Annotated in this window: 34 protein-coding genes, 1 tRNA gene and 1 riboswitch; of the genes, 2 read left to right on the forward strand and 33 right to left on the reverse strand. The window is 35.0% G+C overall.

The window, feature by feature from the left end; genetic code table 11:
- Positions 1 to 80: 80 nt before the first annotated feature.
- From RT261_RS14660 to RT261_RS14725, 14 genes are all read right to left on the reverse strand, one after another.
- A complete protein-coding gene (locus RT261_RS14660; RefSeq protein WP_313133567.1) occupies positions 81 to 2054 on the reverse strand; it encodes an alginate lyase family protein in 1974 nt (657 codons plus the stop codon).
- 59 nt (positions 2055 to 2113) lie between these two features.
- Positions 2114 to 3424, reverse strand: coding sequence for an alpha-L-fucosidase (locus RT261_RS14665; RefSeq protein WP_313133675.1), 1311 nt, complete (start codon positions 3422 to 3424; stop codon positions 2114 to 2116).
- A 65-nt stretch (positions 3425 to 3489) separates the two neighbouring features.
- The gene (locus RT261_RS14670; RefSeq protein ID WP_313133568.1) at positions 3490 to 4482 is read right to left on the reverse strand and encodes a PHP domain-containing protein; all 993 of its coding nucleotides are present in this window, start codon (positions 4480 to 4482) and stop codon (positions 3490 to 3492) included.
- Positions 4483 to 4513: 31 nt separating this feature from the next.
- Positions 4514 to 5776, reverse strand: a complete 1263-nt coding sequence (locus RT261_RS14675) for an MFS transporter (RefSeq protein WP_313133570.1) — start codon at positions 5774 to 5776, stop codon at positions 4514 to 4516.
- An 11-nt stretch (positions 5777 to 5787) separates the two neighbouring features.
- Complete coding sequence (locus RT261_RS14680) at positions 5788 to 6777, reverse strand: PHP domain-containing protein (protein WP_313133572.1); 990 nt, start codon at positions 6775 to 6777, stop codon at positions 5788 to 5790.
- Between the two features lie 132 nt (positions 6778 to 6909).
- Positions 6910 to 8310, reverse strand: coding sequence for an ABC transporter substrate-binding protein (locus tag RT261_RS14685; protein WP_313133574.1), 1401 nt, complete (start codon positions 8308 to 8310; stop codon positions 6910 to 6912).
- A gap of 129 nt (positions 8311 to 8439) precedes the next feature.
- Positions 8440 to 9849, reverse strand: coding sequence for an alpha-L-fucosidase (locus RT261_RS14690; RefSeq protein ID WP_313133575.1), 1410 nt, complete (start codon positions 9847 to 9849; stop codon positions 8440 to 8442).
- A gap of 16 nt (positions 9850 to 9865) precedes the next feature.
- On the reverse strand, positions 9866 to 11041 hold the full coding sequence (locus RT261_RS14695) for a glycoside hydrolase family 88 protein (protein WP_313133577.1): 1176 nt from the start codon (positions 11039 to 11041) through the stop codon (positions 9866 to 9868).
- A gap of 163 nt (positions 11042 to 11204) precedes the next feature.
- Positions 11205 to 13373, reverse strand: coding sequence for a 1,3-beta-galactosyl-N-acetylhexosamine phosphorylase (gene gnpA, locus RT261_RS14700; RefSeq protein ID WP_313133578.1), 2169 nt, complete (start codon positions 13371 to 13373; stop codon positions 11205 to 11207).
- Between the two features lie 215 nt (positions 13374 to 13588).
- A complete protein-coding gene (locus RT261_RS14705; RefSeq protein ID WP_313133579.1) occupies positions 13589 to 14422 on the reverse strand; it encodes a carbohydrate ABC transporter permease in 834 nt (277 codons plus the stop codon).
- Between the two features lie 13 nt (positions 14423 to 14435).
- Complete coding sequence (locus tag RT261_RS14710; RefSeq protein WP_313133580.1) at positions 14436 to 15359, reverse strand: carbohydrate ABC transporter permease; 924 nt, start codon at positions 15357 to 15359, stop codon at positions 14436 to 14438.
- A 189-nt stretch (positions 15360 to 15548) separates the two neighbouring features.
- Positions 15549 to 17423, reverse strand: coding sequence for a sensor histidine kinase (locus tag RT261_RS14715; RefSeq protein WP_313133581.1), 1875 nt, complete (start codon positions 17421 to 17423; stop codon positions 15549 to 15551).
- Between the two features lies 1 nt (position 17424).
- Positions 17425 to 19062 carry a response regulator transcription factor gene (locus tag RT261_RS14720; RefSeq protein WP_313133582.1) on the reverse strand — a complete coding sequence of 546 codons (1638 nt, stop codon included), beginning with the start codon at positions 19060 to 19062 and terminating at the stop codon, positions 17425 to 17427.
- A 125-nt stretch (positions 19063 to 19187) separates the two neighbouring features.
- Complete coding sequence (locus tag RT261_RS14725) at positions 19188 to 20627, reverse strand: aspartate ammonia-lyase (RefSeq protein ID WP_313133584.1); 1440 nt, start codon at positions 20625 to 20627, stop codon at positions 19188 to 19190.
- Between the two features lie 157 nt (positions 20628 to 20784).
- On the opposite strand from RT261_RS14725, the gene RT261_RS14730 reads away from it, so the two are divergent.
- Complete coding sequence (locus tag RT261_RS14730) at positions 20785 to 21717, forward strand: LysR family transcriptional regulator (RefSeq protein WP_313133585.1); 933 nt, start codon at positions 20785 to 20787, stop codon at positions 21715 to 21717.
- 47 nt (positions 21718 to 21764) lie between these two features.
- Here the strand turns inward: RT261_RS14730 and cobT are convergent, their stop codons facing one another.
- The 13 genes from cobT to RT261_RS14795 all read right to left on the reverse strand — a co-directional run bounded on the left by cobT (position 21765) and on the right by RT261_RS14795 (position 39338).
- Positions 21765 to 22814 carry a nicotinate-nucleotide--dimethylbenzimidazole phosphoribosyltransferase gene (gene cobT, locus RT261_RS14735; RefSeq protein ID WP_313133587.1) on the reverse strand — a complete coding sequence of 350 codons (1050 nt, stop codon included), beginning with the start codon at positions 22812 to 22814 and terminating at the stop codon, positions 21765 to 21767.
- Between the two features lie 117 nt (positions 22815 to 22931).
- Entirely contained in the window at positions 22932 to 23750 is an 819-nt protein-coding gene (locus RT261_RS14740) for an ABC transporter ATP-binding protein (protein ID WP_313133590.1), read from the reverse strand.
- Positions 23747 to 24835, reverse strand: a complete 1089-nt coding sequence (locus RT261_RS14745; RefSeq protein WP_313133592.1) for a FecCD family ABC transporter permease — start codon at positions 24833 to 24835, stop codon at positions 23747 to 23749. The genes RT261_RS14740 and RT261_RS14745 overlap by 4 nt, the downstream gene beginning before the upstream one ends.
- A 98-nt stretch (positions 24836 to 24933) precedes the next feature.
- Positions 24934 to 25941 (reverse strand): ABC transporter substrate-binding protein, encoded by a 1008-nt coding sequence (locus RT261_RS14750; RefSeq protein WP_313133594.1) that lies wholly within the window; start codon positions 25939 to 25941, stop codon positions 24934 to 24936.
- Between the two features lie 36 nt (positions 25942 to 25977).
- Positions 25978 to 26218, reverse strand: a riboswitch (cobalamin riboswitch).
- Between the two features lie 420 nt (positions 26219 to 26638).
- Positions 26639 to 27922, reverse strand: a complete 1284-nt coding sequence (locus RT261_RS14755; RefSeq protein ID WP_313133596.1) for a hypothetical protein — start codon at positions 27920 to 27922, stop codon at positions 26639 to 26641.
- Positions 27923 to 28139: 217 nt separating this feature from the next.
- The gene (locus tag RT261_RS14760; protein WP_313133597.1) at positions 28140 to 29309 is read right to left on the reverse strand and encodes an alpha/beta hydrolase; all 1170 of its coding nucleotides are present in this window, start codon (positions 29307 to 29309) and stop codon (positions 28140 to 28142) included.
- A gap of 99 nt (positions 29310 to 29408) precedes the next feature.
- On the reverse strand, positions 29409 to 30137 hold the full coding sequence (locus RT261_RS14765) for a helix-turn-helix domain-containing protein (protein WP_313133599.1): 729 nt from the start codon (positions 30135 to 30137) through the stop codon (positions 29409 to 29411).
- A gap of 35 nt (positions 30138 to 30172) precedes the next feature.
- Positions 30173 to 31411 carry a DUF5050 domain-containing protein gene (locus RT261_RS14770; RefSeq protein WP_313133601.1) on the reverse strand — a complete coding sequence of 413 codons (1239 nt, stop codon included), beginning with the start codon at positions 31409 to 31411 and terminating at the stop codon, positions 30173 to 30175.
- Between the two features lie 142 nt (positions 31412 to 31553).
- Entirely contained in the window at positions 31554 to 32459 is a 906-nt protein-coding gene (gene metA, locus RT261_RS14775) for a homoserine O-acetyltransferase MetA (RefSeq protein ID WP_313133604.1), read from the reverse strand.
- A gap of 339 nt (positions 32460 to 32798) precedes the next feature.
- Positions 32799 to 34277, reverse strand: coding sequence for a L,D-transpeptidase family protein (locus RT261_RS14780; RefSeq protein ID WP_313133606.1), 1479 nt, complete (start codon positions 34275 to 34277; stop codon positions 32799 to 32801).
- A 430-nt stretch (positions 34278 to 34707) separates the two neighbouring features.
- On the reverse strand, positions 34708 to 36666 hold the full coding sequence (gene ligA / locus RT261_RS14785; RefSeq protein ID WP_313133607.1) for an NAD-dependent DNA ligase LigA: 1959 nt from the start codon (positions 36664 to 36666) through the stop codon (positions 34708 to 34710).
- 86 nt (positions 36667 to 36752) lie between these two features.
- Positions 36753 to 38393 carry a 23S rRNA pseudouridine(2604) synthase RluF gene (rluF, locus tag RT261_RS14790; protein ID WP_313133609.1) on the reverse strand — a complete coding sequence of 547 codons (1641 nt, stop codon included), beginning with the start codon at positions 38391 to 38393 and terminating at the stop codon, positions 36753 to 36755.
- 174 nt (positions 38394 to 38567) lie between these two features.
- Positions 38568 to 39338, reverse strand: a complete 771-nt coding sequence (locus RT261_RS14795; protein ID WP_313133611.1) for a hypothetical protein — start codon at positions 39336 to 39338, stop codon at positions 38568 to 38570.
- Positions 39339 to 39668: 330 nt separating this feature from the next.
- On the opposite strand from RT261_RS14795, the gene RT261_RS14800 reads away from it, so the two are divergent.
- Positions 39669 to 39741 (forward strand) — tRNA-Arg (locus RT261_RS14800).
- 6 nt (positions 39742 to 39747) lie between these two features.
- Here RT261_RS14800 and RT261_RS14805 read toward each other — a convergent pair.
- The 6 genes from RT261_RS14805 to RT261_RS14830 form a co-directional block, all read right to left on the reverse strand.
- Positions 39748 to 40455 (reverse strand): DUF421 domain-containing protein, encoded by a 708-nt coding sequence (locus RT261_RS14805; RefSeq protein ID WP_313133612.1) that lies wholly within the window; start codon positions 40453 to 40455, stop codon positions 39748 to 39750.
- A gap of 96 nt (positions 40456 to 40551) precedes the next feature.
- Positions 40552 to 41529, reverse strand: coding sequence for a DUF5688 family protein (locus tag RT261_RS14810; RefSeq protein WP_313133614.1), 978 nt, complete (start codon positions 41527 to 41529; stop codon positions 40552 to 40554).
- 822 nt (positions 41530 to 42351) lie between these two features.
- Positions 42352 to 43119, reverse strand: coding sequence for a lysoplasmalogenase family protein (locus RT261_RS14815; protein WP_313133616.1), 768 nt, complete (start codon positions 43117 to 43119; stop codon positions 42352 to 42354).
- 86 nt (positions 43120 to 43205) lie between these two features.
- A complete protein-coding gene (locus RT261_RS14820) occupies positions 43206 to 44843 on the reverse strand; it encodes a putative bifunctional diguanylate cyclase/phosphodiesterase (protein WP_313133618.1) in 1638 nt (545 codons plus the stop codon).
- A 124-nt stretch (positions 44844 to 44967) separates the two neighbouring features.
- Positions 44968 to 46356: an NADPH-dependent glutamate synthase gene (gltA, locus tag RT261_RS14825; protein WP_313133676.1), complete on the reverse strand. Its 1389-nt coding sequence runs from the start codon at positions 46354 to 46356 to the stop codon at positions 44968 to 44970.
- Between the two features lie 143 nt (positions 46357 to 46499).
- Positions 46500 to 47387 (reverse strand): sulfide/dihydroorotate dehydrogenase-like FAD/NAD-binding protein, encoded by an 888-nt coding sequence (locus RT261_RS14830; RefSeq protein ID WP_313133619.1) that lies wholly within the window; start codon positions 47385 to 47387, stop codon positions 46500 to 46502.
- Positions 47388 to 47722: the final 335 nt, after the last annotated feature.

A 47722-nucleotide genomic window follows, 5' to 3' on the forward strand; every position in this document is an offset into this window, starting at 1 on the left:
GCAATATACAATATCCCCCACTCTCTATGGTCTGAATACCCCATATTGGGCAAAGTGTACTATAGTTAGTAGTCTAAATTTTAATATTGCAGACAAATGCCGTTAGAATTTTTATCAGAAAATAACAGCACCTTTCCATAAGAACTGTAACCACCTGCGGAAAGAAGATCCACTTCGCTGATAATTTCCTCATGACAGAATACAACAACATATTCTTCTTCATTTATTTTAATTCTAACCGCTTCCGCCATCTCATTAGTTAAGATTCTTCCGCTCTTTTCCAGGGAAACAGGAATTTGCTCTACTATAATATCATGTTTTTTACCTTTCTCTTTAATAGAAATCACTGTAATCATAGAAGTACTTCCTGTTTCCTCCATGGAAACTGAAACACAATTGCAAGGTTTCAAACTATTATATTCCGTTGAGCATTCTTTTTTAGATAGTGCAGTTTTTCCATGAAGGAAAAAGCATTTTGCATTGACCCTATTTCCTTCGAAGGTTACTTTCTTGTCTTCAGAAATAATCTTTCCGTCCCCAGAGAAATGCCAATTCTGCGTATATTTATGTGTACCAGTACCATAACATTCATCAACTATTACATATATACCTGGCTTAACATAAACTATCTTTCTGGATATAAAGATTCCTTTCTCTATATAACCTAAATGAGCACCGGATACAAAATCTGCTGTTTCAGTAAAACGGTATTCTCCCTTTACTGGTTGAGCCATTTTTTCATATCCCCAGCTATTTGCACATTTGCAAAACTCTTCTTCATCCACGCATATGGTATTATGAGCAGAAGGACTTTTTAAATCCCTTCTGATTTTTGAATCTACATAAGTATAACGGCCTGAATCAATTAAAATGTCTTCGCCATGGGAATATAAATCAATATGCAACAAGTCTCCATGTCCATGTCCACTTCCCATACATCCACAATGAAATCTCAGATAATCTGCATTCTTATCGAATCCGCTTCTTAACATATAATTTCCACTATCTGTTAGTGCATAGGAAATTTCTTTTGGTATCAAGGTCTCAATATTCTCATATAACATATGTGCCTCTATCCCAAGATTCCATATATTTTCTTCCCTAAATCTAGAGTGTGATAAGAATTTTAATATACCGTCATTAAAAAAACATGCTCCATGTACCAGTAAATCCCCTGCATCAATATCATCGCTGTCAGACTGGCAAGGAATGTGTCCGTTTGGCTTACAACACATGCCAAGTGCATACAACATTTTCTGTACTTTTTTGCTTACCTGCTCCGGTATTTGGATGCCAAAGCGTTTCATATGTTCTATGCTATCCAAACTGCAATGCAGCACTTCTCCATGATACATGGGGCTTTGTTCCCACTGTATACCATCTTCAAAGACCTGCAAATTCAGCTCATCTTCCAGTCTTTGGATCGCTTCTTTAATCCAATCAGTCTTTTCAAAATAGATACCTGCAAGTAAAAGTCCATGGTTTTGAAGAATTCCCCAATTACTTAACCTGTGAAATACTCCATTTACAGACATAAGATATTCTCCATGTAAGAATAATACTTTTTCAAATTCATCCCAGAAGTTTTCTGGTATCTTGCTGCAATCTGCAAAAAGCATCATACTCTTTAGCCAATTCTCGCACCGTATTCCTGCTTCAATACTTCTCCAGGTATTTTGCTTACTTTTCTCATTAAGGGGAACCCGTTCCATCCAGTCCTTTGACAGTTCCATGAATTTCTCAGCATACTTCTCATTTTTAGTACAGTTCCATGCTTTTGCCAGATTTACAAAACAGGTATGACGATTTAAAGCAAAAGTCCATTCCGGATCACCAAAAGGAATGCAGTCCCATTCCACATTACCCTTAAATGTAACTGGCTTATTTGTTCTTTCCATTTCCCAGTGATCCTGAAATAGAAATGTATTTTCGCATAGGAGATCAGCATGCCCTATTAATTCTTTTTCATTTAAAGTGTAATTCAATTTAAAAAATTCTACGGTTCTTTTAACATTATCACCGCACCAGAATTGTTGTAATTTTTCTCTCTTCATACTAGCTCCCATTGCATACCGCATCTGCTTACAGATGTGGCACTGCCTTATCTTTATTACTACTGCAAATCGGCTTCTAATTCAATCTTTAATACAGTATCTGCTTCATCTGGAAGTTGATACGTGAAATTTCCATTATCACCAAAAGTAATAAATTTTATTTCTGGATGTTTTCGCGGTCCAAGTGCTTTAGAAGCGTCTCTTGCTTCACTGCCGTCCCATAACATCCTTATGTTCTTAATCTGTTCTTTTGTAACTCCTGTAATTGGAATTGGCCCAATAGGTGCCTCCATAATATGCGCGTATAGAATATTTCCTTTTTTAGTATAGCGTCCCCATTCTGGTCTTGGTAACTGAGCGCCTTCACAGCCATAGATGCTATCGCCATTGTTTCTCAGCCAATCTCCAACCTGTTTTAATACCTTTTCCTGTTCTTTTGGAATTCTTCCCTGTGAATCTGGTCCCACATTTAGAATCATATTTCCGCTTTTCGATACACACTCAACCAATTTACGAATTAGAAATTCTGCTGATTTATAGTTCTTGTCGCTTGGTGTATAGCCCCATGTGTCATTGATGGTCGTACATAATTCCCATACAACACGCTCACCATTTTTATTGCGAAGTTCTTCTGTTGGCATGCATTGTTCCGGACTAGTAAAATCTCCGGAGATAGTACTTGGTTTTCCTTCCATAATGGAACTATTGCTGCTACCGCCGCCTTCAAAACGGTCATTAATCAAAACCTCAGGTTGTAATTTTCTTACCATCTTCAAAAGTTCGGTTGCTTTCCACTTTTCTCCTTTGATTTCTCCATAAGAGAAGTCAAACCATAGCAAATCCAGCTTTCCGTAATTACTACACAGCTCTTCTACCTGTCCATGCATATATTTTAAATAATTATCCCAGTCATATTTATCTTCTTTATAGGCTTCATTCTCACGCATCGGATGGAACATATCATTATATTTTGGATAATCCGGGTGATGCCAGTCTAATAAAGAATAATAAATTCCTACTTTTAATCCGGCTTCGCGAACTGCTTCTACATATTCTTTAATAAAGTCTTTTCCCGCTTTTGTATTGGTAGATTTATAGTCTGTGTACTGACTGTCGAACAAGCAAAAACCATCATGATGTTTTGCTGTGAGCACCATATATTTCATACCTGCTTCTTTCGCAAGCTGCGCCCATTGTCTTGGATTAAAATCCTTAGGATTAAATTCCCTAAAATATTTTTCATAATCTTTAACGCTTACCCGGTCAAAGCTCATATACCATTCTCCCAGGCCAGGGATTGCATAAATCCCCCAATGAATAAACATTCCAAATCGTGCATCACTAAACCAGTCTGTTTTATTTCTTTTCATCACTCATAGTCTCCATTAATCTATTATTTTCTATATTCTATTTGCTTTAATTGCATTAAATCAGTTTAGTATCTTGAAATTTCTTCAAATCCAATATCAAAAAGGAAGTAGGCGTTGCTATTAGCAAAGAGTCCATTCTCATCTTTACACTCTACACGTATATAATTTTCATTTCCATCAAGAGTAAATCTCGCCTCGGTAAGAACTTCTCCTGGCATAGCCACTTTACGGTAACATCTGGTGGCATCCATCATCACATAGATTTTTTGTACTGGCCCGGTTTTTACTACCAGTTCATTACCTTCAATATAAAGTTCCTTTATCTCCGGTCCCATGGAACTATAAAAATGACCTTTTATCAAGGAATCCATAATGGCGGAATAGGTTAGTTCTTCCGCTTTTATCATAGTGAATCCTCCAAAGGAATCACATAGAGGATGATCAATAGGATAGCTGTTATGATTATCATCTGTTGCTAAGCACCATAACCGGTTGCCTAAGCGAAGCATCTCATCATAAGATTGTGGATTGTAGCCGTATAATCCATCATGCTCACAGCCATAATTGTAAATTTCCATGGCAAAGAGTCCTTTCAATCCTTTATAATCATCATAATTTTGCAACGACCAATAAGGGTGGTTGTAACATGCCAGAAAGCCTAATTCATTCATTTCTTCAAGATACTGATTGATATAATCAAAATCCCCATATCGCCGTTGGGGACATATTCCCTTTTCTTTTCTTTCTCTTTCAAATTCAGGCTTTGTATCATATAAATTAATATGATAGGTTTTATCTTTTGGGTTCAATCTTTCTGAACTTACTTCGTTAATGTCTACTTCTACCGCTGCAAGAGCCAGAAAATCTTTATCATTTAATTCTTCATGGTTTTTATATATTCTGTGATCGGTAAATGCCAGAACCTGATATCCCTGTTGCTTATAAATCTCCTTAGACTCTTCCGGTTTTAGTCTGCCATCTGATACAATGGTATGGCTGTGAAGGTTAGCCCTATAAAAATTTCCTGTCTCAGGCAATAAATAAATTCTATTCTTCATACTATCCTCGATTCCAGCGCTTTTGCGCCTCTTAATTTTGTGTGAATTTTCTCCAATAGGTTTTTCCTATCAGGCATACTGTCATACCTGCCATGGCTATTATAGTCCAAACCAAAATCGTTGTATCCCAACCAACTATTTCAGACAGCACTCCAATTCCATATGTAGATACTGCTCCTCCTACATAAGCCGAGGAGTTTAGAATTCCGGAGGCAGTTGAAGATTTACCATAAGGTGCGAAATATATAGGTACCATGCTAACTAACATAGTATTTACTGCCATCATTGCCGTTGTTGCCACACCAAATAATATCAATACGATTACAACCGACCCACCGGAATAAAGTCTAAGTAATAGCAGCATTACTGTACATATAGCGAAAAATGAAGCGGAAGTAGTAATTTCATTTCTAAAAATCTTCTTATTTACTATGGAGGCCAGATACACACCACTTAAATTAAAAATAGGTATAATGGTTGTACTTATAATGGATACTACAGATTCCATATTGAACTCTTCACGAATATACGTAGGAATCCAAGTAGTTACTCCGTCCTTTAAGATTCCTTGAAACATCAGTCCAAAGCACAGAAATACCATACCAGAAGCTAAAATCAATTTTCCCATAGAATAATTTTGTTGTTTTAAATTCTGTGAAGCAGATATAACCTCCTCTAATACTCCATTCTTTTCTACTTCTTTTTCTATTTTGTGGCTTCCAATAAACCAAATTACTCCAATGACAGCCAGACACACAGAGGAAAAGAAAAATACTGTTCTCCAATGGAATTTCCACACTATGAATGCAGTAATCCCATAAGCAGCAAAAGTACCTATGGGCACACTGCTGTTGATGTTGATACAGAATGTTTTCTGACGGCTTTGGGGAATCCAGTTAGAAAATAATTTAATGATTGGTGACCAGATTAAGGACTGAAGTAGACCATTCATGCACCATACCGCTACCATCTGCCAAATGTTTGTAGAAAGCCCCATTGCTACATTACATATTCCGGATCCTAAAATTCCTGCTAAAATCATCTTATGTGGTTTTAGCTTATCCCCTAAGATTCCACTGATAAGCTGCCCAAATCCATAGGAAAAAAAGAATGCCGTTCCTATTAATCCCGCTGCTCCTTTATCAAATCCTTCTGCCCTTATGATTTCTGTTAAACTAGCTGAATAGTTAAGTCTTCCTAGATAGGTTGAAAAATAAGCGATCCAGCATAACCAAAATAGCATGGATTGCATTTTTTCTGATTGAATCTTTTTTTGCTGTATAATTTTATCCAAGTTACAATCTCCTACTCTGTTGTAAATTCTATGGGCATATTTTCAAGAAAGTATGCATTAGAATTAGCAAATAATCCTTTCTCACTACGGCATGCCACACGTATATAGCCTTCTTTTCCGGTCAGGGTAAATCTTGCCTCTGTTAAAGTTTCTCCAGAAGGAGCTACCTTCTTATAGCAGTTCTTTCCTTCCATCTTTACATAAATCTTCTGAACCGGACTAGTCTCTACTACCAAGTCTTTGCCTTCTATATACAATGAATGTATTTCCGGACCCATGGAACTGTAGAAATCTCCTTGTTCCAGTGCTTTCATTACTGCCGGATAAGTAAGTTCCCTGGACTTAATCATAGTAAAACCTCCAAAGGAATCACACAATGGATGTCCGAAAGGGTATTCATTGTGATTGTCATCAGAAGCCAGACAAAAGATATTCTTCTGGCATCGTAACATTTCATCATAGGCTTGAGGATTGTAGCCATACAGTCCTTCAAGTTCACAGCCATGATTATAAATCTCCATAGCAAAAAGCCCGTCTAGCTGTGTATATTCATCATAATTTTGCATGGACCAATAAGGATGATTATAGCTTGCCAAGAATCCTAGTTTTTTCATCTTCCTTATATATGCATTTACATAGGAAAGATCATAATTCCAATAATCTGCTGCACAATATCTTGCTTTCTCCTCCGGCATCTCCTCCGGATTGGTATCATAGAAATTAATATGAAACATTCTGGTCCTAATTCGTTCCTTTCCCGGACGTATTTCATTAATATCTACCTCTACACCTGCCAGTGGCAGAAAATCTTCTGAAGTTAATTCCTGATGAGGAATATATTTCTTGTGGTCCGTATAGGCCACTATCTGGTATCCTTTTTTCCTATATTCTTCTTTTATCTGTTCCGGTGATAACTTTCCATCTGAAATCGTTGTATGACAATGCATATTCCCTTTATAAAAATTTCCTTCTTCAGGAAGTAAATAAATTCGCTCCTTCATTTCTCTTTACCTGCTTTTCTTATAGTCATATATTTTGAACCTATTTTGAAAAAAGCGCTGCCATGCTCTGGCAGCGCTTTCTTATCTCAGTCTAGATAACATTTCCACTCTTAATAGTATGAGGAGTACCTTTTATTGCTCATTTGCCTCTTTAATCGCTTCGTTTGCTCTGTCCTGAATAGATTTCATGGTATCTTCCAGTGATTTTTGTCCCTGACCATATAATTGGCCTTCTTCTGTGTAGATTTGGCCGATTGTAGTATCAGCAGTACCCATAATCTTTTCACTTAAATATAGTCTGCTGTTATCAAACCATCCTGTCATAAAATCTTCTACTGTTAAATTATCATCTTTAAATTTTGGAAGTAAGCTATTTTCAATATAAGTTCTTGCTTCACTTTCTGTTAGAATCTTTGCTGGAACACGTCCATAACCTAAAGTATATTTATTTTCACAAATGGTTTTGATTGCTTCAAATGCTGCATCTTTATTTCCAGATGTCTTAGGTATAGCATAGCAGCTTGTAATTGTTAAAGAAGATGGTTCTGATCCTTCTGGATATGGCATTGGAAGAATTCCTAATTCCCAATCTCTTGGATATTTTGTTTTATCTGATAATGCACTTGCAACCCATCCGCCATATACATACATACCGATATTTCCATTTACCATGAAAGAGTTATATGGATATGTTCCGGAAGCTAAATCTATACAGCTTGGTTGAATCTTAAGATCATTTCCTAAACCAAAGAACCATTTTGTAGAATCAGCGAATGCAGGATCATCAAAATTAGCTGTACCGTCTGCTTTGTATGCAGAAACACCCTTTTGTGTAGCTTGCATATAATTAGTTGCAACGTCATCACTCATGAAAGAACCCCAGATATCTTTTTCAGGATTGTTCAGTTTCTGAGCTGTCTCAACATATTTTTCCCAAGTCCATCCTTCTGCAGTTGGATAAGGAACATTAGCATCATCAAAGATTTTCTTGTTATAATAAGTTAACCAGATATCTTTTTCTGCTGGCATTGCATATGTCTGATCTTCAAATTTTACAGTTTGATTACCATATAAAGCTGTCATATCGTAATTGTCTGTTTTGGCAAGTTCATCAAGTGGCTCTAAAACAGCAGCTTTATAGAATTCTTCTAACTGAAGTGGAGTTCTACCTATGATATCAATTTCTTCTCCTGCCATTAAGCTTACAAGTACCTTGTCCATTTCTCCTGCTTTTGCTGTAGGAGTGATGAAAAATTCTACATTTATACCAGTTTTTTCTTTGATTAATTCCACCATTTCTTTTGTTTCAGAACCGGTTGCAGCGTTATCTGTCAACGCCCATTTTACTGTAACACCATCAAATGGTTTATCACTGTCTGGCTTCTGAGCAGATTCGTTACCTTTAGACTCAGTTGTTTTACCATCCGGAGTCTCCTTAGTGTTATTAGCTTTTCCACATCCTGCAGTACTTAATACCATCATTGCAGCTAAGCTGAAAGCAACACCTCGTTTTAATGCTTTTCTTAATTTCATGTATTTTTCCCTCCTTTTGTTTATAATCTTATTATAACTAACTTTTTATCTAGTTTATATAGGTTGTATTTTGAATTTATGTGCTTTTTTTATCATTCTATCATTATTTAAAAGAAATGCCTATTTTTTTTATTCATAAATACCAATAAAGGAAAGAGTGGGTGCCATTCTTGAATCCAGAATTCGTATAATCAGTATATCCGATTCTATCTGTGAAAAGCGGGCGATTTTCTTATAACCCACAGTAGTTCCCGTATATATATTAATAAGATTCCCATTTTTCATGGATAAAATTTCAAAAGCTTCAATTCGCTGACTCTTTTGTATATTTTCCTTTAAAATAACTGCTGAAATCTTTTGTGGTATATTCCAAGCAATCTTAAACTCTGCCTTGGGGTTATTTCCCTGATAGTAGGTTTTATAATCATCCGTCTGCAAACTATCTGCTGCAATCCACTCATTTTCTTCTACCAGTATTGTGCCTTCCTCAGCCAGATTTTTACCGTATCTTTTTTGTATCTCCTTACCCAATTCCTGCAGCCTTTTTACATCGTATTCATGGAGCAGTCCATTAGGCATAGGGGGAATATTTAAAAGTAGTGTTGCATTTCCACCTACGGATTTTTCATAGATATCCAGCAGATTCTCCAGAGAACGAACCTTATTATCCTCCTCAGGATGATAGAACCAGCCCGGTCTTATGGATACATCCACTTCTGCCGGATACCAAATCAAGTTCTGTTCCTCTGCCAAACGTTCCCTGCTTCCTAAATCCTGTTCCATACTACTTATTACCCTCTGACTAAAAGAAGGATCATCTGCATGCTGGCTTAAAGCAGCCACTCGCTCTGCAACAGATAAGTCTGCCGGTACAACACTCCATTCACTGGTGCGGGTATCACCAGCTTCATTACCACACCAGCGGACATCAGGGCCGCTTATGGCAATGCATGCCTCCGGCATATACTTTCTTATAGTATCATAATAACGCTGCCAGTCATAGACCTGTTTTTTCCCATTGGGGCCTTCTCCGCAGGCACCGTCAAACCATACATTAAAAATATCTCCATATCCGGTAAGCAGCTCAGTAAGTTGCGCCACAAAATAATCATCATATGCTTTTCCTTGTCCGTAGGTTTCCTGATTACGGTCCCAGGGTGAGAGATAAATACCAAACTTCAGGCCGGCTTTTCTACAAGCATCTGCTACTTCTTTTACAATATCTCCTTTTCCATTCCGGTAGGGGCTGTACTTCACAGAATGCTTTGTAAATTTACTAGGCCATAGGCAAAATCCATCATGATGCTTGCAGGTAAGGATTGCTCCTTTCATTCCTGCCGCTTTTATAGCTTCTATCCATTGATTTGCATCCATTTCAGCCGGATTAAATATTTCCGTCGATTCCGTCCCGTATCCCCATTCTTTTCCCGTAAAGGTATTTACCGTAAAGTGAAAGAATGCATAAAATTCTGTTTGTTGAAGCATAAGCTGTCTGGCGGAGGGAATCACTTTTATAAGTCTTTCATCTGATTTTTTCATTTTCTTAGTTCCTTTTCTACCAATAGACTTCCCACTGTGTTGTTAACCGCACAAGTGCTTCCATATAAAAATAATCCCCCCATAAAGTACATTCATCTACACCGCTATCCTTTACCGTATTAAATGGAGAGCTTTTTGCATAAGTAGAATGAAGTAATATTCCGTTGGTATCTAAACTGGAATTGTATAAGCAGTGTTTTGTCAATGCCTTTAATAAACGCTTTGCTGTTTGGGTATAATAGTTTGCTTCCTCAGGTTCTAAATATTTTGCCATTTCAAGCATACCACAGGCTGCTATAGCCCCGGATGAAGAATCTCTTGGTTCGGTACTGCCATCTGTAAAATCAAAATCCCAGAAAGGTACCAGATCCTCAGGTAAATGCTCCAGAAAACATGCAGTGATCTTTCTAAAACTTTCAATATACACCGGATCCGGACAATATTTATAAGCAATTGCCGAACCATATATTCCCCACGCCTGGCCTCTAGCCCAAATGGAACCATCTCTATATCCCTGGGCAGTTACTCCGCGAACCGGAGCCCCTGTCTCAGTATCAAAATAATAGGTATGATATGTAGAGGAATCTTCACGAACTACATATTTCATGCTGGTACGAATATGACGAAGTGCTGTTTCACGGTATTTTGAATCCTTCGTTTCTTCTGATGCCCAGAATAGCAAAGGCATATTTAATAGACAATCAATAATTAATCTGTATTCTTTAGGATCACCTAATTTTCCCCAAGCCTGAAAAAACTCTCCCTTTTCCTGAAACCGATCCATCAGATTATCTGCTGCCATTAAAGCAGTTTCCCTTGCCAGCTTGTCACCGGTTAGTTTATACGCTGCAACGCAGGAGGGAGTATACAAAAATCCCATATCGTGATGATCTACTACAATTCTTTTTATCAGACGCTCCTGATAGCTTGGTACCTGATGGAGAGCGGCTTCTTTAAAAGCACCCTCCTTAGTCTGTTCATACGCAAGCCACAGCTGTCCTGTCCAAAATCCATTGGTCCAGTCATTGTTTTCTGTAGCTGGATATATCTGATTGATACTATTTGCTGCCGGAAAGCTATCGTAAAATTCCGGTATATTACTTTTAACCTGATCAATCACATGTTTTAGTGCATCACTAGCTTCCTCTAAAGTGATTACTTCATATGATTCTAATGTTTCCTTCGTCTGCATAACGATTGCCTCCTCTTTTAAAGTTACTAAAGCACTTATAAACCTGCCGCCAAAGCGGCACAAACAATCCATGAAACTAATGTGAAGTTTTAGAACTTCTCAGGCGGTGTCTTTTAGCGCCTTAGAAATTCTCTTCACACTCCTCTAGTACAATATCCCAATCTTATGAAAATGTAAACCATAAAATATCATTTGCTTTTAACTTCATACTGTATTCTCTGCCCTTTCCATCATATATCAGGGTTTCTTGAGGCTCATAAGTATTATTGACAATACAATATTTGTTAGTTGCAGGATAATAATTCACTTCTACATTATAGTTAGTGCTATACCATTTCTTCATTCCCTGCTCCATGCCTGCTGCCCAGAATATAGCACGGTATAGCATTCTGGAGTTTTCAAAGGAATAAGGAATGCCACTAATATACACACTTCTTCCGTCTCCGAATTGGTTAACCGCCATTTGAACATCTTGTCCCTCCTTACGCAGGATTTGTGCTCCATGAAGAGCATAGATATTCTTCATGCCTTCTCCAAAATTAATATCCTCACGAGAATCCTCCGTAATAAAATGACGGTGTTCTTCCCAGTTATATTTATCCGTTGACATAGAGAATCCAATTTCTTTATTTACACCCAGTACATTTGCCAAAGTAAAATATCTTCCCTGATATTCACAGGCTGATGGTTCACCAACTCCAACAAATCCACCACCCTGAGCTACGAAAGCCTTTACAGCGCTGTTGATCTTTGGATTTGTCCAATAAGCTCCGCCGCTAGGTGCAGTATAGGCATCACCTACGTTAATTACCACTTTGCATTCCTTTAAAATATCCGGATTCTTTATTACATCTTCAAAGCTTATAAATTCCACATCAAAAGGCATACCGCTTAAAGCTTCCAGCACTCCCGCATAAGAGTAAGTCTGCTTATAATCAATAGCATGAGCTACCATGTGAGTTCCCCAGGAACGTATCCTGCCCCAGGAATTTAAAACGCCTACTTTAAAGTGGCTGTATGGACTTTGGCCGCCCATATTATCATAAAGAAGACGGAATTCATCACATACTTCCTCAATATATTGTATAAAATCAGGAAAATCCAATGCAATCTTTAAATAACCGCCATAACCGATTCGATCAACGGGTTTTCTTAAGATAGCACGTCTTGCAGTTACCCAGTTTACTTTAGCTTCTTTAATAGGGTCGCCGCCTTCATGGAATACATCCGGGAAGAAGTAAGGCAGAAAACGTCCCTCTGTATATTTTACTCCCGGAATATCAGAAATCAAGCGCAATGTTGTTCCATTTCCTACACTTCCTACTACTGCATCCAGGCCTACATGCTTAAAATATTCGCCAAACGGTTCTGTTCCGATCCAATGATCCCCTAAAAACATCATGGCCTCTTTGCCATTGTCATGACAGATGTTCACAAGAACTTTCATAAGTTTAGCAACTTCTCTTTGCTGAAATTCCTGAAAATCTCTGAATTCCTTGGAAGGAACGCGGTTGGTATTGTTATGGTAACCCTGATCAATAATATATTCCGGACGGAATCTATAACCAACTTCTTTTTCAAATTGTTCTAAAATATAGGGGCTGACACTGGCACTGTAACCAAACCAGTCTACGAATTTTTCTTTAGCAAATTCATTAAACACTAAAGTAAACTGATGGAAAAAGGTTGTAAAACGCACCACATCGCTGTCCGGATTTTCATTCATCCAACGTTTTAACTTTTCAATCACGTATTTCTGAGTCTTAGGTTGACGTACATCATAAGTCAACTGATGCTCCACATCCTGCCAGTCATTTGTAATAAAATTATACATATGTACCGGATCCCAGATTATAAATGCCAGAAAACTTACCGTATAATCATGATAATGCATTGGAGTTAAAATAATAACGTCTTCTGTACTCTCATCGTATTCCCATGCCTCCGGTGCCAACGGCTCGCCTGTAGTACGGTCTACTACTTCCCACCAACGTTTGATATCATGTATTGTATTAGGTTTTAATTGATCTTTGTATAAATGCTTCATCAGGGGAATACGAAGTTCTCCCTGTGACAAGGCAGTGTAAAATTCAGTCATTAAATATACCTGCTGAATTTCATCGGGATTTGCCTTAGCCCACTCATTGTCTTTTCTTGTTGTATAGTAAGTGGAATAAATCTTTACAGGCATCTTCTTAAGTTCAGCGGGCATATCTGTTCCATCACAATCACGCAAAGCGTCTGCTCCCCATCTTTTAGCAATATTCTTCGTTTCCTGTATCATATCCACATCAGTAGGAACCGTAACTCTTCCTGTTAATTTTTGTTCCATAAGATTTCCTCTCTTTACTTTTATTATTTTATATAATTTAATACGGTTTGAACTTAAATATTTTACATTGATATTGTTTAATAATAATTTCCTCACCAAAATACTTCTATTAGAATAAAATAGCTTCCGGTACATTGAAACAGATTGCATAATACATTTACTGCAATCCTATTAGAGGCCGGAAGCTTTGTTATAATTGCCTTAAACTCCAGGCATCACCCTTTTACTGCGGAAGAAGTAACGCCTTCGATGAAAAACTTCTGGCAGAATAGGAATGCAATCAGAATCGGTAGAAGTACAACTGTTGCCGCCGCCATCTGAGTGCCATAATCCTGAATCATACCAGATGAGAATAATTTAACTCCTACTGATAACATCTGCTTATCCATAGAAGATATATACAAATATGGACCCATGTAATCATTCCAAGACCATGTAAAAGAAAACAGTGCCATGGTTGCAATTGCTGGTTTTGCAAGCGGGAAAATAATTCTCCAATATATACGAAAATGGTCACATCCATCTATTTTTGCCGCTTCACTAATGGAATCTGGAATTGAAATAAATGACTGTCGTAGCAGGAATACAAAATATACGTCTACACAACTTGGCAAAATTAATGCCCACATAGAGTCCAGAATATGCAAATTCTTAAATATCATGTATCTAGGTATAATCATAATATCGCTTGGTATCATCATGGCTGACAATAATATAAGGAATATAACATCTTTTCCTTTAAATTTAATCTTTGCAAAGCCATATGCTGTAAAACTTACAAAGAATACTTTAATTATGATAGTAAGACCTGTCATAATAATGGTGTTTAAGTACCATTTCTGGAAATTGTAGATCCCATTTGCAAATAATTCTTTGAAGTTCATAATTGTAGGATTTTCTGAAATCAGATGCCAAGGGAATTTCATAACTTCTCCACTCACTTTAAAGGAAGAAGAAATCATGAATACAAACGGAAAGTTGGCTATCAATCCAATAATCAGAATGATAATTGTTAATACTATTTTTAGACCTCTATTTTTTTTCTCCATCGATTGTTCCTCCTTAATAATTTACCCATTTTTTCTGTCCGTGCCATTGAATAAGAGTTACAATCATAACGATCACAAACATAATCAAAGCCATTGCACTTGCCTGACTGGTTTCAAACTTCGTAAATGCAGTACGTACAATATTTACAGACATAACTGTAGTTGCCTGTCCCGGACCGCCTTCGGTAAGTGCCTGAATAACAGTAAAGTTTTGGAAAGAACCAATAATTGAACTAATTACCAGGAAGAAAGTTGTTGGGGAAATCATTGGTATAATGACGTTACGGATTCTCTGCCATTTTGTTGCTCCGTCAATCTGTGCCGCTTCTATCAGTTCAGCAGGTACTTCCTGTAGTGCTCCAAGATAAACAACCATGTTCAGTCCCACACCCTTCCATACGGAAATTACCGCTACAGTAGGAAGCGCCAATTTTAAATCTTGTAAAAGCAAGGGAGGATTGAATCCCATATTTCTTAAAGCTACAATAATTGGACTGCCATTACCCAGTAAAACCTTAAAAATAACAGCCACTGCCACCATGTTGGAAACATAAGGCATAAATACCAAAGAGCGGGTTGTATTTTTTAGATAAACACCTTTGTTTAAGATAAATGCCAGTACAAATCCCACCACCATAATTAACGGTACATAAACCAATGAGTATTTAAAAGTTCTAATAAGTGATTCCATAATTTCTTTATTCTGAAATATCTTGACGAAATTCTGTAACCCAACAAATTTCAGATTGTCTAGTCTTGTAATATATTTTACGTTTAAAAACGACATCACAATTGCTATTAGGAAAGGAATACCTGTAAAGATTGTAAAAAATATTAAATATGGAGATATAAACAGCCATCCATACCTATTTTCTTTCTTTTGTTCTTTCGAACTCTTTATCCTTCCTTTTGGTGCTGATGCTTTTTTCATTTTCATAAGCCTGTCTCTCACTTTCTATTTTAGCTGGGAAGAGTCATTCCAATATGAGCTTTCCTTTACTCATATTTTAACGTATATTATGTCAATAACCCATATGTCGTTTTTTATATTCGTTGGCTATTTTCGTTTTTTTATATAAAAAAACAAAGAAATCAAACAATTTTCTGCCTGATTTCTTTGTTAATCTCACTTTATCTGCTTATTTTCTTTTAGATTTCCCTGCTCATCAACATCATCTCTGGTTATCTTTGGGATCCGAATAACAGTCAAAGTTCCTACATCTTTTTTACTGTATATCGAAACCGCATGCTCAACTCCGAAATACAATTTAATTCTCATTTCCACACTGTGAAGTCCGATTCCGGTACTACGGCGGTTCTTATCCTGTTCTTCCGACTCCGTTCTTCCAAAGCGGATTTGATTCCGTATTTCATTTAATTTCTCTTTGTCCATCCCGCGGCCGTTATCCATAACTTTTATAATAACCCATCCATCTTTTTCTTTAATAGTTAGCCGAATCAACATAGGGTGCTTTAATCCTGTCATACCGTAGAGGAAAGAATTTTCTACTACTGGCTGCAGCATTATCTTTAATGAGTACAATTCATGTATCTGCTGCATATCCGTTCGTAGGTCAAATTCAAAATCTTCCTTATACCGGTTTTTTTGAATCTTTACATAGGCCATAAGGTGCTCTATTTCATGCTCCATTAGTACAATAACCTGACCTCCGCTTATTGACAAGCGATACATCCTTCCAAGAGATGCAGCCATACGTCCAATGTCCGGCCTGCCTGCATCATTGGATATCCATACAATATTTTCAAGGGTGTTATAAAGAAAATGAGGGTTAATCTGGCTCATTAATACTTCCAGTTCCAATTCCTTTTTCTTACGTTCCGCTCTCAAATCCTCAATAATATGGGTATTAATCCGCTCCAGCATTGAATTATAATAGCGTATCATATCTCCCATTTCATTTTTCTGTTTCACTTCAATAAAAGCATTTAAATTACCGCCATACACTTCTTTCATGGAAGCGTTAAGTTCACCGATAGGATCCATAAAGCTTTTATATAAGTATAATATCATCATGGCACAAAGGCCCACACAAACCAGCATAACAAGAAAAATTCGGTAGTATAATACATCCATTTCTCTGGTAACCGCCTTTACCGGAATTATCATAACTGTCATCCAATCATTCACCTGAGAAACCTTTACATTCACCATTTGATTTCCTGAAGCATCCCGCATTTCCTGTGAATCCTCGGTACGCTCCAGTATCATCTTTTTTAATTCCCTTGGAATTTCACCTGCTTTTACCACTTCTTCATTACTGGAGGAAATCAAACTGCCATCTCCTGTAATAATATAGATATCACCAGGGGTTGATTCAGCAAGCTCATCATACTGTTCATATATATCTTTTTCTTTCAAGGCAAATAACTGTACGTATTCATATCTTCCCTTTTCCCATGAATATATCCTGCGAATGCCCATAACAGCCTTCTTCTCCCGGATTCCCTCCGGATAGTTGCTCAAAAGAAAATTGTCCTGTAAGGGAAACCAACGAAACTTCATCAAAAGGTCAGGATCTTCTATATTCAGATCCTGTAATTTCTCTATAACCTCATTCGGATCCTTATTGGGATCCAGGAAATTAAATAATTCCCCCTTGTAGGTGTACATAGCACTGATTCTTTCCCTCTTATTCAACATATCATAAGCTGAAAATATGTTACTGTAAATACTCACAATATCCAGTTTTTTATACATTTGCTCTTCCGGTGAGTATTCCTTTTCAATATATTTATCCAGCTGATCATTTGCAGCAAAGTTATCAGAAACACTATAAATGTCCGAAAGCTTAGCATCTATTTTATTAGCGATATCAGTAACCCGGCTCTGGGTAGTACGCATATATTCCTGTTTCATAACTTTTCGCGTATTCCAGAATAAAATAGTAATAACAATCATAATTGGAATCAACACTTGTAAAATACCAAATAACATCCTGCCTTTTAAGCCTAGATTTCTTTTCTTCTTCTCTTTTTTCATTCTATTTATTTTCCATATACTTTGCAGCGCTTCCACCTCCTGCTTGGAGGATATTACGATATTCTTTCGGACTCATACCATATTTTTTCTTAAACAGCTTAATATAATTGGATACATCAGCCCATCCCATTTCCTCAGAAATCTCATATATTTTAAGTGCCGGATCCGCCAGAAGCTTCTGACTTTTCTCCAATCGTTTTGATATAATATAATCACTAAAATTGCATCCAAATTCATTTTTAAATATTTTAGAAATATACGCCGTATTCTTATGGACCTTTGCACCAACGTATTCCAAAGAGATCTGGTTGGAATCATATTCTGCATCCACAATTTCTTTAATTTGCTGAGCAAGGCTGCTTCTGTTCTTCCATTCTCCCTTCATACGGGCGCTTTCTTTGGAAACTTCCCGAAGAATTTTAAATAGAAACTCTTTTTTTGCCTCCAAGCTTTTGAAAGAATATATGTGTGTATAGGTGTAATCCATCTTTTTCATAACCTTCTCAAGCTGAACACCGTAACGCAATAACTCCCGGGACAGGTTAAACATTAGCTCAAGGCTTAGGCGGTTAATGCAATCGTAATCAAGAATTACTTTTCCTCTAAATTCAGAGAAAATCTGTTCCAGTGTATCTTCTATTTTATTTTCCTGCTGCTCCAGGATTTCCTTTACTATCTTCTCCACATCAAAGGAGATGGCGTAATAGTCAAAATCTGCTTCCTGCATTTCTTTATAGAACATAATAAGGTTTTTAGCTTCACTATAGATTTTCTGGCTGACACAGCATTTTGCCTGTTCGTAGCACTGAGGAAGCATCTGAAAATCCATATAGAAGTTACTAATCCCTGCATATGCACTAATATTCCCTTCTTCTAAGATTTCTTCTAACATCCTCTTTGTATAACTGCGAAGGACTTCTTCCTCTGGTTCTTCTTCCAGACTTAAAATCCCGGTTATCTTTTCTTCATAGTTTAAAATATACTTTCCGACAATAATCTCATTGGGAGCTTTTTCGTTCAGAATATCCTCTACTTTAATTTGCTCCTGATAAAAGGCATTCTTATCTTCTGAATTCTGAACATCAAAACTGATTAAAATAACTCCAAACCAGTTTCCATCCTGTTTTAAGAATTCTTCCTCCATCTCTTCTTCGTTATAGCCATAGCCCTTTATTAAAGCATTAAATTTCTTTTTAAGCTTCAGATCCTTACTTTCTTCATAGGCCTGCTTTAGCTCTTGTTCTTCCATTTTCTTTCTATTTTCATCGTCAAGTCTGTCTTTCATTTTGCGAAACATAACTTCGAATTCATCCAAATCCGTAGGCTTTAGTAAATACTCTGTAACCCGGCTTTTAATGGACATCTGAAGATACTCAAAATCATTATAGCCGCTTAGGATAATGATTTTAATCTCCGGATAGTTCTGATTTAGATGCTGCATCAGTTCAATTCCATCCATTTCCGGCATTCGGATGTCTGAAATTATCACATGAGGCTTGTCCTTCTTTATTTGCTCAAGTGCCTCCAATCCATTACCACAGACGCCACTTATTACAAATCCCCACTCTCCCCATGGAATACTATTCGCAATTCCATATGCTATTGATTTTTCATCTTCCACTACCAGTAGTTTATACATATCTTACCTCCGTCTTTAAAACATTATATAACAAGCCCTATTATCTTCGCAAGCTTTTATACTTTACAGATTATGAAAAAGGTACCACCCGACAAGTGATACCTTCATCTAATAATATATAATAATTAAATATGGAGTAACCTTTTACCTAAGATTCCCGGTTCAGTCATATGGCCGGGATCTAATATCTTATTCGCATCCTCTTCATCCAGCAGGCCTTTGTCTAATACTAACTCCCGTACAGACTTCCCAGTTGTAATTGCTTCTTTCGCTAACTCAGAAGCCCTTTTATATCCTACAAATGGGCATATTGCAGTTATAATACCAACACTATTATCCACTAATTGTCTGCAACGTTCCTCATTTGCTGTAATGCCCATCACGCAGTTATCCACAAAGGTTTTTACGGCATGGGTTAAAGTATCAATAGATTGAAATAGATTATAAAATATAACGGGCTCAAACGCATTTAACTCAAGCTGCCCTGCTTCTACTGCCATAGTAATAGTAACATCATTTCCAATTATATTAAATGCCACTTGATTCATTACTTCCGGAATTACAGGATTTATCTTTCCCGGCATAATAGATGAACCATTCTGCTTTGCGGGGAGGTTGATTTCTCCAAGACCAGTTCTTGGTCCCGATGACATTAAGCGCAAATCATTAGCTATTTTTGAAAGAGTCACTGCACATGTTTTAATTACTCCGGAGACCACTGCAAAGGAATCCAGATTTTGAGTAGAATCAATTAAATCCTCCGCTTGTGTAAGTTTTGCACCGGAGATTTTAGTTAAATTAGGTACTATCCTTTGTAAATACTGAGTATCCGCATTCAAGCCGGTACCGATTGCAGTTCCCCCTAGATTTACACTTCTCATTTCGTCCATTGCCTTATATATTCGATCTAAATCTCGTTTTACAGCAGCCCCATAAGCATTGAATTCCTGTCCCAAACGAATGGGAACCGCATCCTGTAACTGGGTTCTGCCCATCTTAATTACATCATTGAACTCTTCTGCTTTCACGAGAAAAGCCTGGTATAATCGGAGTAATTGCTTATGTGCTTTCTCGAGCAAACGTAAAGTTGTTATTTTGCCGGCTGTAGGAATTACATCATTGGTTGATTGTCCGCAATTCACGTCATCATTGGGATTTATTAAGGTGTAGTCTCCTTTATTCCCCTCAAGGATTTCAATTGCTCTGTTGGCAATTACTTCATTGGCATTCATATTAATTGAAGTGCCGGCACCTCCTTGAATAGGGTCAACAATAAAATATTCATGAAGTTTGCCACTCAGTATCTCGTCACAGGCTTGGACGATTGCCATTGCTTTCTTCTTACTTAATAACCCTACTTCACAATTTGTAATGGCACAGGCTTTCTTTATATATGCTAAACTATTGATTATCTCAGGATGCAGGGATAATCCGGTGATATGAAAATTCTCAGCTGCTCTTTGGGACTGTACTCCATAATAGGCACTTTGAGGAATATTCTTGGAACCGATTGAATCGGACTCACTGCGATAATTACTAAGAGTAATCTTTGTCTTAATTTCCATAATTCCCACTCCTTTATATAAAACGCATTTATTTTTAAATTCATGAATATAAAAAACTATCTCTTGTAAATATTATATGAAAAGACTATGATATAATCAAATACAAATACTTTTATATTCATTATAACTCTAAAGTTATAGGAGGAAATTGGAAATCATGTTTGAAGGAAAAGAATATGTTTATGAAGTATATAAAGAAAAAAGTTTTTCAAAAGCTGCGAAAAATCTATATATATCACAGCCTTCCTTAAGTGCTACAATCAAGCGAATTGAAAAGAAAATCGGCTTTCCTATATTTGATAGAAGTATTACTCCCATCAACCTGACAGAATATGGGCAGAAATATATCCATGCAATAGAAGCCATCATGTCTACAGAACATGACTTTGAAAGTTATATCTCAGAACTGAAAGAATTAAAGATTGGTACATTATCCATTGGCGGCAGCAATTTATTTACTTCCTATGTTCTTCCCCCTCTGCTTTCTGAGTTTACTAAAAAGTTTCCTTTGATTCAGATTAATATCGTAGAGGATAATACTTCTAATTTGGAGTCACATCTTCTATCCGGTAATTTAGATTTTATCGTAGATAACATTGCTTTAGATGAAACTCTTTTCCAACAGTATATTTACCAGGAGGAGCACCTTTTAATAGCGGTTCCAAAAGAATATCCAATAAACGATAAATTTCTGGACTATCAAATATCTTTAGAACAAATTCTTTCAAAGGATTATCTTGAGAAATCTGTTCCTATTGTTCCTTTGGATAAATTTATAAATTATCCATTTATCTTTCTAAAACCAAATAACGATACTATGAAAAGAGGTGTAAAACTATGCAAACTACATGGTTTCACACCCAGAGTATTATTTGAGCTGGATCAACAGTCAACTGCCTATAATATTGCCTGTTCAGGCATGGGAATATGTTTTGTAAGCGATACTTTGGTATCTAAATCCTCCTATAGTCATAATGTCGTCTATTACAAGCTTAATGTGGAGGAAAGTAAACGTAATATTAGTTTTTATAGCAAGAAAAATAAGTATATTACTTATGCTATGGGAGAGTTTTTAAAAATAATATCATAGTTGCATTACTTTATAAAATTATTGGTTTTACTTTACGTTTTTTATTACTATAAAGGCTGGTATGCCTCTATTTTTATCTGCTCAAAGGTACTCATCTGCCTGTACACTGCAAGACTCATATTTAATAATGGGAATAAGGTTATTGCACCAGTACCTTCTCCAAGGCACATATCACAGGTGATATACGGTTCCATACCCATAGCATTCAAAAGAATTTTACCCCCATTTTCCTTTGATGCATGGGAGGGCATAATAAAATCATATACTTTAGGCTCTATCCGGATGGCTATTAATGCGGCTGCCGCCGTAATAAAACCATCAATAACTATGGGTATTCTTGCAGCTGCACCACCAATACATACTCCCACCAGCCCTGCAATATCATAGCCTCCTAGCTTGGACAATACATCAATCGGGTCATCTTTATCCGGCTTGTTTTTTTTAATTGCTTTTTCGATTACCTCTACTTTTCTTTTTAACCCGGCATTGGATAATCCGGCACCTTTGCCAGTTACCATTTCCACCGGCAGTTCCAATAATACCGATGTGACAGCACTGGTTGTAGTGGTGTTTCCAATTCCCATTTCTCCGGTTGCAATAATATTATACCCCTTTTCCTTTAACTCAAATACTGTATCAATTCCTGTTTCTATGGCTTGCATTGCCTGTTGCCTGGTCATTGCCGGCCCATATAGTATATTATTGGTTCCGTATGCAATTTTTTTCGTGTTTGGTAACCTTGTATCTCGGTTTATACCAATGTCAATCGGGAAAACATCTGCTCCGACCTGTTTTGCCATTACGCATGCACAAGAATTCATATCCAGAAAATTTTCTGAAACAATAGCAGTAACCTGGCTGGTTGATTGGGTAACGCCTTCTTCAACTACTCCATTATCTGCACACATTATAACAAGGGCTTTGTTGTCCAGATTTACCTGTTCCCTGCCTGTAATGCCTGCTATTTGTATAATACCATCCTCCAGCTTTCCAAGACTATGCAATGGCTTTGCAATGTTGTCCCAACGTTTTTTACATTGCGCAATAACTGCTTTGTCAGGAGGTTCAATCATTTTTAACACTTTATTATAATACATTAATAAAACATCCTCCAATTTTATGGTTAAGGATATAAGCCTATCACTTTAACTTATCTGCTTTTTATTTGTCTGATTTATTTATTTGTCTGATTCATATTAATTTACTTATATTTTTCACGTATAGTTAAAATATGGAACATAGTACTTCTTTCCAGTCCGGGGATTTTCTAAAATATCAAAATCTACCTCATAAACATCATTTAAGTTCTCTTCTGTAAGAACATCTTCTGTCTTTCCATTACTGCAGATTTCTCCATCCTTCATCATAATGAGCCGATTACAATATGTTGCCGCAATATTAATATCATGAAGTACAGCGATAATTGTTTTCTCCTTCTTTTCATTGAGTTTCTTGAGAGAATCCATCAGCTCAATCTGATGCTTTATATCCAAACTTGAAGTTGGTTCGTCTAAAATCAGCCATTGTGTATCCTGAGCTATGGCTCTGGCAGTTACTACACGTTGGGATTCACCACCGCTTAATGTTGCAACACTTTTATCCTGCAGTTGATAACAATCGGTTAACAGCATAGCTTTTTGTACCATTTCTTTGTCAGCTTCACTTGCATCAGCAAACCTTTTTTGATGTGGTATTCTTCCCATCATTACAATATCATAAGTGGAAAAGGTACTATCCAATACTGTATTTTGTGGAACCAGTGCTATCTTTTTTGCCAAATCTTTTCTTTTATAATTCTTTAGATTGATTTCATCCAGTATGATATTGCCTTCCTCTGCTTCTATGAATCTAAGAATATTTTTCACTAAAGAAGTTTTACCGGAGCCATTTGGTCCAATAATACCGTAAATATTTCCTTTTTCAATCAAACAGTTTAAATTATTCAGAATCGGTTTTTCATTTTTAGGTGGTTGCCAGGAAAGCGACTCCACCACAATTCCCTGTCCTTTTTCTTCATTTAAATTGTTATTCAATGCAGCATCTCCTTTCTCTTATTGCGTTGCAATAAGTAGATAAAATATGGAGTGCCTAACATTGCAGTAATAACTCCAACAGGTATCTCAGAGGGTGCCACTGCATTCCGGGCAATGGTATCGCAAGTAATCATAAAGATTGCTCCCCCTATGCCGGACAAAGGCAATAATACTTTGTGTTTCGATCCACTTATTATGCGAATACAATGAGGAATCACAAGTCCTACAAATCCAATGATACCGCTAACCGATACACAGGCTGCAACTTGAAGGGATGCTGCCATAATAAGTATTTTCTTTATCCAGGCTGTATTAATGCCCAAACTTTCTGCTGTATCATTTCCAGTAGTCAGAACATCTAATTCCCTTGAAAATACAGTTATTACTCCACAACAAATCACAGTGAATACTGCTAAAAACAGCACCCTGTCCCAAGTTGCCCCTGAGAAACTTCCCAGAGTCCACAAATATACTTTTTCAATCTGATCATGATTAAATGTCATTAGAAGGGATATGGTGGAGGAAAGCATGGTGCTAACCACTGTACCTGTTAGTAATATATTTACTACAGGCAGTTTATTACCTACACAGGATAACCGGTATACAATAAAAGCAGTTAGGAGTGCTCCAATAAATGCAAAGGTTCCAATTACTCCAAGACCCAGGAAACCAAATCCAATACCGCTTAACATGGCAATAGTAGCTCCCACTGCTGCTCCTGAAGAAACTCCTAAAATATGTGGATCTGCCAGGGGATTGCGAAACAATCCTTGAAATGCAGCCCCCACTACAGATAAACCACAACCTACAAAACCAGCCAATAAAATTCTTGGCATTCTGATCTGCCATACAATTTTGGGGTAATTCGGATTTACCTTGGTTATCACTGATAAATTAATGAACTTTCCCAAATATGGTATCCGGGAAGCAATTATCTTTAAGCTGTCAGTTACCGATAAATCTGCGGAACCAAAAGAAGCGGAAATGGCAATACATAAAATTAAAATAAATATAAGAATAGTTAGATACCACAAATTATTTTTATTTCTACGTTTTTCTAACTTTTTTACCTCATTTGTTTTCATATGATTTTCTGCCTCTAATATCTTTTTATTAAATTTGGGTACAACAAAAGGGCTTGGAACAGGATAACTGCCGACCATCCGTTCAAAACCCAATTATATTACTTAAACGCTTCTGGATGCATAATTTCAGCTAAGGTTCTTAGACCTTCTGCATTACGGTATCCTTGGCGCTCAAGTATATTTTTATCTATTCCATATACTTGGTCATTCTTTACAGCCGTTAAATCTTTATAATTCTCTGCTGTTTCAAAGTCTGATTTCATATCTTCCGACATTATGATAATATCCGGATCGGCTTCCACCAAACTTTCTAATGTATAGGACCATCCTGACACATCTTGTGCAATATTATTACCGCCAGCCAGTGAAATCATCTGGCCTATGAAGGTATCTCCTCCCGCTGTAAAATCACCAAATTCTCCAAATCCTACAACAAAATATACACTTGGTTTATCCAAATCTTTTATCAATTCTTTCGTCTCATTAATTGATGTCTGCATATCTTTAACAGCTGTTGCAGCTGCTTCATTTACATTAAATATAGTGCCCATTGTTTCAATAATAGAATAAGCACCCTCTATATCATTTTCCGCATATAGAACAACAACCTTAACACCTAAATCCGTTAACTTTTTATTGGAATCTTCATTAAAGTGTGTTGAAGCAATTACTACATCCGGATCTAAACTGATTATCTTCTCAATATCAGGACTTTTTAAGGTACCTATTGACTCTATATCAAGGGCTTCTTTGGGATAGTCGCAATAATCTGTACGTCCAACCAGTCTACTTTCCAGTCCAAGTTGATAAATCGTCTCTGTGATGTTTGGAGCCACTGATACAACCTTCTTTGGTTCTGAATCAAAAGTTACTTCGGTACCTTCTGAATCAGTAATTGTAAGCGGATATTTCGTTTCCTCAGGTAACGATTCCGGCTCTTCCGGTGCCGGTGTTGATTCTGTGTTTTTTTCTTCTACTGATGTCTCTGCCGGATTAACATCTGAGTTCCCAGGAACATTGTCTGTCTTGCTATTACATGCTACAAGACCAAATACTAAAGTCATACAGCATAATATAGCCAAAATTTTACGCAAATATTTCATCATAATCTCCTTCTGCTCTCTCTTCCCCACCGAAAATGAGCGGTTAAATTATATATGGCAGGTTTCCTGACTTATGGTTAACTTACTTACTGCAGTCTTCTCAGATAAATGCATTCTTCTCAATCGAAGCAATACTTCCGGCAGATGATTGAGTGTTCAGACATTTCTCCAATGACTATTACATGCAGCTTTCAAACCAATTACAGTAGCGGGGGCTGTTGTGGACTTAAACCACATTCCCTTTTGACTTTTTCAAAGCACCATATACTAATAATACTTTAATATTATATATGTTATACCATTATAAAACAAGTTAGAAATAATTTATTTTTACATTATTATACTATTCAAGCGTAGCCGGTAAAAAGCGGATATAAATCAACATAAGAGTCTATGTAAATCACATTGATAACATAGTCTCTTCCAATGTGAATATAAGTACACATTTTCTAAAGCTGATAAAATAGAGCATATTATTAAGAAAACAGAACTACATCATGGTATAACACGTTTTTGTTGACCTTTCAAAATTCTGACGTAGAAATAGAATGAGAATGAACGGAGGGTGTATTAAAATGCGCTAAAAGGTCTGTGTAGTTTGACGGGCTCGGTTCTGGTGCGAATTAGAAATGCCAGAAACGGGGGATATGTACGATTCCACAAATTGAAAAGGCTAATTCGCATGGTTATATTAATATACTCATTCTATTCCTTGATATATTTCCTTATAAACATCATCTATATACTTTTGCTCGGACATAATTTCATCATTTAACTTTGATATTTCCTTCCTTTTGCCTTGAATGTCATCTTCAAGCGAAGAAATAAGTGTTGTGGAATCTTCAATGATAGACTTTTTTCTTACCACTTCGTTTCCCACATAACGAGCGGCTTGGAGTGCCTTTTCCTTGCCAAACAACTTTTTCTCATTTTTTACGATAGTTTCTTCCAAATCCGATATATCCCGTTTTATTTGCTGTATCTTTTGGTGTTCTTGCCATATCTGTTTCTCAATTTGGCTAATCGTTTTTTTAATTGCGTCAACCTGATTGTTTAGTGGTGCAATAATTGATTTTTTTTGGTTAATAGCTTGTTCTATTTCTGGGTGCTCTTGAAAATACTGCTTTTCAGCTTCTTTCTTCTTTCTCTCTTTTTCTTCTTTCCGTCTATTCCATTTCTCGCTTTCCGTGAGAAGCCCATCCCTAAAAGTTTTTAGACGTCCGCTTATAGCTTCATTAGTTAATTTGGCACCATAGATTTCATACCGCTCTTCCAAGCCATCTATATAGTTTTGATATTGATTGCAAATAGAACTGACTAAATTTTGAAAATCATCATTATCCTCAATTGCTCTCACGGGAACCGCTATCTTTAGCAATAGTGCGTTATTTGTTAGACCTTCCATAAGATAAACAAAAGATGAATCTGCATTCAATGTGTTTATACTTTTTGACCAAAAATTTGCAGCAGCAAATGATTGAAATATTCGTTTAATGCTTGCTACATCTTCTATTTCAGATGTAGCTACTTGTAGTAAGTCTAATGCTTGGGAAAGATAATATCCATAAACCTCTTTCTTTACCTCATCTTTCTTATCTGTTGGTGAAAATTCAATCGCATTTTTTCCGTTTGATAGAACCTCAGTAATACGAGGGTCGCCGATAATTCCAACCGATTCAATTGATTTCATTTTTATTGTCCATGCTTTATACAATTTCGGGTTAATCTCTAATGCTTCATTGGCATAGTTGAATGCTTCATTACCATTGCCACCAAGCAAAGCTGTATTTGCCATGTCAAGGTAATTATTAACATCGTCAGAATTATCCTCCTTAACAGTCCCGGTTACTTCAACAGTTCCCTCTGTCATCATCTTCTTGGCTTCTTCTACTGAATATTTTATACCGCATGACTGGCAGACAAAAACTCCATCCTGCTTGAGAATGTCTGTATTAGCGCACATTTCACAAACTAGCTGTTTCATTTCTTTTCCTCCCTTATTCTAGTATTATTAATTTTGCTCCTCCTAACTTGCTTATTTTTGATATTACACCTTCCGTTCAAAAATATGCATAGAAAAAGCCACCCTCTATAGATGGCTTAAATATAATTGTTATCCATTATATCATTTTTTAGATACTTTGGCACTATAAAAATTAAGACATCAAAGACTACTTTTTGCACGAAATTAAACTCTGCTTTTATCTATCTTCCCTTTTCATCTGTTCAATCCAATTTATCATTGTATCAAAACAAAGTTTTGGATTACCCACATTGCAATGCCCTTCAGCACATTCTTTTTCTGTGAAAAGGCGGTAAGTAAGTGAGCGTACATTAGTTAATGCATCTATCTCTTCTTTATATAGTTCATTTGCAATAAAATGATCCTGCTTGGCACCAATAATCAGCATATCCTGAGTAATTCTATCTCCAATATTGACCATCTGGAAGTCATTTAGTTTTTTTAGATATTCAAATGGGGAATCTGCTTCATAGGCATACATTCCATGCCGGATTGCCCAGTCAACAGTCTGATCTTCTGCCATCATCTTCTTCATTTTGCTGTTAATCATCCCACTAAAGTTGTTCTTAATCATCCATTTCATAATTACCCAAACAGATTTTGGAAGGGCATACAGAACTGCACTTAAGAAATTCGGAAAGATTGACCAACCGACAACACGCTGTATCCTTTTGTCAAAAGCTGCCGCACGTGGCGCCAGCATTCCCCCTAAAGATGCGCCAATAATCGTTATATCCTCAAGTTGAAAAGTATCAAGAACTGCCTTTACAGGCTTTTCCCACTGATAGGTAAAATGCTTACCTTGCTCACGAACAACCCCGCCCTGTCCAGGTCCTTCAAAAAGATAAACGTCAAATCCACTTTCGGCAAAATACAGCATAGGAAAAAAAAATTCCTCAAAGTAGGAATCATTTCCCCCATGAAGAAGTATAGTGTCTTTCTTTTGACCAACTGCTTTTGTATACATTACAGGTAAAGAAACATCCTCATAGGGAACCAGCAGCTTTTTAACTTTACCGCTATCAAAATACTCAGAGAAATATTCATAGAACATCTTCGTTCCAAGGCGGTAATATTTCAATTTGTCTTTGTCACCATCATACATGAAGAATTCACTCATTCGAAAGTAAGCAATTGCATTTTCTATGCGTCCTTCTTCTGTTGCTTTATCCCCAAGGGAGATAAGCTCCCGCTTCCAGCTTTCACTGTCAGTTATATTATCTGCAATTGGCTGTATGTCTTCCAGCCGTCCCCCATCCCACATAATCACACGATTAAGCTGAAAATTAAAATTGTCCTCTCTATTTAAGTGGTATGAGCCTTTTTTAAATTGAATCTTCTTTTCCATATATAAAAGTTCTCCTTTCCTTATCTGCTTCAACAAGATATATCAGCTACAATGATATAGCAAAAAGGAAAAGAAAACTTTCAAATAAACGCTATTTTATTATTTTGAGTAATCAGAAAAAGATAAGCCAAACATTTTCCTGCAGGTTTCAGCATAATGGGAAGCACTGTGAAAGCCAGCATGAACGGATGCAGTTGTGAGATTTTCACCTTTAAGAACATATTGATAGTTTTTTTTCATTTTTGCAATTACAAGATAGCTTGCAAGAGGTATTTTAACCTGTTCCCGGAAAAGGTGAGAAAGCCGGCTTTGTGAAAGACAGGCAACATTACACAAATATTTAAAGATATTTTCATCAATACAATCACTGGTATCAATAGCCAAAAGTACATCGTTGATTCTATCATCAAAACAAACAGGTGAGGAATTTGCTATTTTACAGGCAGAAAGAATCTTTTTATCAAGAACTTCAATATCTGTGCGATCCCGGCACAAATCAGCAATCTGTTCTACAAGCCTTTCATCCAGTATTTTATATTGCTTTCCCTGCAAATACAATTGATTCAATAAACTTGAAGTTTCACTTTTTTCATCAATCAGCAAAACAAGAGTTTTTGCGGTTTTAGTACTTACCGTATGGAGTGCATTTGATTGTATACAAATTCCCCGGCAGATAATTTCTTCACTTTCCACGGTACATTCCATCTCACTATCCAGTCCCAGTATCAAGTGCTTCGCAAAATGTCTGTGCTTGTCAGGTGTTTTATAATCAGCAAAAATCAGCATATGGTCCTTGAAATAATGAATATCAGATATTATTAACACCACCTTATACATTCTAAAGGGTAAAATCCCTGAAGCCTTTACTTAAATTGCGCAAGTATCTTACCATCAGAATCAGCAACATACCAGGTGACACTAACACATCTGCCTCTCCAACCATGGCTGGTATCGCTATAATCCATACATGTCACAGGAATTAGCAGAAAATCACCATATTTTTTAACAGAAGCACTATACTCAAATTCCTTTTTTTGTTTATAAGGAAGATTAATAAACGGTTTGACCAAATTACTCTTATTGGTTCCAGATGTAAAACGGGATACCACAATCAATTCTTTACCGTCCGCTTTTGCACTATAAGTTTTATCCCCCAGAATATTGAAGGATCCTGTACCAGTGATTTTACATATATAAGAAGATGTTTTACCAGTCTTTGTGTTATATCGATAATTTTTCCCGCTGCTTTCGGTTCCGATATAGAAGATGCTGCTATCATTATGATTTATCTGTTCCTCATATGACTGCTCCGCGATAACAGAATTTTTCTTCGTACTGGAATCTAACTTTATTAACGTTCCATACCAATAGCTGCCGGAACCCTCATATGTACCATATTGATAATAAATATCTCCGTTTATTTTAGTAATATCGGACACCAATGGAGTCCGCTCACTTCCATTCAACGTAATCTTGTTTGTAGTCAAAACAGCAAGTTTTGTCTGCTCCGGCGTCAGTGTGTATAATGTCAGCTTTGAAGAAGCTTCATTAAACTGCGTAAAATATAATGTGTTATCCAAGTTTTTCACAAAACTGAAGGTCATGTTACCGGTATAAATCAAAGTAGCTTTTTTGCTATTATACTCTCTTTTATATAGCTTACTTTCTTTACCTTTACTAACGATATAGTAAATACCACTGTCATCAAGACAAATGAAATAGCCATTGCAAATAGTTTTTTTATCTTTGCCATCAATGGAAACCGAATAAGTCTTATTCTGATAGACATCCTTTTCCAATGTATAGCTGGTATAATACAAGGTGTCATTATGAATCATCATACCTAAAATATCATTCTCTGACGATAATAGCCTGGTTTTTTTACCCGTGGCAACCTCCAACCGGTATATATCATATGAATATTCATCACTTTCTACTCTCTGAATATAATAGATATTTCCTCTGTCTTCCAGCATAGGTGAATACTCGTAAACCGCTTTGTTAGTGGCTGCACTGATAATTGGGGTATTCTGAGGTAGTAAAAAAATAATTATGAAAAAGACTAAAGTAAACCTGCGTATTCGTTTTGCTATTGTATTCATTACATTCTCCTTATTCTCGTTTATATTATTTAATAGATTTCATATTACCTCCTGGATTGCGTCGATTAAGACACAATCTGGGTTTATCTATTCTATTTAATTGCTGCAAGTGCCATTAAATGTAGTGTTTCCGCTGTTTTTCCTATAAATCGTACGGAGTCACCTGATATACATAATAATTCAACCAGTTAGTATACATAGCATTCGCATGCGCTCTCCATACCATATACGGTCTTTCGCCATCATTATCTTCCGGATAATAATTCTTTGGAAGCTCAATTTCTAAACCTTTATCCTTATCCCGCTTATACTCCTTATCCAAAGTGATACGGTCATATTCTGGGTGGCCGGTGACAAATATTTGTCTTCCCTCATCTGCCATTGCTATGAATACGCCAGCTTCATCCGATTCGGCCAAAATAGTCAGTTCCGGATTATTCATAATCGCGTCTCTTGAAACTGTCGTATGTCTGGAATGAGGGGCATAGAAAACATCATCAAACCCTCTCACTAGTGCCACTTTTCTATTAAGTACCTTATGTTTAAATACACCAAACATTTTCTTATCCAGCGGCTGCTTTGGAATACCAAAATGATAATAAAGTCCCGCCTGTGCACCCCAGCAAATATGCAATGTGGAGGTGACATTCTTCTTAGACCATTCCATAATCTTGACTAGTTCATCCCAATAGTCAACTTCTTCAAAGTTCATCTGCTCTACCGGAGCGCCGGTTATAATCAAACCATCGAACTTTATGTTCTTTACATCATCATAACTTAAATAAAATTGTTCCAAATGACTTGCAGCGGTATTCTTTCCCACATAAGAACTTGTGGTTAAAAATGTAATGTCAATCTGCAAGGGGGTATTGGATAAACTTCTAAGTAACTGAACTTCTGTGTCCTGTTTTAAAGGCATTAGGTTTAATATTGCAATTCTAAGAGGACGAATATCCTGGGTTAAGGCTCTTGTCTCATCCATTATAAATATATTCTCATCCTCAAGTATTTTTTTCGCCGGCAAATTGCTTTGTACTTTAATCGGCATTTCATCACCATCTTTACTATTATTATGTTTTTAATATTGTTACGTTTTTAACATTATTACGTTTTTAATATTCTAGCATGTTTTACAATTTAATTCCATAATATCTATAATTATTTATTATGTTATTCAATCTATGCCTGAAATATTGACACAGATTCACATCTTATTATTCGTTTAAATTTACCATATAATAATTTTTTTCACAACAAAATGAGTTATACTAAAATGAAGGGAACCCTCCATGATGGATAAAATCTAACTCCGGGGGTTCCGTACAAAAGAACAAATCTTATGTTTCAGATATTGATGAAATAGCTCCTATAACCTCAATCGCTACTTTTACTTAAACTTACCATTTTCAATATTAATTTGATTATCTTTTCCTCCATGATTTTCTGTTCCTTCCAGTTCATAAACTATAACCGGCATTCCTTTGCTAATATTCTCAAATAATTCCTTAGCTAAAGCCGGAGGCATGTTAACACATCCATGAGATCCTTGCTTCATGTAGATATCTTTTCCAAATTCCTTTCTCCAGGGTGCATCGTGAAAACCAATGTTACCGTTAAAAGGCATCCAGTATTTTACCGGTGTTGCATAATTTTCTCCTTTTAAAGTAGCGTCATTTTCCTTGTATGTAATGGAATAAGTTCCTACAGGTGTCCCATAATTCTTACTAAGATTTCCTGATACAAAGTCTGTTTCTAGAACCAACTTACCTTCCTTATAGAAAAATAAATGCTGCGCTGTTAGATTTACCTCTACATAAGTATCTCCAACATCATCTTTTCCATATTGCATTGCGGTCTGGAAATATGATGGTTCCTTTACTAACTGTTTGCCTTCAAGTAATAGCTCTGTTAGTTCTGATACCTCCTTGCCTCTATTTAACCACCAGCCATAATCACCGCCACGAACTTCAATTACATCACCATATGAAGTGGTAAAAGTTCGAGTTTTACCAAATGTATTATATGCCCAACCTATGTAATCTACAAATTCCTTAACACCCTCTGCATCTAAATTCACTTCATATTTCTTATTAACTGATAACCATTCGCTAATTTTACTACTGTCTAATATTTCAATATCTTCTCCAAAATTATATGTTATCTTGCTGCTTGCTATTTTATTCATTTCATTTAAAGCTGCTACTAATTTAGGATTTTCAGAAGTAATTTTAGGTTCTTCATAAGCTTTCACATCTTCTATTGATAAAGACGGTTCCAGTATATCAATTGCTTTTTTCACTGCATTAAATAATGCATCCTTTTTCACTTTCGCACCGAGCTCCTCTGGTAGTATCTCATAGCCGTTTTCACCATATTCCGATATATATGCATTTTGAGGCTCTATTATCATTTCCTCCTTAAAAAACTTAAGTTTGTCAAATACTTTCTGGAGTAATGAGTCATCATGCTCAATTAAAGCGTTCACTTCTATTTCATCAGTTCTAATAAAATGAAATGGCCACTTAAAACTATTTTGTTCTTCCAAAGCAGAACTTAAGCTGCCATCAAAAATAGCATGTAAGTTAATATCATCTCCAAAAATAACATCCCTCTCATTATTTCTCCCATATATGGGTAATAAGTACGATCTCACTTCTTCATTTATGGCTTTTTCAGCCTGCTCTACCGTCATATTGGAGACTCTTACACCATTAATAATTGTATTATTATAAAAATGATTATCATAATAAGATGAAATAATCAAATATGTAAGAAGCAGTACCAAAAATAAACCGGTAAGCCCAAGGAAAAATAATTTCTTTTTATAATTTCTTTTACTATTTTGTTTTAAAATTTGTTTTGCCATTATACACCTATATTTTCTTATTTTTATTTATTATGTCACTTGAACATTACATTAAGTTTAACATAGATATAATATATTTTTTAGACAATTTAATTACGATTTTATTAAATTCCTGTTATACTTCATTAAATATCTGTGTTTCCGCCCACTATTATCCAAATATCCAGTAAGTAAGTCACTTATTTAATCTTCGATTAGCTTATTTCGGGATAAAACATTTTTTTAATGTTCTAAAAATACTATCAGATATTTACAATCTGTATTTCAATGGTTTGTGTTAATTTAATACCTAAACAAAGTAGCAGGTTTTATTATGTAAACCTGCTACTTTGTCTATAGTTTTAGAGTTATATATTGTATTACTCTATCTAAATTTATTAAATTCTAATAAAAATATTCATTACAATTTACAATCATTATAAGCAATATTTTATGAAATCATTTTTATAAATTCTTCTTCTGTGATAATAGGTATATCAAGTTCTTTTGCTTTTTTGTTTTTTGATGAATTAGATTGGATATCATTATTGATTAAATAATCTGTTTTTGCAGTTACAGATGCGGTAACTTTTCCACCATTTTGTTCAATAACATCTTTGACTTCATTTCTATTTGTAAAATGCTCCACAGAACCTGTAATTACAAATGTCTTACCTGCAAGTGTCTGGCTTTCACTGCTTGTTTCCTGTTTCTCAAATATAACAACCTTCAATAAGTCATCCACTATATTTTGATTTCTTTCATCTTCAAAAAATTCTATAAAGAAATCCGCAATTACATCACCTATACCGGGGATAGACAGCAGTTCTTCTTTGTCAGCCTTTCTGATTCGTTCAAAATCATGATTAAATTCCTTGCTGATAAGCTTGGCATTGGATAGACCAATATTTAATATTCCAAGGCTATATAAGAATTTAGCAGGGGATACATGTCGGGCTTTTTCAATGGATTTAACCAGGTTTTGATATGACTTTTCACCGAAGCCTTCCATCTTAGTAATAACATCTTTGTATTTTTCTACATAGAATAAGTCTGCCAATTCATGTATAAGACCTTTTGCAATCAGTTTCTCAATAGTAGCTTCGGAAAGTCCTTCTATATTCATTGCATCACGGCTGACAAAGTGGGTAAGGGATTTAATCTTTTTGGCCAGGCAGTCCGGATTCTCACAATATAAGGCCTTTACTTCATTTTCATTATGGACTTTTGTTGGCTGACCACATACAGGACAGTTCTCCGGTATGTCCATCTTTCCGCTTCGAGTTAAATTCTCCGATATCTGTGGAATAATCATATTAGCTTTATAAACCTGAATAGTGTCTCCCACTCCCAGTTCCAAAGACTCCATTATACTAATATTGTGAATACTTGCACGGCTGACTGTAGTTCCTTCCAATTCTACCGGTTCAAACACTGCAATGGGATTGATAAGACCGGTTCTTGAGGCGCTCCATTCAATTTCCTTTAAAGTCGTCTCGCGAATCTCATCTTTCCATTTAAATGCTATAGAATCTCTTGGGAATTTAGCTGTTCTTCCCAAGGACCTGCCATAATTAATGTCATCATAAATTAATACCAATCCATCTGATGGAAAGTCATTCTTTATAATTTCCTGCGAAAACCACTCTACTGTTTCTTCAATATTGTCTTCCGTAACTAATTTACTTTCGACTGTATCAAATCCTAAGTTTGTCAGCCATTGTAATTGACTCTGTCTGGAATTATTAAACTCTATACTTTCACTGGTGCTTACCATGCCGAATGCGAAGAAATGCACGTTACGTTTTGCAGTAATTTCATTATTAAGCTGACGAACACTTCCGCTGCATAGGTTTCTAGGATTCTTATATTTAGCATCTACATCTTCTATTTCTTTATTAATTTTTTCAAAGTCGGAATACTTAATAACCGCTTCTCCTCTTAAAACTAATTCTCCCGGATAGGATATTGTAATAGGAAGATTTTTAAATACTTTTGCATTATTGGTAATTACCTCACCTATTTCTCCATTGCCTCTGGTTACGGCCTTTTCTAATCTTCCATTTTGATAAGTTAGAACTACGGTAAGTCCATCTAGTTTCCAGGATAATAATCCATCTTGGTTTCCCAACCAGCTTTTTAATGATAATACATCTTTTGTCTTATCTAAGGAAAGCATAGGTACATCATGCCTAACCTTTGGCAATTCACTAAGAATTTCGTATCCCACCGTTCTGGTTGGACTGTTGGATAAAACAATCCCAGTTTCTTTCTCCAATTCAACCAGTTGATCATAAAGAGCATCATATTCATAATTAGATATAATTTCTTTATCATCCTGATAATAAGCTTTGCCGGCAAGGTTAAGCTTTTTTACTAATTCTTTTATTTGATGTAATTTATCTTCCATGATCTTACCTCATTCACATTATTTTACCTTAGAACTTCATTTCAATCAAATTATATGGGGCTTTAGAATTTATTTCAATTCTATTTTTATCTGCCACCCTTTTTATAATTTTTTCTATTTTCAAATGTTCTGTTTAGTCCGTTTGAATCTTTCTGTCTACTTTTATTATTTATCCCAGTTGTATTTTTCGTTCCATATGATTTCTTCTCATATGAATTTCTTGTTTCATATGATTTTTTCATTTCATGTGAATTCTTTTCATATGAATTTCTTGCTTCATATGAATTCTTTTTATCATGTGAATTTCTTGCCTCATTTAAATTCTTCTTCTCATGTGCATTTCTTACTTCATATGAATTCTTCTTCTCATGTGCATTTCTTGTTTCATATGAATTCTTTTTATCATGTGAATTTCTTGCTTCATATGAATTCTTCTCATGTGCATTTCTTGCTTCATATGAATTCTTTTTATCATGTAAATTTCTTGCTTCATATGAATTCTTTTTATCATGTGCATTTCTTGCCTCATTTAAATTCTTTTTATCATGTGCATTTCTTGCTTCATATGAATTCTTTTTATCATGTGCATTTCTTGCTTCATATGAATTCTTCTCATGTGAATTTCTTGCTTCATATGAATTCTTCTCACGTGAATCTTTCGTTTCATATGGTTTCTTCATCTCATGGGAATTTTTCGTTTTATATGATTTCTTCACTTCACTTGATTTTTTATTATCATAGGAATTACCGCTATATCTTTTATTCTGTTCACTCATGTCTTCTCGTAAACTTTTGTTTTCACTTGATCGTCGGCTTACAAGAGATTTACTCTTAATAGTGGCCTTCTTACGGGTATCTTTCTTTGTAGTACCTCGTTTCGATTCTTTATCTTTCTGTATTTGATTTCCTTCAAGATATATATCATCGTTAGAGTCTTCACCCCATAAATTCATTAAGTCTTCATTTGATAAAGGCTGACTTACAGAATTACTTAATAATTCCTTTAGCCCTTCCATTTCTTTTTCTGTTACGTTACGATAGTCTCCAATATGAAGATGTCCAAGATTGATATTCATAATCCGAATTCTTTTTAAAGTTAATACCTTATAATCAAAGTATTCACACATTCTTCTAATCTGCCTGTTTAGGCCCTGAGTTAGTATAATATGAAAAGTAAATTTATCTACTGCCTTCAATTTACAAGGTTTGGTTATAGTGTCAAGAATGGGAACCCCTTCAGACATCTCTTTCAAGAATTCAGAAGTAATTGGTTTATTAACTGTAACAATATATTCCTTTTCATGGTTATTTCCAGCACGTAATATTTTATTTACAATATCACCATCATTAGTAAGTAAAATTAAACCTTCTGAATCTTTATCCAATCTTCCTATGGGATAGATTCTTTTTCTATAATTAATATAATCTACAATATTGTCTTTTTCAGATCGGTTAGTGGTACAAACTATACCTCTTGGTTTATTAAAGGCAATAAGTACTAAATGTTCATCTTTAGTTATAACTTTACCCTGGAATATAACTTTTTGACCTTTTCTCACTTTTGTTCCCATAACAGCAGTTATGCCATCTACCATAACATGACCTGCAGCTATATGCTCATCTGCTTCTCTCCTTGAACAAATTCCTGCATCACTTAAGAATTTATTTAATCGAACAGGTTCCTCTGTTTGATTGGTTTCCATTAACTTTTTTGTTCTTTTTGCCATAGATGACTCCATTCTGTTGTATTCACTTGTATTTCAATGATAAATAAATATTACCATTTTGTATTATATCAGTACAAAATAAAAAGTACAAGTACCATAGAAATAAGGTGTCTTAGCACATAATATGTTAGACACCTTATTATAGTATACCTTATTCATTTAATACTATTATTTTTATTCATTCTTAGTTACTTTCTGTGTAGTTTCTTCCAGCTTTAAGTAAAATTCGGACAAACTGCTGTCATTATTCACTGCCTGTTGTAATTTATCATTTACATCATAGATTAAATCCATAACTTCTTCTGAATTACGAACTCCGTCCAGGTATTCATCTGTTTTAGAATCAATTACTCCTAAATAGATGTAGGGTTCACCGTTATCATTAGTTTTTACATAAAACTCATTCATGGCAGGTGCAAGAGTATCTATACTTTTAAATTTAACTTCATGGTATGCATAGACAACATAACTGCCCTCTTCCGGACCAGCTTGAGTATAACAGGTAATATTATCATAGTCCTCAATATATTTAGTTTGTCTCTTAATATCGTCTTGCTTTAATAAGGAGGCATCATTTACTAAAGGTTTAAATGCTTCCATATCATTTTTTAATTTTACATTCAAGTAATTTTTAATTAGCTTATTTACTTTTTTATTTGAATCCTTTTTCAAAGGCTCTAATTCTGCTTTCGCTGTTTCTATTTCAGGAGCTTCTAATGTTACCATGGGCGCATCCTGAGCTTGCGTATTGGCTTCTGGTTCGTCTTCATTATCAGTAATACTTTCATTAGAAGCCAGTAAAGCTTTTGATGTTATTTTTGATTTGGTTTCATCTGCAGATGTATCCTGGTTTGCCGATGGTTTCACAATTGAGAATGTAATCATACCAATACCCATAATGCACATACTTACCATAATCATCATTTTTTTATATTTAAGTCTCATTATAATCTCCTTTTAAGTTACTAACAGATTGTTAAATTCTATTATTTATATTACCAAATTTTTAATAGAATTGCAATACTTTTATTATGCAATCTTGTAACATTTTTAACAATTCTGTAATAACTCAAAGGAAATTACTGTAATACCTCTTGTAAATATAGCAAATTTCTTATTTTTTACAGTAAATACAAAAAGCATCTCTATTTTACCATTATATTACTACCCATCTTCATCTGGCATCATTTGTATTTATTTATTTTATATACTATACTTTACATTATAGCTTTCTTATTATATAATAGTGTAGTTGAAATTGAAATAGTTATACTTGCATCTATAGCTCAGTGGATAGAGCGTTCGCCTCCGAAGTGAAAGGTCGCTGGTTCGAATCCAGTTAGGTGCATTTTTTTTATATAAAAATATCTCCGTCCATTTTATCAGTTAATTTTATATAAATATCTAATCTATCATTCTCATTATCATAAACTCCAAGATAAACATCTTTTACCGATTTTATTTTTTGATTACTTAACTGTTTTTCTATCCATTTATCATTTTTACCGGTCGCCTTTAAATTATCTTTCATAATATGGCCATCAATTATAACATTAGCTAATATGTTATCTTGTGTAGGTGATAAGTTTAAATCTTCCGGTGTTACCGGTCTATTTTTCACAGCGGGTAAAACACTTAGTTTCCCATTTGATTCTAATATAGCTGTATGAATATCTTTTAAATCAAAATAACCGCTGACTCTACATAAAGATAAAAATTCATTTACATCTAATTTAGCTTTTAATAGATTCTTTTTAAACAATCTTCCCTCATGATATAAGATAACAGGATGTCCAACGAATATTCTCCGTAATAGGATTGACTTACAGGTACTATATGAAATGAATAAGGTTCCCAAACCATATACAATTAATGCAATCAAAGGTTTTATATAATCTCCCTCCAGAGCAGTTGCCATTTCTGCTGCAATAGAACCTATAGTTATACTATTAACATAGTCAAACATACTCAATTGAGACATTTCACGGTCACCCATTAATTTTGTTAATATAAATAAAACAGCCATTGAGCCTAACGATGTTAAAATTATTTGAACTACCATATTATTTCCTCCAAAATACTATATTTATGTTTTTATACTCTTTGTTTCACTCGAAATAGTATTACCACTTTGCAGGAAAATAATAATATTGCAATATTATAATATGGTTAAGGCATCTCTTTCTCTGGAATAATAGTAAATATTGTTCGATAAAATCTCATCTTCTGCTACTTGTGTATGGTTCACATCTATGACCATTTCACGTAAAATATTTTTATCAATTTTAGCATCCTCTTTTACTAAAATAATTTCGTGTATACTGCTTGGTAATATATAAAAATCTGTTTCAAGCTGATCCGACAATTCTTTTATCACATCAGGATAAAGCAAACAGCTGGCTCCGTTAATACCTTTTGTATTGGATAAAACATACATATCTGTCACGGTGTCTTGTTTCATTTGATTTAGCATTTCCATTATTTCATTGTCATCAGCATTACTATTTTCAAAACTTTGAAGTTCTATTTCTTTATTCATAATATCTATAATTACTTCATTCATACTCCTGATACTTGCAGGTAATAAATTAGGAGTGTTGATTCTGGCTATTTCTGTTAAATCCTCTAGGCCTATATTCCAATTTTTTATATGTTCTTTGGTAATACGAATGGTCCCTATGCCATTCTCGTTGTCTTTTACCAGACAGTGAAAAGTAACAGCTAAATCCAGAAAAGGTATATGAGGAATTTCATCTAATAATTTGGTGTTTTTTTTGAAATTAACTAAACGAAATATAATACTGGATTTCATTTCACTTAGTTCATATCGAATGCATAATGTTTCCCGTTCCCCCTCCTCCATTGTTTCTTCATAAATGTTTATGATTTTATCTACAATTTCCTTAATAGATTCTCCTTCTAAATAGTTTTCGAAATAGCTATTTAGATAAATATTCGGTGTTATTTGCTCGCCGTTCTTTAGAATGATCAAACCATCCAATTGAATGGAATTATTCTTAATCACATGATTTACATCAACCAGATAATCTTCACCCATTCTTTTTTTCACCGAGCTCTTAATTCTTGTTAGAAATTGATCATATTCCATAAATTCTTTTGTATTTTTCGTATTCATGTATTTCTGCTAATCCAATTATCCTATCTTATAGATAGGTGGATTAATCCTCCTTTCATTGTAAATAATGTTTTAGAATATTTATATGTAAATTTAATAGTGTCTTGGGGAAATACAGTTCATTAACATATATGGTTAATGTCTCTTAACCCTGATTTCCATTAAATTTTAATATTTCTTAATAAGGGATTATGCTAAATCGTATAAAATCGCTTTATATATTATTTATTTGTATAGGTATTAAATGACAGATGCGCACAAGACTTTAAATAAGATTTTTTATAATGATATTTTTTAGCTGAATCGATAAAGAATACTTGTTAAACTTTTACGAAGATTTTAGCAAGATAACTGGGAAGATTAATAATAATTTTTTTAAAAGGATATCTAGAAAATTTATAACGAGATTTAACCAAGATTCTTTAATAGAATAATTAGCATTAATATAACATATACAGAAAACTTTATATTGAGATTTTTAACGGAATTTCCAGAAAACCTGCATTGAGATTTTTTAACGGAATCTTCAAGCGTTTATATAAGAACAATAAGTTCCTAAAAAGACTATATTAAGATTTATCAGACTCTAAAAATATTTTAATAATAAAATTTAACAACAACATTTAAAAAAGTTATTACCACATTCCTGAAAAGATTTTAACAAAATTTCCGAAAAAGATTCTTAATTCAAATTTAAAATAAATAGATACATAGCAAATCATGTTTCAATAGTAACAGAAGCTCACTATTTTGACAAGTTAATTTCAAGAGGGAATATAGAGATATTTTTTTGCTTTCTTTGTTTATTTTTACATAGGAAATTTATTTTGATTCACCGCTTAAGGCTATTAATACCTGGCCGGGGAGATAAAACATCCACATGGCAATAACGGAAAAATTATAGATTTGAGTATAAATAGTCTCATCTATAGTTAAATAATCTTTTAGATTAAAGATGCCTACATTGATATCGCATAGAAAATAAGCCAAAAGACCACATGCAAATAAAATCCTGGTTTTCCTTTTGGAACGAAATAGGATTCCGATTGCATCCATGGCATTGGATGCAAATAATATAAAATAATAAACAGCAAAGATGAGTTCCGATTTAACATCTGTTTCTTGAAAATGGTATATAATTAAAATAAGTACCGCAACTAATCCAGTTCCTATTACTCTCATCAGAACTGTTCTTATCATTTTTCCTGATGAAATCCAACTGCTGATTAGGATTAAATATAGTAATTGCACAATAATAAAGGTAAAAACTCCGGCAGTATAATAATCCAATACCAGCAGGAACAAGTCAGAAAGTAATGTAAAAAACATAGCAACTCTAAGAATGTGAATTCCCAGATGCTCTTTATTAGTTTGATAATACCCTTCTTCTTTCGCTTGATTAGAGGTCCTGTAATACAGCATAACAAATAAGAAGCATAGAAATATGCTAAAGAATTTTATATACATGGATAAATTGGCTTTCTGAGATACAAATATATCCAAATACATGAAAGTCCCATAAAGAATGAGTTCTATGAGAATAAATGCTATTTTTAAAACTGCTTTCTTTCTATCCTTAATATTCTTCACTGTTAACTCCTAACTAAAGCTAAAGAAAACCACTGAATACTCTCCGTTATTTATTTCAGATGTTTCAGTGGCCTTTTATTTAACAGTTACATCAAATTAATATTTCTTAATATACTTCCTGCTTCTTCCTTGGGTACTGGTTCACTATAAAAATAACCTTGTGCCTTATTACAGTTTACACTTTTCAGGAAGACCTCCTGTTTATATTGCTCAACACCTTCTGCTATAACAACCAGATTTAATGAATGAGCCAAAGATATAATAGTCTCTATGATTTTTTGTTCAGGAATATTATCAATAACTGTATCCAAGAAACTCTTATCAATCTTAATATTGTGAACCGGTAAGCTCTTTAAGTAATTCATAGAAGAATATCCAGTTCCAAAATCATCCAGTGAGAAAGCTATTCCCAATTTCTCTAACTTACCAATCGTTTTAATAGTATATTCTAAATCACTTAAAGCGATGGACTCCGTTATCTCAAGTTCAAGATGATTGGGTTCCATTCCAGTTTCTTCAAAAACAGCCTGAATGGTGTTCACTAACTCCTGATCCTTAAATTGACGGGAAGATATATTTACCGCTATGGTTAAAGTAGGAAATCCTTCTTCTTCCCAGCGTTTTAACTGCATACAAGCTTCCTTTAATACCCAGGCTCCAATCTGGACAATCAGGCCGGTCTCTTCTGCAATTGGAATAAAATCATTGGGCATTATTATTCCTTTGGTAGGATGTATCCAGCGAAGCAAAGCTTCAAAGCCTGCTATTCTATTCGTGGTCAAATCCACCTGGGGCTGATAATATACAACAAATTCTTTATTCTCAATTGCTTTTCTAAGTTCGGATTGAAGTTGGATTTTCTCCATTAATTTTTCCTTCATGGAATCATTAAAATAACTATATGTATTCTTTCCACTATCTTTAGCAGCATACATTGCAGAATCCATATTTTTGATCAATGCCTGTGTTGTCTTACCATCTTTAGGTGCAAAAGTGATACCTATACTTACCGTAACAAAAAACTCTTTCATAGCCAATACAAAAGGATAAGAAAATACTTTTTGTATTTTCTTTATCTTCTCTTCATAAAGGCCAACATCTTCAAAGTTTTGTGTCAATACACAGAATTCATCTCCTCCCATGCGGGCAAGAAAATCATTTTCGTCCATTGCTTGTTTTAACCGGTGAGTAACATCAATTAATAATTCATCGCCATAGGAATGACCCAAAGTATCATTAATAATCTTAAAATTATCCAAATCAATTACCAGCAATGCAATGACTTCTTCGTTTCTTAAAGTCAGCATTACACCATCCAGTACATCTGAAAAAGCCAGACGGTTGGGCAGCCCCGTTAATTGATCTGTATAAGCCAATTTCTTAATTAGTTCCTGATTTTTCTTTAATTCTTCATATTTTGAGGTCAATTGCTGATTGGATACTGTTATATCTTCAAATGCCTGTTCCAATTCCACATAATTCTTTGATAATTGCTGATTCTTTTCCAAAGTCTTTCTTTCAGAACGCATACGTTTATTAGCATATAGAAATAAACCTACTAATAGCAGTATTAGTACCAATACTACAAGAATTATAATGTTTCCAATGGTACGATTTATTATATACACCGGATCGTTCTCAAGTGTTTTTATATTAACCATATCTTTGGTTGTATTAGAAATAACAAAACCCATGTTAAATATAAAATTGCTTATTACTTGCATAATGCACCCCAAATATTCTGCCTTCCCCCTGAATACAAGGGGAAAGACTTATTTAATATGTTCTAATTATACCACAATTAGGGATTAAGGCAATCTTTTTTAAACCATAGGATCTATCCGTTATTTATTTATTACTTAAATATTCATGTATGCCTTTTGCAGCAGCTTTGCCTGCACCCATGGCAAGAATTACAGTTGCAGCTCCTGTTACGGCATCTCCACCTGCAAAGACACCCTCTTTAGAAGTTTGTCCATTTTCTTCGCCGGCAACAATACATCTTCTTTTATCTGTTTCAAGACCGGATGTTGTAGAAGAAATCAAAGGATTTGGACTGGTACCCAGTGACATAATAACGGTGTCCAACTCTATTTCAAATTCAGAATCTGGCTTTTCTACCGGTTTTCTTCTTCCTGATGCATCCGGTTCACCAAGTTCCATTTCCACACATTTCATTCCTTTTACCCAACCCTTTTCGTCTACAAGGATTTCCTTGGGATTAGTTAATAATTTAAAGATAACCCCTTCTTCTTTTGCATGATGAACCTCTTCTACTCTTGCAGGTAGTTCAGATTCACTTCTTCTATAAACAATATACACCTGTGCTCCAAGTCTTAAAGCTGTTCTTGCCGCATCCATAGCTACGTTTCCGCCGCCCACTACAGCAACCTTTTTACCTCTTGCAATAGGAGTGTCGTAATTTGCATCAAATGCCTTCATTAAATTATTTCTTGTTAAGTATTCATTTGCAGAAAATACACCATTGGCATTCTCTCCCGGGATTCCCATGAACTTTGGAAGTCCTGCCCCGGAACCGATAAATACTGCCTGGAAACCTTCTTCTTCCATTAACTCATCTATGGTAGTAGATTTTCCGATTACCACATTAGTTTCTATCTTTACACCAAGAGCCTTTACATTTTCAATTTCTGTTTTTACAACGGTTTCTTTTGGTAAACGGAATTCCGGAATACCATAAACCAATACGCCACCCGGCTCATGAAGTGCCTCAAATATAGTTACTTCATAGCCAAGCTTTGCTAAATCTCCGGCACAAGTAAGTCCTGCTGGTCCGGAACCGATAACTGCTACTTTTTTACCGTTGGTTTCTTTTGGTGCTTCCGGTTTTATGTTATTTTCTCTTGACCAGTCTGCAACAAATCGTTCTAATTTACCTATTGATACAGGTTCTCCTTTGATACCTCTGATACATCTTTGTTCACATTGGCTTTCCTGTGGGCATACACGTCCGCAAACAGCAGGTAGTGCAGAATATTGACCGATTACCCTTGCTGCTTCTTCAATATTACCTTCTTCCACTTCTTTTATAAAACCGGGTATGTTAATAGATACAGGACATCCATCTACGCATTTGGGATTTTTACATTTTAAACATCTGCTTGCTTCTTCTTTGGCTTCCTCTATATTATAGCCTAAACATACTTCATCAAAGTTAGTTGCTCTAACTTTAGGATCCTGTTCTCTTACCGGAACTTTCTTTAATACGTCCATAATCTTCCTCTTTTCTAAATTGTAGTTTCCATATTATATTAACAGATATCCCCTATCTTTTGATTTGCCTTTAATTTATTCCTAATCCTTTTCTATATAAAATCGTCTTTAAGATTTATCTTTCCTATTAAAAATTCAAATCAAAACTATTTATCACTGCAGCCGCATCCACCATTTTTGTGAGTGTCACCTTCTTTTTCTTTCAGAACTGCACGTCCTTCTTCTGTTTTGTACATTTGCTGTCTCTTCATAGACTCATCAAAATCAACTAAATGTCCATCGAATTCAGGTCCGTCCACACAGGCGAATTTTACTTCGTTTCCAACTGTCAATCGACATGCCCCACACATGCCTGTACCGTCTACCATAATCGGATTCATACTTACAATGGTTTTGATTCCTAATTCTTTTGTTAAAATGCAAACAAATTTCATCATTATAACCGGCCCAATTGCTATTACAAGATCATACTGTTTACCTTGATTTTGCACCAGATCCTTAATACAATCATTTACATTTCCTTTCATTCCATAAGAACCATCATCAGTAGCAACATAAACATTCTTTGCTACCTTCTTCATTTCATCTTCCAGAATGATTAAGTCTTTGTTTCTTGCACCTATAATACAATCCACATCCATTCCGCGTTCTTTCATCATTTTAACCTGTGGATATACTGGTGCTGTTCCTACTCCTCCTGCAACGAATAAAATATGCTTCTTTTTTAATTCTTCATCCGTTTCATCTACTAATTCTGATTTACATCCAAGAGGGCCGGAGAAATCACGATAGCTTTCCCCTACTTCATACTCTGCCATCCGTTTTGTGGATGTTCCCAAAGTTTGAAATACAATTGTAACTGTTCCTAAATCTCTGTCATAATCACATATAGTTAATGGAATTCTTTCGCCTTTTTCATCCATCTTTACAATAACAAATTGTCCAGGATAACAGGATTTAGCAACTCTGGGTGCTTCAATATCCATAAGATAAATATTTGGTGCTAAAGTCTCTTTTTTCACGATTTTATACATTCAGTTTCCTCCATTTAGTGCTTTTTATACTTTTAACAGTTATCTTAATAACTTTTAATATTATAGAACACAATAAATAAAAAATCTAGTACATAAACCAAGAATACCTTACAATTTTCTATGAAATTCTATGAAAAATGTACAATTTCTAGCAGAAGGTTCTAAAATTGCAAATGAATAAGTATTTAATTTTTCTCGGTTTTTATTTATCTTTCCTCATAACTATCTATAAATGCCAAATAATTGTTTTTGTATCTTTTATCAAAAGATACGTCTTTTCCAAACCAGTCAGGCAGTTTGAATTTACCTGCTTCTTCTTCATTGGAGAATTCCAC

Source organism: Anaerocolumna sp., from assembly GCF_032079385.1.
GTDB lineage: Bacteria > Bacillota > Clostridia > Lachnospirales > Lachnospiraceae > Anaerocolumna.

Excerpts from the sequence above, each read along its gene's own strand:
- RT261_RS14660 (WP_313133567.1), bottom strand. The coding sequence starts at position 2,054 with ATGAAGAGAGAAAAATTACAACAATTCTGGTGCGGTGATAATGTTAAA.
- RT261_RS14665 (WP_313133675.1), bottom strand. The coding sequence starts at position 3,424 with ATGAAAAGAAATAAAACAGACTGGTTTAGTGATGCACGATTTGGAATG.
- RT261_RS14670 (WP_313133568.1), bottom strand. The coding sequence starts at position 4,482 with ATGAAGAATAGAATTTATTTATTGCCTGAGACAGGAAATTTTTATAGG.
- RT261_RS14680 (WP_313133572.1), bottom strand. The coding sequence starts at position 6,777 with ATGAAGGAGCGAATTTATTTACTTCCTGAAGAAGGAAATTTTTATAAA.
- RT261_RS14685 (WP_313133574.1), bottom strand. The coding sequence starts at position 8,310 with ATGAAATTAAGAAAAGCATTAAAACGAGGTGTTGCTTTCAGCTTAGCT.
- RT261_RS14690 (WP_313133575.1), bottom strand. The coding sequence starts at position 9,849 with ATGAAAAAATCAGATGAAAGACTTATAAAAGTGATTCCCTCCGCCAGA.
- RT261_RS14695 (WP_313133577.1), bottom strand. The coding sequence starts at position 11,041 with ATGCAGACGAAGGAAACATTAGAATCATATGAAGTAATCACTTTAGAG.
- gnpA (WP_313133578.1), bottom strand. The coding sequence starts at position 13,373 with ATGGAACAAAAATTAACAGGAAGAGTTACGGTTCCTACTGATGTGGAT.
- RT261_RS14705 (WP_313133579.1), bottom strand. The coding sequence starts at position 14,422 with ATGGAGAAAAAAAATAGAGGTCTAAAAATAGTATTAACAATTATCATT.
- RT261_RS14710 (WP_313133580.1), bottom strand. The coding sequence starts at position 15,359 with ATGAAAATGAAAAAAGCATCAGCACCAAAAGGAAGGATAAAGAGTTCG.
- RT261_RS14715 (WP_313133581.1), bottom strand. The coding sequence starts at position 17,423 with ATGAAAAAAGAGAAGAAGAAAAGAAATCTAGGCTTAAAAGGCAGGATG.
- RT261_RS14720 (WP_313133582.1), bottom strand. The coding sequence starts at position 19,062 with ATGTATAAACTACTGGTAGTGGAAGATGAAAAATCAATAGCATATGGA.
- RT261_RS14725 (WP_313133584.1), bottom strand. The coding sequence starts at position 20,627 with ATGGAAATTAAGACAAAGATTACTCTTAGTAATTATCGCAGTGAGTCC.
- RT261_RS14730 (WP_313133585.1), top strand. The coding sequence starts at position 20,785 with ATGTTTGAAGGAAAAGAATATGTTTATGAAGTATATAAAGAAAAAAGT.
- cobT (WP_313133587.1), bottom strand. The coding sequence starts at position 22,814 with ATGTATTATAATAAAGTGTTAAAAATGATTGAACCTCCTGACAAAGCA.
- RT261_RS14745 (WP_313133592.1), bottom strand. The coding sequence starts at position 24,835 with ATGAAAACAAATGAGGTAAAAAAGTTAGAAAAACGTAGAAATAAAAAT.
- RT261_RS14750 (WP_313133594.1), bottom strand. The coding sequence starts at position 25,941 with ATGATGAAATATTTGCGTAAAATTTTGGCTATATTATGCTGTATGACT.
- RT261_RS14755 (WP_313133596.1), bottom strand. The coding sequence starts at position 27,922 with ATGAAACAGCTAGTTTGTGAAATGTGCGCTAATACAGACATTCTCAAG.
- RT261_RS14760 (WP_313133597.1), bottom strand. The coding sequence starts at position 29,309 with ATGGAAAAGAAGATTCAATTTAAAAAAGGCTCATACCACTTAAATAGA.
- RT261_RS14770 (WP_313133601.1), bottom strand. The coding sequence starts at position 31,411 with ATGAATACAATAGCAAAACGAATACGCAGGTTTACTTTAGTCTTTTTC.
- metA (WP_313133604.1), bottom strand. The coding sequence starts at position 32,459 with ATGCCGATTAAAGTACAAAGCAATTTGCCGGCGAAAAAAATACTTGAG.
- RT261_RS14780 (WP_313133606.1), bottom strand. The coding sequence starts at position 34,277 with ATGGCAAAACAAATTTTAAAACAAAATAGTAAAAGAAATTATAAAAAG.
- ligA (WP_313133607.1), bottom strand. The coding sequence starts at position 36,666 with ATGGAAGATAAATTACATCAAATAAAAGAATTAGTAAAAAAGCTTAAC.
- rluF (WP_313133609.1), bottom strand. The coding sequence starts at position 38,393 with ATGGCAAAAAGAACAAAAAAGTTAATGGAAACCAATCAAACAGAGGAA.
- RT261_RS14795 (WP_313133611.1), bottom strand. The coding sequence starts at position 39,338 with ATGAGACTTAAATATAAAAAAATGATGATTATGGTAAGTATGTGCATT.
- RT261_RS14805 (WP_313133612.1), bottom strand. The coding sequence starts at position 40,455 with ATGGTAGTTCAAATAATTTTAACATCGTTAGGCTCAATGGCTGTTTTA.
- RT261_RS14810 (WP_313133614.1), bottom strand. The coding sequence starts at position 41,529 with ATGAATACGAAAAATACAAAAGAATTTATGGAATATGATCAATTTCTA.
- RT261_RS14820 (WP_313133618.1), bottom strand. The coding sequence starts at position 44,843 with ATGCAAGTAATAAGCAATTTTATATTTAACATGGGTTTTGTTATTTCT.
- RT261_RS14830 (WP_313133619.1), bottom strand. The coding sequence starts at position 47,387 with ATGTATAAAATCGTGAAAAAAGAGACTTTAGCACCAAATATTTATCTT.